General features: G+C 61.0%; 47 protein-coding genes and 1 other RNA gene (1 of these 48 running past the window's edge). 26 read left to right on the top strand and 22 right to left on the bottom strand.

The window, feature by feature from the left end; translation table 11 throughout:
- On the top strand, nucleotides 1-352 hold the final stretch of the coding sequence (locus ACM64M_RS11660) for a hypothetical protein (protein WP_416228868.1). 1406 nt of this gene lie to the left of the window's left edge; 352 of the gene's 1758 nt are visible here — the last part of the coding sequence; the start codon falls outside the window, past its left edge; it ends in the stop codon at nucleotides 350-352.
- 343 nt (nucleotides 353-695) lie between these two features.
- On the opposite strand, the gene ACM64M_RS11655 is transcribed toward ACM64M_RS11660, so the two are convergent.
- The 4 genes from ACM64M_RS11655 to ACM64M_RS11640 all read right to left on the bottom strand — a co-directional run bounded on the left by ACM64M_RS11655 (nucleotide 696) and on the right by ACM64M_RS11640 (nucleotide 16484).
- Nucleotides 696-3737 carry a CHAT domain-containing protein gene (locus ACM64M_RS11655; RefSeq protein WP_416228867.1) on the bottom strand — a complete coding sequence of 1014 codons (3042 nt, stop codon included), beginning with the start codon at nucleotides 3735-3737 and terminating at the stop codon, nucleotides 696-698.
- Nucleotides 3734-13558 (bottom strand): beta strand repeat-containing protein, encoded by a 9825-nt coding sequence (locus ACM64M_RS11650; protein WP_416228866.1) that lies wholly within the window; start codon nucleotides 13556-13558, stop codon nucleotides 3734-3736. Before ACM64M_RS11650 ends, ACM64M_RS11655 begins: the two co-directional genes overlap by 4 nt.
- A 15-nt stretch (nucleotides 13559-13573) precedes the next feature.
- Nucleotides 13574-15304: a ShlB/FhaC/HecB family hemolysin secretion/activation protein gene (locus ACM64M_RS11645; protein ID WP_416228865.1), complete on the bottom strand. Its 1731-nt coding sequence runs from the start codon at nucleotides 15302-15304 to the stop codon at nucleotides 13574-13576.
- 139 nt (nucleotides 15305-15443) lie between these two features.
- Complete coding sequence (locus ACM64M_RS11640) at nucleotides 15444-16484, bottom strand: bifunctional transcriptional activator/DNA repair enzyme AdaA (protein ID WP_416228864.1); 1041 nt, start codon at nucleotides 16482-16484, stop codon at nucleotides 15444-15446.
- A gap of 78 nt (nucleotides 16485-16562) precedes the next feature.
- On the opposite strand from ACM64M_RS11640, the gene ACM64M_RS11635 reads away from it, so the two are divergent.
- The gene (locus ACM64M_RS11635; RefSeq protein ID WP_416228863.1) at nucleotides 16563-18146 is read left to right on the top strand and encodes a trypsin-like peptidase domain-containing protein; all 1584 of its coding nucleotides are present in this window, start codon (nucleotides 16563-16565) and stop codon (nucleotides 18144-18146) included.
- A 48-nt stretch (nucleotides 18147-18194) separates the two neighbouring features.
- On the opposite strand, the gene ACM64M_RS11630 is transcribed toward ACM64M_RS11635, so the two are convergent.
- A complete protein-coding gene (locus tag ACM64M_RS11630; protein ID WP_416228862.1) occupies nucleotides 18195-19022 on the bottom strand; it encodes a TauD/TfdA dioxygenase family protein in 828 nt (275 codons plus the stop codon).
- Between the two features lie 259 nt (nucleotides 19023-19281).
- Between ACM64M_RS11630 and ACM64M_RS11625 the strand changes: the two genes are divergently transcribed.
- The 6 genes from ACM64M_RS11625 to ACM64M_RS11600 are packed head-to-tail and all read left to right on the top strand — an operon-like array spanning nucleotide 19282 to nucleotide 24296.
- Nucleotides 19282-19836 carry a F0F1 ATP synthase subunit delta gene (locus ACM64M_RS11625; protein WP_416228861.1) on the top strand — a complete coding sequence of 185 codons (555 nt, stop codon included), beginning with the start codon at nucleotides 19282-19284 and terminating at the stop codon, nucleotides 19834-19836.
- A 12-nt stretch (nucleotides 19837-19848) separates the two neighbouring features.
- Complete coding sequence (atpA, locus tag ACM64M_RS11620) at nucleotides 19849-21378, top strand: F0F1 ATP synthase subunit alpha (protein ID WP_416228860.1); 1530 nt, start codon at nucleotides 19849-19851, stop codon at nucleotides 21376-21378.
- Nucleotides 21379-21386: 8 nt separating this feature from the next.
- Nucleotides 21387-21680, top strand: coding sequence for a putative quinol monooxygenase (locus ACM64M_RS11615; protein WP_416228859.1), 294 nt, complete (start codon nucleotides 21387-21389; stop codon nucleotides 21678-21680).
- 4 nt (nucleotides 21681-21684) lie between these two features.
- On the top strand, nucleotides 21685-22554 hold the full coding sequence (locus ACM64M_RS11610; RefSeq protein WP_416228858.1) for a F0F1 ATP synthase subunit gamma: 870 nt from the start codon (nucleotides 21685-21687) through the stop codon (nucleotides 22552-22554).
- Between the two features lie 21 nt (nucleotides 22555-22575).
- Nucleotides 22576-24033: a F0F1 ATP synthase subunit beta gene (atpD, locus tag ACM64M_RS11605; RefSeq protein WP_416228857.1), complete on the top strand. Its 1458-nt coding sequence runs from the start codon at nucleotides 22576-22578 to the stop codon at nucleotides 24031-24033.
- A gap of 5 nt (nucleotides 24034-24038) precedes the next feature.
- A complete protein-coding gene (locus tag ACM64M_RS11600) occupies nucleotides 24039-24296 on the top strand; it encodes an ATP synthase F1 subunit epsilon (RefSeq protein ID WP_416228856.1) in 258 nt (85 codons plus the stop codon).
- A 56-nt stretch (nucleotides 24297-24352) separates the two neighbouring features.
- Here ACM64M_RS11600 and ACM64M_RS11595 read toward each other — a convergent pair whose 3' ends face one another.
- Complete coding sequence (locus tag ACM64M_RS11595) at nucleotides 24353-24841, bottom strand: RrF2 family transcriptional regulator (protein ID WP_416228855.1); 489 nt, start codon at nucleotides 24839-24841, stop codon at nucleotides 24353-24355.
- 61 nt (nucleotides 24842-24902) lie between these two features.
- Here ACM64M_RS11595 and ACM64M_RS11590 point away from each other — a divergent pair, with 61 nt between their 5' ends.
- The 3 genes from ACM64M_RS11590 to ACM64M_RS11580 all read left to right on the top strand — a co-directional run bounded on the left by ACM64M_RS11590 (nucleotide 24903) and on the right by ACM64M_RS11580 (nucleotide 28227).
- Entirely contained in the window at nucleotides 24903-25523 is a 621-nt protein-coding gene (locus ACM64M_RS11590) for a hypothetical protein (RefSeq protein ID WP_416228854.1), read from the top strand.
- 85 nt (nucleotides 25524-25608) lie between these two features.
- Complete coding sequence (locus ACM64M_RS11585) at nucleotides 25609-27753, top strand: prolyl oligopeptidase family serine peptidase (protein ID WP_416228853.1); 2145 nt, start codon at nucleotides 25609-25611, stop codon at nucleotides 27751-27753.
- A 231-nt stretch (nucleotides 27754-27984) separates the two neighbouring features.
- Nucleotides 27985-28227: a DUF1153 domain-containing protein gene (locus tag ACM64M_RS11580; RefSeq protein ID WP_416228852.1), complete on the top strand. Its 243-nt coding sequence runs from the start codon at nucleotides 27985-27987 to the stop codon at nucleotides 28225-28227.
- 15 nt (nucleotides 28228-28242) lie between these two features.
- On the opposite strand, the gene ACM64M_RS11575 is transcribed toward ACM64M_RS11580, so the two are convergent.
- Both ACM64M_RS11575 and glmU read right to left on the bottom strand, forming a co-directional pair.
- The gene (locus ACM64M_RS11575) at nucleotides 28243-28608 is read right to left on the bottom strand and encodes a VOC family protein (protein ID WP_416228851.1); all 366 of its coding nucleotides are present in this window, start codon (nucleotides 28606-28608) and stop codon (nucleotides 28243-28245) included.
- A gap of 2 nt (nucleotides 28609-28610) precedes the next feature.
- Nucleotides 28611-29966, bottom strand: a complete 1356-nt coding sequence (gene glmU, locus ACM64M_RS11570; RefSeq protein ID WP_416228850.1) for a bifunctional UDP-N-acetylglucosamine diphosphorylase/glucosamine-1-phosphate N-acetyltransferase GlmU — start codon at nucleotides 29964-29966, stop codon at nucleotides 28611-28613.
- Nucleotides 29967-30042: 76 nt separating this feature from the next.
- On the opposite strand from glmU, the gene ACM64M_RS11565 reads away from it, so the two are divergent.
- From ACM64M_RS11565 to ACM64M_RS11555, 3 genes are all read left to right on the top strand, one after another.
- Complete coding sequence (locus ACM64M_RS11565) at nucleotides 30043-30741, top strand: HAD hydrolase-like protein (RefSeq protein WP_416228849.1); 699 nt, start codon at nucleotides 30043-30045, stop codon at nucleotides 30739-30741.
- A gap of 148 nt (nucleotides 30742-30889) precedes the next feature.
- Nucleotides 30890-31819: an SDR family NAD(P)-dependent oxidoreductase gene (locus ACM64M_RS11560; RefSeq protein WP_416228848.1), complete on the top strand. Its 930-nt coding sequence runs from the start codon at nucleotides 30890-30892 to the stop codon at nucleotides 31817-31819.
- Nucleotides 31820-31892: 73 nt separating this feature from the next.
- Nucleotides 31893-33086 (top strand): hypothetical protein, encoded by a 1194-nt coding sequence (locus ACM64M_RS11555; protein WP_416228847.1) that lies wholly within the window; start codon nucleotides 31893-31895, stop codon nucleotides 33084-33086.
- Here ACM64M_RS11555 and ACM64M_RS11550 read toward each other — a convergent pair.
- Genes ACM64M_RS11550 through ACM64M_RS11535 form a run of 4 tightly spaced genes read right to left on the bottom strand, consistent with a single transcriptional unit; the run spans nucleotide 33083 to nucleotide 36160 of the window.
- A complete protein-coding gene (locus ACM64M_RS11550) occupies nucleotides 33083-33457 on the bottom strand; it encodes a DUF2794 domain-containing protein (RefSeq protein WP_416228846.1) in 375 nt (124 codons plus the stop codon). The genes ACM64M_RS11555 and ACM64M_RS11550 overlap by 4 nt on opposite strands.
- Complete coding sequence (epsC, locus tag ACM64M_RS11545) at nucleotides 33457-34182, bottom strand: serine O-acetyltransferase EpsC (protein ID WP_416228845.1); 726 nt, start codon at nucleotides 34180-34182, stop codon at nucleotides 33457-33459. The genes ACM64M_RS11550 and epsC overlap by 1 nt, the downstream gene beginning before the upstream one ends.
- 43 nt (nucleotides 34183-34225) lie before the next feature.
- Entirely contained in the window at nucleotides 34226-34873 is a 648-nt protein-coding gene (locus ACM64M_RS11540; protein WP_416228844.1) for an HdaA/DnaA family protein, read from the bottom strand.
- Between the two features lie 15 nt (nucleotides 34874-34888).
- Nucleotides 34889-36160, bottom strand: a complete 1272-nt coding sequence (locus ACM64M_RS11535) for a heavy-metal-associated domain-containing protein (protein WP_416228843.1) — start codon at nucleotides 36158-36160, stop codon at nucleotides 34889-34891.
- Between the two features lie 103 nt (nucleotides 36161-36263).
- Between ACM64M_RS11535 and purM the strand changes: the two genes are divergently transcribed.
- From purM to ACM64M_RS11520, 3 genes are read left to right on the top strand one after another with little or no spacing between them, the layout of a single operon-like run.
- Nucleotides 36264-37361 (top strand): phosphoribosylformylglycinamidine cyclo-ligase, encoded by a 1098-nt coding sequence (gene purM, locus ACM64M_RS11530; protein WP_416228933.1) that lies wholly within the window; start codon nucleotides 36264-36266, stop codon nucleotides 37359-37361.
- A complete protein-coding gene (purN, locus tag ACM64M_RS11525) occupies nucleotides 37354-38331 on the top strand; it encodes a phosphoribosylglycinamide formyltransferase (protein ID WP_416228842.1) in 978 nt (325 codons plus the stop codon). Before purM ends, purN begins: the two co-directional genes overlap by 8 nt.
- Nucleotides 38331-39530 carry a sulfotransferase family protein gene (locus ACM64M_RS11520; RefSeq protein WP_416228841.1) on the top strand — a complete coding sequence of 400 codons (1200 nt, stop codon included), beginning with the start codon at nucleotides 38331-38333 and terminating at the stop codon, nucleotides 39528-39530. Before purN ends, ACM64M_RS11520 begins: the two co-directional genes overlap by 1 nt.
- A 57-nt stretch (nucleotides 39531-39587) precedes the next feature.
- Here the strand turns inward: ACM64M_RS11520 and ndk are convergent, their stop codons facing one another.
- From ndk to ACM64M_RS11495, 5 genes are all read right to left on the bottom strand, one after another.
- Entirely contained in the window at nucleotides 39588-40010 is a 423-nt protein-coding gene (gene ndk / locus ACM64M_RS11515; protein ID WP_416228840.1) for a nucleoside-diphosphate kinase, read from the bottom strand.
- Nucleotides 40011-40114: 104 nt separating this feature from the next.
- Nucleotides 40115-40615, bottom strand: a complete 501-nt coding sequence (locus ACM64M_RS11510; protein WP_416228839.1) for a hypothetical protein — start codon at nucleotides 40613-40615, stop codon at nucleotides 40115-40117.
- A gap of 77 nt (nucleotides 40616-40692) precedes the next feature.
- Nucleotides 40693-41127 (bottom strand): DNA polymerase III subunit chi, encoded by a 435-nt coding sequence (locus tag ACM64M_RS11505; protein WP_416228838.1) that lies wholly within the window; start codon nucleotides 41125-41127, stop codon nucleotides 40693-40695.
- Nucleotides 41124-41276, bottom strand: coding sequence for a DUF2256 domain-containing protein (locus tag ACM64M_RS11500; protein ID WP_416228837.1), 153 nt, complete (start codon nucleotides 41274-41276; stop codon nucleotides 41124-41126). Before ACM64M_RS11500 ends, ACM64M_RS11505 begins: the two co-directional genes overlap by 4 nt.
- A gap of 5 nt (nucleotides 41277-41281) precedes the next feature.
- A complete protein-coding gene (locus ACM64M_RS11495) occupies nucleotides 41282-42745 on the bottom strand; it encodes a leucyl aminopeptidase (protein WP_416228836.1) in 1464 nt (487 codons plus the stop codon).
- Between the two features lie 200 nt (nucleotides 42746-42945).
- Between ACM64M_RS11495 and ACM64M_RS11490 the strand changes: the two genes are divergently transcribed.
- The 4 genes from ACM64M_RS11490 to rsmA all read left to right on the top strand — a co-directional run bounded on the left by ACM64M_RS11490 (nucleotide 42946) and on the right by rsmA (nucleotide 48632).
- A complete protein-coding gene (locus tag ACM64M_RS11490) occupies nucleotides 42946-45171 on the top strand; it encodes an LPS-assembly protein LptD (protein ID WP_416228835.1) in 2226 nt (741 codons plus the stop codon).
- A gap of 271 nt (nucleotides 45172-45442) precedes the next feature.
- Nucleotides 45443-46744, top strand: coding sequence for a peptidylprolyl isomerase (locus ACM64M_RS11485; RefSeq protein WP_416228834.1), 1302 nt, complete (start codon nucleotides 45443-45445; stop codon nucleotides 46742-46744).
- 9 nt (nucleotides 46745-46753) lie between these two features.
- Nucleotides 46754-47773: a 4-hydroxythreonine-4-phosphate dehydrogenase PdxA gene (gene pdxA / locus ACM64M_RS11480; RefSeq protein WP_416228833.1), complete on the top strand. Its 1020-nt coding sequence runs from the start codon at nucleotides 46754-46756 to the stop codon at nucleotides 47771-47773.
- The gene (gene rsmA / locus ACM64M_RS11475) at nucleotides 47766-48632 is read left to right on the top strand and encodes a 16S rRNA (adenine(1518)-N(6)/adenine(1519)-N(6))-dimethyltransferase RsmA (RefSeq protein WP_416228832.1); all 867 of its coding nucleotides are present in this window, start codon (nucleotides 47766-47768) and stop codon (nucleotides 48630-48632) included. The genes pdxA and rsmA overlap by 8 nt, the downstream gene beginning before the upstream one ends.
- Here the strand turns inward: rsmA and ACM64M_RS11470 are convergent.
- The 3 genes from ACM64M_RS11470 to ACM64M_RS11460 all read right to left on the bottom strand — a co-directional run bounded on the left by ACM64M_RS11470 (nucleotide 48599) and on the right by ACM64M_RS11460 (nucleotide 51664).
- Nucleotides 48599-48964 (bottom strand): hypothetical protein, encoded by a 366-nt coding sequence (locus ACM64M_RS11470; RefSeq protein WP_416228831.1) that lies wholly within the window; start codon nucleotides 48962-48964, stop codon nucleotides 48599-48601. The genes rsmA and ACM64M_RS11470 overlap by 34 nt on opposite strands.
- A 10-nt stretch (nucleotides 48965-48974) precedes the next feature.
- The gene (locus ACM64M_RS11465; RefSeq protein WP_416228830.1) at nucleotides 48975-49499 is read right to left on the bottom strand and encodes a hypothetical protein; all 525 of its coding nucleotides are present in this window, start codon (nucleotides 49497-49499) and stop codon (nucleotides 48975-48977) included.
- Nucleotides 49500-49567: 68 nt separating this feature from the next.
- Complete coding sequence (locus ACM64M_RS11460) at nucleotides 49568-51664, bottom strand: malate synthase G (protein WP_416228829.1); 2097 nt, start codon at nucleotides 51662-51664, stop codon at nucleotides 49568-49570.
- 122 nt (nucleotides 51665-51786) lie between these two features.
- Here ACM64M_RS11460 and ACM64M_RS11455 point away from each other — a divergent pair, with 122 nt between their 5' ends.
- The 4 genes from ACM64M_RS11455 (at nucleotide 51787) to ACM64M_RS11440 (ending at nucleotide 55675) form a co-directional block, all read left to right on the top strand.
- The gene (locus ACM64M_RS11455; protein ID WP_416228828.1) at nucleotides 51787-52980 is read left to right on the top strand and encodes a hydrolase; all 1194 of its coding nucleotides are present in this window, start codon (nucleotides 51787-51789) and stop codon (nucleotides 52978-52980) included.
- Nucleotides 52977-53993, top strand: coding sequence for an arginine N-succinyltransferase (locus ACM64M_RS11450; RefSeq protein WP_416228827.1), 1017 nt, complete (start codon nucleotides 52977-52979; stop codon nucleotides 53991-53993). Before ACM64M_RS11455 ends, ACM64M_RS11450 begins: the two co-directional genes overlap by 4 nt.
- Nucleotides 53990-55258, top strand: coding sequence for an N-succinylarginine dihydrolase (locus ACM64M_RS11445; protein ID WP_416228826.1), 1269 nt, complete (start codon nucleotides 53990-53992; stop codon nucleotides 55256-55258). The genes ACM64M_RS11450 and ACM64M_RS11445 overlap by 4 nt, the downstream gene beginning before the upstream one ends.
- Before the next feature lie 153 nt (nucleotides 55259-55411).
- Complete coding sequence (locus ACM64M_RS11440) at nucleotides 55412-55675, top strand: hypothetical protein (RefSeq protein ID WP_416228825.1); 264 nt, start codon at nucleotides 55412-55414, stop codon at nucleotides 55673-55675.
- A 221-nt stretch (nucleotides 55676-55896) separates the two neighbouring features.
- On the opposite strand, the gene ssrA is transcribed toward ACM64M_RS11440, so the two are convergent.
- Both ssrA and mscL read right to left on the bottom strand, forming a co-directional pair.
- Nucleotides 55897-56271: a transfer-messenger RNA gene (ssrA, locus tag ACM64M_RS11435) on the bottom strand.
- A gap of 38 nt (nucleotides 56272-56309) precedes the next feature.
- Nucleotides 56310-56747: a large conductance mechanosensitive channel protein MscL gene (mscL, locus tag ACM64M_RS11430; protein WP_416228824.1), complete on the bottom strand. Its 438-nt coding sequence runs from the start codon at nucleotides 56745-56747 to the stop codon at nucleotides 56310-56312.
- Between the two features lie 177 nt (nucleotides 56748-56924).
- Here mscL and ACM64M_RS11425 point away from each other — a divergent pair, with 177 nt between their 5' ends.
- A complete protein-coding gene (locus ACM64M_RS11425; protein WP_416228823.1) occupies nucleotides 56925-57527 on the top strand; it encodes a LemA family protein in 603 nt (200 codons plus the stop codon).
- The last annotated feature ends 144 nt before the right edge of the window (nucleotides 57528-57671 follow it).

Raw genomic sequence — 57671 nt, 5'->3', positions numbered from 1 at the left:
GGATGTGAACCAGAACGGCGACAACGGCATATCGGAAGTCATCCAGACCGGCTTCTTCCATGAGGCGCGGCTCGACCAGTTCGGCACATTCAACGAAAGCAGCATCACGCAGGACGGCACCCAGCAAAGAGCGAATGTAACCCAACGCGGCACGTTGAACGAAAGCACCGTCATGCAAACCGGCCCCGCACGCAACACCGCCACGGTCACGCAGAACGGCGAAGAGGGCGACAGCTTGTTGATGCAGGATGGCGAATCGAACATCGCCACGGTGACGCAAGGCGGCATGATGGACGTGTCGACCATCACCCAGACCGGCGTGGGCAACACAGTGACGGTGAGCCAGAACTGATCCTGCTCCGCGCGGATAGATGTCTTTCCTACAAGCGGCTGCGCTGCGATGATCGCAGACGCTCTTTCCCATCGTCCGGCATCCCCGTAAGCGGGGCATTTCGCGTGACACTTTGGCCGGTGTCAAAGCGACGCTTTGCTGCGCAAGGGTAACATCTGAGCCCCGCCGGGTGACCGATTACGGCTATAGTGCCAAAACGGTGGTTTATGGTTTTGGACTGTGTTCCATGTGTTCCATCCTGTTGGAATTCAAATGGTCTTTGTGCTCTCTCGCCTCAGAAATTCTGGCTTGATTTCAGGTACATGGACGTATCCACCTACCTCGCCGCTTCATGCAGCAAACCTCAGTTCGCCTGAACCGGCTTCTTACCATCGCCCAATACGATAAACGCCGCCCAATAGAATGGGTGCGATGTTTGCGCATCGGCCATCAATTCGCGCTGCGCGGTGCCCAGCGAACCTGACAGGCCGTCCTCCGGCGCGCCCGAGAGCAGCCCCTGGATCAGCCTTTGCGTTGCATCGTAATCATCGGGAACTGGCCAATGGCTGGCAACGACCGCGCGCGCTCCGGCACCGACAAAGGCTCTAACCAGACCATCGAGCGCATAATTGCCGCCTCCCACAACGCCCGCATCGCGCGACGCTGCGCTGGTTGCCATACCGGCGGTGTCGCATGCCGAAAGGATCACGACATCGGCATCGAGCCGCAGGTCGAAGATTTCCTTGAAGCTGAGCAATCCGTCGGATTCGCCCGTGCCAAACGATGTCACCAACGCGGGCCGCGCGGGGCAATTGGGCTTGGGCGCGGTCACCAGACCGTGGGTCGCAAAATGAACGACGCGGTAATTGGAAAGTTCATCGCTTGACAGCAGCGCGGTATCGGAAAACTCCTCTCCCACCGCAACCTTGCTGTTTTCCTTACCGAACTTGTCCGCAGCGAAGAACAATTCCCCCGGATCGATCGGATCGCGCCAGGTGCTGAGTGTCCAGTCACACGGATCGGACGATTCAGACCGTCCCGTGGGCAAGGCGTTGGAACCGAGCCCGACATAGGCCTTTTGCGCGCGCGAAGGGGCGATCCTGCGCACATCGAGAAACCCGCGCGGACTGACCGCAATCGTGACATCGCGGGTTTTGGCCAGCCAGTCGATTTCCCGGTAATCATAGGGGTCAGCGCGGACATCTTGAGTGCGTTCGAGATAGGCATCCACCCCCTCCTGCGACGCGATGAGTGCTTGCGGCGGAAGCTGCAGCATCGGTCCATCTGGCTCGAAAATGACGTGCTTTACCTTCGCCACTTCGGCTTCGATCGGTCCAAACAGGCTAAGATACAGAGCGCGGGCGCGCTCCACATCATAGGGATAGGTCACGGTCTGCCCGGATTCGTAAACGACAATGGAATCGCGAATAAAGGCAACCGCATTGTCCACCTCACGCAGCCCAGCCTCGACCTTAAACGATCGCGCAGCATCGCGCGTGACCCACAAAGCGTAGATGTCTTGGCCGACCACCATCATTTTGTAATAGGCTTCGTCGGCGCGCAGCTCGTCCTGCAATTCGGCAAGTTCAAGCCGCGTCGGCGAGAGCGCCCGAAACCGCGGATAGTCGGACAGTTTCGAGACCAGCTTGGTCTGCTCCGCCCGCAGGTAATTGAGCGTATCATTGGCCGCAGCCAACCCTTCGACCTGCAATTGAGTAGGCTCGGTCAGCGCGGCAAGCCGGTCTGCACGCGCCTGTGTGCGGGCAATCTCGCGGCTGCGGTTGAGTGACAGGCGAAACAGCGCCGACGCTTCATCATTGCCTTCAGACATCTGCCGCGCGAGGATCGCTTGCGTCTGGGCGACCCCAGGACGCTGAAGCAATTGCGAGGCACCAAAAAACTCGGCGGTCGCGGCTGCTGAACCATCCTTCGCAAGCAGGGCAAAATAGGGCTCCAGAAGATTTTGCAGGCCGGCACCGGCATCCGAAGTGGTGCTGCTGCGATCGACAACCTGGCCAAACAGCGCGCGCGCTTCCGCAGTGCGTCCAATCCGTTCCAAGAACCCTGCCTTGCGCGCAATAGCAGCAAGCAAAACCGGCGATTGCGGATAGTCGCGAGCAATTGCGGTGGCAGCAACGTCATATGCCCTAACTGCCAGTTCGTATTGGCCCAACCCTTCGGCCACCAATGCGCGTTCAATCGCAATTTCCGATCTTAGCCAGCGCGCCGATGCCACCCGGCCATCGCGCACCGCTGCAATCCGGCTATCCGCCTTGCGAAGCAGTTCTGCGGCCTTGATCAAATCGTTCTGCTGCCTGGCAATCGACCCGGCGATGGCATCCGCCTGCGCATCAAGCAATTCCGCGCGCTCTAGCGACGCAAGGCCAAGTTCAACTCCGCCCAGCCGTTGCAGTGCGATATTTTCACGGTTGATCTGCGTGGCAAGTGGGTTGTCGATAAAACCATCGCGGATCGAGATTTCCTGTGTTTCCTGCTCAATTGTGCGCATTTCCTGCCCCAATATATCCAGCGCAGCGTCTGGAAAACGTTGGTTAATCAGGCTGATAGCGCGATAGTTGCGGATCAGACGCTGCGCCACCCCGTCGCTGCGGGTCAGCGCATTGTCAGCTTCGTTGAACAGCCGTTCAGCCGCAGCAAAATTGCCGAGATTGGATTGTTGCAGCCCCTGGTTGGCGAGCACTTCGGCAAGCACCGCCGAATTTTGTTGATCGCGCCCCGCAAGGTTTTCAAAGAACTGGCCGGATTCGGCAAAGCGCCCACTGTTGTTGCGGACATAGGCCTCGCTCAAAGCATCAAACTGACTGAGCGATCCGGCCTGAACCCGCGCAAAAGCTGCGGCATCGGCCACTTCGGTCTGCGCGACCTCGATTGTGCCGGGCAAAGTCCGATCATTATAGACCGACGCCAAAGCGATCCGCAGAACGGGATCATAGCCCGCCAGCCCTTCGGCCAGATAGGTCCGCCCGTCTTCTGTGAAGGAATAAGAGCGATAGGAGATGCCGACCGCCTGATCGGTGCAAGTGACCTTGGTGACCTCGCCAATCAGTTCGATCTGATCGGCTTGCACGGCCTCGCAGATTGCCCCTTCGCCCGCGCCACTGGGTTTTGAACCGAGAGCTTGCCCATCGCGCAGCACCAGCAACGATCCCACCGCGCCCGCCGCATCGCGGCAAGTCAGTTTGTAGGCACGGTCAAACATACCGTTGAGTCGCGCCTCGTTCGGATCGGTCTGCGCTGTGCAGCGCACCCCGGCATTGCCAATTCTGAAACTGGTCTGGATCGACAGCGGGGCATCCTGCGAAGCAGCGGGAGTGACCCATGCCGCGCCGACCCCCATCAAACCGGCAGGCGCGGCAAGGACCATCAAGATCTTGGCGATTTTCATTGCTGTGCTCCTTCGCCGCCGCTCGGCGGTGCGTCGATATCCGGATCAAGCAGTGCCGGATTGCCCGCGCCGCTGAATGGATCGGTGATGTCCCCGCGCACTTCGAGCGAGTTGGTATCGATCAGGGTTGGAGGAGGGCTGATCGGGCCAGATGCCGGACCCTGACTTTCCTCTTCCTCTTCCTCGGCGGCCTCTTCTTCGGCTTCCTCTTCCTCGGCCGCCTCTTCCTCGGATGCCTCGCCTTCGCTTTCGCCTTCCGACCCACCTTCTGCCTCGCCCGAAGAATCGTCCTCTTCGATCACGAAGTCATCGTCGCCGCCGCCATCATCGGCATTGTCGGCACCTTCACCGCTATCGGATCCCGACCCGGTGCCGGCTCCAGAATTGCCGCTCGATGAGGAACCACCCGCATCGCCCTCATCCCCGCCGCCATCTTCGCCGCCGCCATCATTGCCGCCGTCGCTGCCTGAACCTGAACCTGAGGTGCCACTGCCGGAAGTTCCACCCGTTGACGTACCTGTTCCGGCGCTCGACCCAGATCCTGATGTGATCGCACCGTTTACAGCCGCTGAGACGGTAGAGGTTGTGTCACCACTCGGCGCGACGCATCCGGTCAATTCACATCCGTTGATCTGGCTGCCTGTGCTGAACGGCGTGATCGAAGCAAAGGTGCTGATGATCGCGTCAGCTGCATCATTGCCAGTCACAGGTCCGCTCGTGCCGCCAGAAATCTGTCCGTTGATAATCATCAACAACTGGGTTTGAGATGCTGATTCAACGATCAGGCCACCAGCCTGCGAGACCGCAAATCCGGCCTGAACATCCGCGCTGCCGGTGTTCTGGATCAACAAGGCATCACCCACATTGAAGGTGACGGTCGATCCTGCAAGCACGCCTTGGGCCTGCGTCGTTGTGGTCGGCGCGTTGAACAGGGCAATCAATTGATCGGTCGTTTCATTGCCGGTAAGCGCATCAAGCAACGCAGTCTCTGCCGCGGTGATCCGGTCTGCGCTGATCGTGATCGAACCGCCATTGGCGGCAACATCCACCCCGCCTGTATCAGTCACAAGGGTAAAACTCGCCCCTGCAAACGACACGTTGAGCGGGTTGGTTGCATCTGGGTCAGTCAACTGCCCGGTCACGCGGATATCGCCGCTCGTGCTGAAAGTCAGGTCGGTGACGATTGGTGCAATGGCTTGGTCCAGGGTGCCAACCTGGATTTCAATCCCGTTAGGATTGGCCACAGAGTTGATCGAAATCTTACCTGCAAGCAAGCGCTGGAGTGTCGCTGTATCAAGCGCGTAGCCCGCAAACTCCGGGTCTGCACCACCGCCGAAGAACAATCCGGCTGTATTGGTGGAATTGAGCGCGATAGTGCCCGATGCTCCTGCCTCAATCATGCCATCCGGCGTGATCTGAAGCGTCGGCGAAGTGATACTTGCGGCGCTGGTCTGCCAGATCCCTTGAACGATGGTTGCCCCGCTTGAGCGGGTCGTCATCGTTCCGGCTGTCAGATTGCCGAACTGAATAGAGCCGCTTGCATCCAGATTGAGCGCGCCGGTCACGTTGGTCAGCCCGCCAGATGCAATATCGCCGCTGCGCGCAACCGCACTGAATGCGTTCGCGCTCACATCCGAAAGCTGGATCAGGCCCAGCGCATTGAGATCGACCGCGCCGCTCACATCGGTCAGGCCGCCAAGCGTAATATCGCCGCCGCGTGCAACCGCGCTCAGCGTATTTGCGCTCACATCGAGCAGTTGCACAGAGCCGCCCGCATCCAGCATGCCCGCCCCGCTCAGCGCAATTGCGCCCAGCGCGGATATGTCACCCGTCCCAGTCGCAGCCGTAAGCGATCCAGCGCTAACTTCGCCAAGCGCAATCGCGCCCGAGGCATCAAGGTCGACAGCGCCGCTCACATCGGTCAGACCGCTCAGGTCAATATCGCCGCCGCGCGCCAGTGCCGTCAGCGATGCCGCGCTGACATCGCCCAGCGCAATCATCCCCGCCGCATCCAGCGCCAGCGCGCCGCTCACCGCCAGCGGCGTCAGCGCCGTGATATCGCCCGCGCCTGAACGCGCCGTCAGCGCGCCTGCCGTAATGTTGTCCAGCGCAATCGAGCCTGCCGTGTCCAGATCGACCAGACCGGCCACTGCCACCGCATCACTGAACGACAAGCTGCCCGTCTCCGACACCAGCGTCAGCGTGCCCGCTGTAACACCGGCCAACCCAATCGCTCCCGCAGCGGTCAGGTCAATACCGTTCGTTGCAACCAGCGCGCCCGAAGCGGTAATCTCTTCTTCCTGCGACACTGCAAGCAGCGATCCCGCGCTCACATCCGAAAGCTGGATCAGGCCCAGAGCATTCAGATTGAGCGCGCCGTTCACATCGGTCAGACCGCCAAGCGTAAGGTCGCCGCCGCGTGCAACCGCGCTCAGCGTATTTGCGCTCACATCGAGCAGTTGCACAGAGCCGCCCGCGTCGAACGTCCCCGCTCCGCTCAGCGCAATCGCACCAAGCGCGGATATGTCATCCGTCCCAGTCGCAGCCGTAAGCGATCCAGCGCTAACTTCGCCAAGCGCAATCGCGCCCGCTGCGTCAAGGTCGACAGCGCCGTTCACATCGGTCAGACCGCTGAGGCCGATATCGCCGCCACGCGCCAGTGCTGTCAGTGACGCCGCACTGACATCGCCCAGCGCAATCATCCCCGCCGCATCCAGCACCAGCGCGCCGGTGAGAATTATCGTTCCATCTGACGTGATGTCCCCAGCCAGCGACGTTGCCGTCAGCGAAATAGCGTCGACGCTACCCAGCAGGATCGAATCCGGGGTTGTTATCGCGATCGTTCCAGAACCTGCGGAAAGCGTGCCGGTTTCGACCGAGCCGGTGGCTGCGCTCAAATCAATGGCTGGCGCGGACACATTGCCCAGCACAATTGCGCCGGCTGCATCGACACTCACCGAACCCGCTGAATTGAGTGTCGTTTGAGTCACTACATCGCCGGCTGTTGCAATTAGCGATGTCGCCTCACTCGTGCTGAGAACACCGGGTTCTTCCGGGGGCGCAAGCGGGTCCGCTTCAGGCAAGACAAACGACCCCGCCATCAGGTTGAACAACCGAGCCGTGAGGGTCGATGCCGCGTCGAGTGCCAGGCTTACTTCTCCCGGAGTAACGACGTTGATCGTGTCGGACACAAGTGTCGCATTGCTCAGAGTGAATTCAAACGGTGACGCCGGCAAAGTGATCGGGTTCCCCAGACCGTCAAAGCCCATTGCAGAAGGCGCCGCGCTTCCGAAAAGGTCAATGTCGACCGCCCCGATACTGACATCGGACTGTTCGATTGTGAGATTTCCACCGGTTGCAAAGAAGCTTGTGCCGGGATTGGCTCCGGTTCCTCCCTGCCCTCGCGATTGCATCAGCAATGTGCCGAGATTGAGACTTCCGCGACCCGGATTTTCGAAGGCCTGCGTCACGAGGGTGGAGAGGAAGCCGCCCTCGCCATCGCCGCCATTGCCTGCGATGGGACCGTCGCCCCCGTTGCCCCCGGTACCGTTGGCGGTGATGCTGACACTATCCGCAGTCACATCCGCGCCGCGTACCAGCAGGCTGTAGAACCCACCCATGGCAAATCCACCGTCGCCGCCGGTGCCCGTCGAAGCGTTTCCACCATTGCCGCCGAAATTCTCGGCAATGACTATGACACTCGCGAAGCTGGCTGACCCTTCCGGCGGATTGGGCACCGAACCACCACTGGCGGTGCCGAATTGCAGCGAGCCACCGTCGGCAATGCCGCCCACGCCGCCGTTGATGCCGTTGCCGCCATCGCCGCCGCGCGCTGAAATCGCAACGAGCGTGGAACCTGTGACTTCCAGCACGCCGTTTATTGCCCGGCCAAACACAAATCCGTCCATGCCGGTCGCTGCCCCGCCTGCACCGCCATCGCCTGACCCAGTCGAATTGCCCCCTTCGCCGCCAAGGCTCAAGGTGTCGATCATGAGGCTGCCTATCGAGACAAGCGTGCTTACACCGCCCGGATTGTTGCGCGCACCCACATCGAAAGTGCCGCCCATAGCGCTGCCGCCAGTTCCACCCTCGAGCCCAATCACGCCGTCGCCGCCGATCACTCGGCCGGTCAGCGATAGAGTGCCGTTAACTGACAGAATGCTGCCCCCAGCTGAAAACCGCAGGACTCCCCCAAGAGCATCGCCACCAAACAGGCCCGCGCCGCCTTCCGCAATCGTTTCAAGCTCGACATTGCCGTCGACCAGAATGTCTCCTGCCGCAGGGGCACCGAGAATTTCTGCATTCCCACCATTGCCGGTCCCGCCAACTCCCGTAGGCGCAAAACCGCCGGTGGCCCGGCTGGCCATGGAGACATCGCCTGTTATGGCGAAGGCACCCGGAGTTACTGATATGATCCTTGCAAGGTTGCTTGTCGCAGTCCCGCCGTCACCGCCCTGATCACCGCCATCGCCACCCGATGCCGCAGTAACTGCGGAGAAATTGCCAGTGAACGCACCGGAGCCAGCGGTGTTACCGACATTAAGCAAAAACTCTGTACGGTTTGAGGTGGCGTCGCCGCCGCGCCCGGCGCCGGCACCAAGAATGGACCCGCCAGTTGCCGTAGAAGACAACTGGAAATTCGGTGCATTAACAACCGTGTTGCCGAACAGATTGGCAAAGGATAATCCCGACGCCGCTGCGCCTGCATTGCCGGATGCAGCATCGCCGCCAACGGCCAAGTTGCTCACCGAAATGGCACCGTTTGCATCGACGTTGGAATTGTTAAAGAAAATTCCGGCTTGCTGGGCGCTGGCTGCGCCGCCTATCCCGCCGACCGCAGTGCCCGATGCGCCGCCGAATGCCGATGCTGCAATGCTTATTCCACCTGCAACGGTCACATTGGAATCGGTAAAATTCGGTGAAAGATTCATGGACTGTGCGGAACCGCCAGTCTCTCCGCTGCCGCCATGCGCCTCTGCGATGATGTCGAGCTGCGATCCTAGTGAAATTGTCGATGTGCCGAAGTTCAGAGAGAAACTTCCGCTCAGCACATCACCGCCGGTGCTGCCCGCTCCTGCTGAGCCATTCCCGCCGACCAATTCAAAACGCAAATCGTCAATCGCAAGATCGGCTACCGAATCGTTGATATTGAAACTGCTGAAATTGCCATTGGCATTGCCCCCCCGACCGAGCAGCGTGCCCGGGGCTGCGGAGCCGCCAATTGCTCGCGACACGAACGACAAGCGGCCAAGATCCACAGTTGAATTGTTCACATCTACGTTGATGAAACCGGCGACGGCGTCGCCGCCGACGCCCTCGTCAGCCTCAGCGTTACCGGCAACAGTGTTGAGGCGAAGGATCAAAGGGTTGCCAATTTCGTCGGGCAGATTGATCGCCGATCCATTGTGTACGAACAGATTGATCCTGCCCCCATTGGCATTGCCGCCAAATCCGCTGCCAATCCCGCCGATTGCGTCAACAGACATGAAATCCAGCTCGCCCAGCTCGGCCCTGCCTTGTGTGTTTGATGAAAGGACAGTGAAAGCCCCGCCATTACCCACCTCAAGAGAAACAGAGCCGCCAACCGCGTTGCCAGCACCCGAACCAGCATCGTTCCCGCCTCGCGCATCGGCGGATATGCTCAGTTCGCCAGTCATCCCGGCTGCTCCGGCTTCAAGAACAAAGACATTGCTGTTGCCGCCGGTGGCAGACCCACCGACGCCGGCGACTGCATCACTCATAAGCCGAGTGACGCCGCTAACCGCGAAAGTGCTCGAACTCACAAAGATTGTCGAATTTCCGCCTTGCACCGACAGTCCCGAAAGATCGCCCGACAGATCGACCCCGGAATCAATGGTCAGATTTCCGCCGATACTGATGGCGCTCATACCCGACTGGGGGTTCACTGAAGCGTTGCCGCCTACGACAATGCCATCATTGTTGGCGTCGCGCGTCGCGCGCGCCGCTATGCGTGCGTTGCCGCCAATCACAATTTGCGATCCGCCAAACGCATTGAGCGAAGCGCCGCCAGCGTCCTGACCAAAATCGGGACCAATCGAACTCAATTCGACATCGCCTGCTACATTGAGCGTGGAAGCCAGGGCTGTGTTGAAATCTTCATTTGCGCTCAGGAACGCGCCGCTACCGGACAGGCGCACATCGCCCAGCACGTTCATGTCCGCGTCCTGAAGATTCACATTGACGGTGCCGCCGCCCCCTGCCCCGCCCGCGCCATCAACCGATCTGCTGACAAACGAGAAGTCCGAATTGACATTGACCAGACTTCGCGTCGCAAAAAACAGCAATGTGCTTGTTTCAATTCCGCCGTCAGCGCCAAGCCCGTCGGCCGAACCGCTGCCAGCAATAAGATCGGTCAAGCTGTCTTCGAAGGCGACGTTCACATCGGCATCAAAGAACGCAATCTGGGTAAAGCCGTTGCTCGCAAGGCCGCCGCTGCTGCGTTGCGCAAGTGACAGGGCAGATCCGCCTCTGGCCAAATTCTGGATCGACAATCTGCCAAGGTTCGCACTGCTGCCGTTCACATCGATCGTAATCTGACCGAGCCGCGCATCGCCGCCCAATGCATCGCTGGCCTCGGTATCGCCGCCGATTGCGGTGTTGCGCAGGATCAGCGGCGCTCCGGCTTCATCGGGCAATGACAGGCTGCCGCCATTGCTGGCGCGGATAGCGATGCTGCCGAACACTGCGACGCCGCCATTGCCGTCAAAGCCGGTCGCACCAATTACTTCGTTGGAAACAAAGTCAAATTCACCAAAATCGTTGGCGCTCAGCACTGTGATGTCGGCGCCAAAGGACGCGTCGATTGACTGGTTCCCGCCAACCGCGTTTCCGCCGCCGTTGCCAATGTCCTGACCGCCTTGCGCGCCTGCGGACATATTAAGTTGGCCGATAGTCAGCGACGAACCAACTCCATTGGAAAAAACGAAGTTGGTTCCGCCGGTCGCGTCTCCGCCCGGACTTCCAACAGCGTCAGACAAGCTTCGAACAAGCCCGCCCGCGACAATGTTTCCGCCTGATGAAACGCTGACCTGAGTGGTCCCGCCTTCAGCTGAAAGACCCGGTAAGGCAGCGCTCAGATCAGCACTTGCATCCAGCGAAAGATCACCGCCGATGAGCAACAGGCTGCCAGCAGTCCCGACGTTTGCAGATGCGTTGCCGCCCCGGCCAACCATATCAAGGTTGCCGTCATTTGTAGCGCGAGCAAACAGCCCCGCATTTCCAGCGATGTTAAGTGTGGATCCTTCCGAAACCGAAAGCATGGCGCTCCCGGCGTCGTTGCTGAACGACTGGCCCAAGGCCGTGAGTTCAACGTCGCCAGCAATGGTGAGGTCGGAGGGCGTAAACTCGAAAAAATCAAAGATTGCGAACAGCAATGCGTTGCTGCCGGTCAGGTTCACATCGCCCAGCACGTTCACCTCGCCGCCCTGAACTTCGACGACCACATCGCCGCCTCCGCGCAGCCCGGTGCGATCAGTGGCGAGGCTGGTGAAGGAGAGGTCGGAATTTACATTAACCTGACTGCGATTGGCGACGAAGATTGTTGAATTTACGGCCATCGGGCCGTCGAGACCAAGCCCATCGGTCGACCCGAGACCTGCAATTGCCTCCGACAGATTGTCTTCAAATGCGACCGACCCGACCGAATCGGTGAACAGAACGTTGATAAGGCCGCCTGTGACGCTGCCCCCATCCGAGAATTGAGCCAATGGCAAGGCCGAACCACCCTGCACCAGACTTCGTATGGAAAGCCTGCCGAGATTGCCCGTGCCGCCAATGATTTCGATACGAAAGTCGCCAAGTGCAGCGCTCCCGCCTTGCGCAAAGCTCGCTGAGGTGTTGCCGCCGATGGCTGTGTTGCGAATGACCAGCGGAGAGCCAACCTCATCGGGCAAGGACAGGGTGCCGGAATTGAACAGCGAGACATTCGTGAAGCCCGACTGTGCGTTGCCGCCATTGCCGCTGATGCCGATCCCGCCAATCGCCGAATTCGAAAGAAAATCGAGCTCTCCCAACGCCGCATTGCCGGTGGAGTTGGCCCGCAGCACCGTAAGATCAGAACCGGTTCCATCAACAAAGATGCTGACGCTGCCGGCCTCGGCATTGCCTGCGCCTCCGCCGAACCCGCTGTCATCGCCGCCGATTGCGTTGGCGGTGACATTAAGTTCGCCAGTGGTGATCGACCCGCCACTGTTGACTGATACAGTGCTGATACCCGCCCGAGCATTTCCGCCTTGCGTGCCAATCGCATCGGCGCGAACCCGGGTCACACCGCCTACATTGATCAGCGCGCCGTCCTGCGCGGACACGTCGACAAAACCGCCTTGTGCCAGCAAGGGAAGCGAAGGCCAGAGCATCGAAATATCGACGCTGCTGTCCAGGATCAGATCCTGACCGACAAGCAATTGCGCGCCTATTCCGGCTACGGACACATTGGCCGACGCGCTCCGCACAACCCCGTCCCCGGACGCGTCGAATTGTGCACGTGAGACCAGGTTAAGCGAACCATCAATCACCGCCGAAGCGCCGACAGACACGCCGAAAAATACACCGTCAACATCGCTCTCGATCCCCGGCGAATCCGCAATCAATGACAAATCGCCGCCCACCATCAGGTTTGCGCCGAAGCCAACGTTGGCGCTCGCATTGGAAGCAGCGAAATTCGCATCGCCACGGAAAGTCGTGACATTGTTCAACTGGATATTGACGAATTCAGAAGCACGCGCCTGGACATTGGATTTAAACAGGACTTCGGGGGTTCCCAGTCCGAGATCATTATTAGAGATGAAGATCCCCGCGCTGCCGAAACCTGCAGGGAACCCTTCGATCTGTCCGGCAGTGATATTTTGTCCAGCCGAAAGCACAACGACGTCGCCGTCGAGGCTGGCCGATTGCGCAATATCGAACCCCAGCTCTGTGCCGCCCTGAATTAGCATGGTGACGCCATTGTTTTTCGGAATGGCAACCATATACACGCGGTGATTGTCGCCCGCGCCGCTGCTGCCGGGACCACCGGTGATGCCGTAATGCTCGATCGCCGAAGACGAATCAGTGCCAACGGTAACCTGAATGTCGAACAGGCCATCGGGGCTGAATGTGATGGTGCCAGCTTCGCCAGCGACCAGCGCCGCCTGACCGTTGACCGCAATATCACCAAACTGAAGAATACGCGGAGCAAAGGCTGCAACATAGCTGCCTTCGGACAGAGCATTGATAACCGCACCGGGATCGATCACGATCTCCACACCAGACTGCGATTGCTGAAACGCAACCTGATTGTTGACAATGAAATTGCCCATGCCATCGGTCATGGGTTCGGCAGTCGTCAGGCCTAGGTTGCCAACATCGAAAACCGCATTGCCGCCTATGACTATCCCGCCAGGCGTATAGAAGAACACCGTTCCGCCTGGTGTGCTGCCGATCCCGTCCTGGATGCGCGAAATGATGTTTCCATCAAGGATGATGCGGCGCGTGATTTCGCTCGGCAAGATGCGGTTGAGCACCGCGAAATCAGTCACTCCGACATCGTTGGTGAAGGTCGCCGTGGTTCCCGGTGCCTGAAACAGGATATCGGTGAACGGCAGCGGGTCATTGTCATCCGGGGTCCAATCGATCACCGCGCTGGATGATTGGAGCGTGATATCGGTCGTGCCTGTCCCTTCGACAATCGTCGCACTTCCCTCGACAACAACGCCGGTGCCCTGGAACGATTGCGCCTGAGCCGTGCCCGCCGCCAGCATCAGGCCGGTCGAAAGCGCCAATGCCGAACATTGCGAAAGCTTCAGTTGAGATTTGTAGGCCATGGCGAAATTTCCCGGCTATATACTGGCGGTAAGGGTAAAGAGTACGCGGACATCGCCGCGCTCGGTCTGCAGTCCAGCGCGTTTCAAGGGCACCGCAACGAGCGCGTCCAATCCGAACCGACCGCCGAAATAAACCCGCGCGCCCGCGCCGGCCGAATAGAGATCGTCATCCAGATCAGGAGCCTCGTTCCAGACCTTTGCCAGATCAAAGAATGCATAGGGCTGCACCGCAAAGTCACCGACCGCTTGCGTCGCAGTACGCAATTCGGTGGTCACGCCCGCGCCGCTGTCGCCGATGATCGTGCCCGGCGCATACCCTCGCCCGACGGTGAAATTGCCCGCAGCGAATTCTTCAAAGCCAAACAATCCGCCGCCAAGAGAAATTTGCGCACGCGGTCTGATCGACAAGGCAACCAGTTCGCTGAGCGAAAATTCGGCGGCGGCATTGGCGCGAATGACCGAACCTGTCGGTTCGCCGTCCACTCGCCCCGGATTGACCTGACCAGCAGGGCAGGCCGGGCCAAGGCACACTTTTGATGCCCCAAATATGTCCAGGCCCTGACGAAACTCGATCGACGCCGATGTCTGATAACGCGGCGCGCGGCGTTTAAGATCGATTTGGTCAAATTCGAATTTGAGCCACCCCACACGGAGCCGATCACGCGACAACGGCACAAAGAAATCGACATCCTGATTGACGTAATCAAAGCCCGCGCTGACCGACAGATTTTGCCCCTGCGTGCGCTTCAAGGGATAGCTCGCCGAAATGCCGGCAAACAAAGTCTCTGCTTTCAAATCAGCAACCGGCACACCCAATGCCGCAGCCGTGCCCAGATCAGGCGAAGTCCAAGCATAGGTGAATTGTCCCGCCACGGTCAGACCATCGCCGCCGGGCCGGAATTCATGCGCGGCCTGAATGACGTGTTGTTCGGAAAAATCGCTGCTGGCGAAATAGGACAGCGAGGTCGCATCGCCCATTCCGGTCAGTCCGAAAAATTGCGCCCGCACCTGCCCGCCAATTGGTCCGGTGGCCTCGGCTCCGTAATTCTGGATGGCGATGTCGAACGAGCTCTTTTGCCGCAGCACCGTGACTTCACCAATCAGATCGCCCGGCTCGCCATCGGCTGGACGCAAGGTCAGGTTGACCGTGTATCCGGGCAGGTCGCGCGCCAGCAGCAGATAACGCTCGGCCAGATTGCGATCAAAGATTTCCTCTTCGGCAAGCCGTCCAAGATATTGCTGAAGCTTGGCCTCTGCCCCGCGGGTTTCGCCCTGCGCACGCACGGCTGTGATCCGGCCATAAAGGACTTCGAATGTGACAATCCCATCCTCTATCCGTTGAGTAGGCACCTGTGTTGCGGCGAGATAACCCTTGTTGCGTAGGATCGTGGCGGCGGCGTCACGAATCTCGCACAGGATTGCAACCGGTTGCTCCTGACCAGCAAAGGGCCGCCACGCCGGCTCAAGTTCTTGCGCGGTCGCGCCCTTTAGCCCGTTGAACACAACTTCGCTGATGGTCAGCGTGACTTCCGAATATTGCGGATCGGCCAGCGCGCAAGGCGAACGTTCGATCCCACCTTTGATCGTCAGTTTGGGCGGAGGCAAAGCTTCGGGACGCGATATTCCCTGCAATTCTTCGCGGGTGGGTGCGACAATCTGCGCATCTGCCTGCGACGCAGCACCGATCGTTAAAGGGACAAGCGCAAAGGCCAGTCGCCCGGTAAAACAGGACTTGTTCGACGTCATTTTCCCCCCGACCCAGCAGCTCACCCTGTGATTGTAAGGTGGCCCCAACCACCGCAATCAGGCACCGCTGAGAGAAGTCCGGGTCGTCGAATTTGCGGGCGAAGTCAAATTCATTCGCTATCGAACTCAGGAATATCCGCTAAAAAATCAATCCCTCACGCCTGAGCAGTTCCGACTTGATGTCAGGCCCGAATGCATATCCGCCAAGGCTTCCGCTCGCCTGCACCACCCGGTGGCACGGGATCAGCACGGCGATATTGTTCGCGCCATTCGCCCCGCCGACCGCTCGGCTGGCCTTGGGGTTGCCGAGCGCAGCAGCCAGTTCGCCGTAACTGCGCGTCTCGCCCGCCGGGATGCGGCGCAATTCTGACCACACACGCTGTTGAAATGCAGTGCCCTTCACGTCGAGCGGGATGGCGGAGGCGTCACTGCCCGGCTCTTCGACCGCCGCGACCACCTGCGCGAACAGCGCGGAGAAATCGACGCCTGCCTTGCGCAATTCGGCGCTTGGAAAGCGCTTGCGCAGTTCAGCCTCGCCCTCATTAAAGGAGAGGCAGCACACGCCCTTGTCGGTTGCCGCGACCAGCATTGCGCCCAAAGACGTCGGTATGACGCTCCAATGCAAGGTGCGCCCCGCGCCACCATTGCTCCAATCGCTGGCGGTCATGCCCAGCTTTCCTTTCGTATCGTCATAAAACCGTGACGGCGCTGAATAGCCCGCCTCGTACAGCGCGTCCGTAACGCTCGCACCGCCTTTCAGCGCAGTCCGCACCCGTTCCTCACGCAGCGCCCTTGCAAAGGCAGCGGGGGAAAGGCCTACGGTGCGTTTGAACAGACGCTGGAAATGCGTCGGCGAATAACCAGTCAGGTCGGCCAATTGATCGAGTGTCATCGCGCCATTGGCGCGGATCGCGGCGATGGCAGCGAGTACGCAGGCTTCCTCAGCGCTTTGGGTGTTGGGCGAGCAGCGCTTGCACGCGCGCAGACCTGCTGCCTCGGCCTCTGCCGGACCAGCGTAGAACCGGACATTGCGGCGATGCGGCGCGCGCGCCGGACAGGACGGGCGGCAATAGATGCCCGTCGAATGGACGCCGGTAACAAAGGCGCCGTCATAGCGGCGGTCCTTGGCCAGCGCGATTCCCCAGCGCTCCGCATCGGTTAGGTTTGATGTGTCTGTCATGGTGCTCTTTTCGCAGCGCAGTAACTTAAGCGCATCCCGGAGCTTGCGGTCAATCTCATGCCCGGCATAAAGAGGGTGATGACACGCTTTCCCCGATTGCTGCTCGCGCTGTTGACGCTGGCGCTGACCACTCTGCCTGCGGCTGCAGACAACACCGATATTGATGCTGCCGCGCGCGGAGTTGTGCGGGTGGTCCTGATCGACAGCAGCGGGGGCGAAGTGGTTCCCGTTACGCATGGCACCGGCTTTGCCGTGACGCCGACGATGATCGTAACCAATGCTCACGTCATCCGCGAAGCCTTGCAGGATGACACGTTGCGGATCGGGATCGTGCCGAGTGAGGGCGATGCAGGGACCTTCGCCACTCCTATCGCGGTAAGCCCCCGCAACGATCTGGCGCTGTTGGAGATCACCGACGGCACCCTGCGCCTGCCTCCGCTGACGATTGCGGGCGGCGTTTCGGGCGATATGGGCGAGGTTTCGGCGGTCGGTTACCCGATGAATGTCGATCTTGCGCAGGGCCTTGAAATTCGAGACATTTTTCGCGCGCAGCCGCCGGTCAAAAGCCGCGGGTTTCTGTCAGGTGAACGTCCGAGCCGACAGTTCGACACAATCCTCCACACGGCCCCCATTGCGCGCGGCAATTCGGGTGGGCCGCTGCTCGACGGATGCGGGCGGGTGCTGGGGGTCAATTCCTTTGGCGCGGATTCGGACGGATCGGATGCGGAGTTCTATTTCGCCGTGTCCTTGCGCGAATTGATGCCGTTCTTGCGCGAAAGCGGTGTCGAGCCGTCGGTCAACGCACTGCCGTGCACCTCAATCGACGAATTGAACGCTGCTGAACGGGCGCGTTTCGATGCCCAGCGTGCCGAAGCGCAGCAGCGGCTGGCAACGGTTGAGGCAGACCGGCGCGAGGCGCGTTCCGAGGCGCGGTTGCAGGCGCAGATCGAAGTGCTGGAGGCGCGCGACAATGCGATGGCACTGGCGATGGTGCTGCTGCTGGTCGGGATCGGCGCGGGCTATGCAGCAGCGCAATATCGCAAGGGCCAGGTGGACAATCCTGACTATCGCAGCCGCGCGATGATCGCCGCCGGAGTAGCGGGCGCGGCGTTCGTGGGAACGGTGCTGGTATGGATCACGCGGCCCGGCTTTAACGAAATTGAGGAGCGCGTTGCCACGATCATGGGCGAAAATGGCGAACAGCCCGCCAGGGATGATCCTTCGACAGCGCTGGTTAGCGATGGCACGCTGATTTGCACCTTGGTGCCCGACCGCAGCCGCATCACCGGAGCGCGCACCGATGATGTTGAATTTGACTGGAATGCCGACGGATGTGTCAATAGCCGCACGCAATATGGCATGGTTAGCGGCGAATGGACGCGGGTGTTGGTGCCGGACGATGAAGCCGCAGTCTCGGTCAACACCTATGACCCGGACACGCGCACATTCCGCACCGATCGGTACCTGCTTGGGCGCACCCAGATTGAGGCGGCGCGCGCGGCGCGGGACGAATATGACCCCCCGGCCTGCGGCGTCGGCAATGCCCAGATTACTCTGGGCGAGCAGCAGAGCGCCCTGTTGGCGTTGTTGCCGGACCGCCCGAATGAACGGCTGGTCTACAGCTGCGAACCAAAGCGGGCCGGGATGATCGGCGGGGAGTGAGCGTCCGTCGCACTTGCCGCTATAGCCACAGCAGCTAGGGTCAGGGCCCTAGGCCGCCAGCGCTTCACCGCTTAATGTGATGCGGTGCATTTCGCGGCGATAGCCCTGATAGTCGTTCAGCGCATTGTGCCAGGTTGTGCGGTTATCCCAGATCGCCACCGTGCCCGGTCGCCATTCCAGTCGGCATTGGTTGTCACCTGTCAACGCTGCCATCAGCAGCTTTTGCAACAGTGGCAGGCTTTGTTCACGTGTTTGCCCAACAAAGTGGATGGTGAAGCCGCCGTTGACATAGAGCAGCTTGCGCCCTGTTTGCGGGTGACGGATCACAACCGGATGGATCGCTCCGGTTTTCATGTCCTGCCCGCGCAGTTCCTTACCCATATCGGTCTGAGCATAAAGGCCATCGGCCTTATATACATGGTCAGCGGTGTGGAATGCCTCCAGCCCCTCGATCTGCTGTTTGATGGCATCGGGCAGCGCATCATAGGCCGCGCCCATATGCGCCCACAATGTATCTCCGCCAGACGGTGGAAGATCGCGCGCCACCAACACTGAACCCATCGCCGGGATCTGGTCATAGGAATGATCGGTATGCCAAGCCCCGCCAATATTGGTCTGCTGATCGGCCTCTTTCTTTACCAGCGCAATTTCAGGGTAGGCGTCGTTGAGCGGGAAATAATTGTTGATGTCGATCCCTCCCCAGCGCTTGGCGAAAGCGATGTGGTCTTCGGGGGAAAATTCCTGATCGCGGAACACCGCGACGCCGTGCTCAAAAATGGCCTGCTTGATCGCCTGCATTTCGGCGTCGCTGCAATTGGCCAGCGAGACTCCAGAGGCCTCAACCCCGCAGTTCGGCGCCATTGGTGTAAACTGCATGAATTCCTCTCCCTCAAACTTCCACTTACCAATCGGTCAGGATATACACCAGAATTGCTATTCTGTGCAAGTGCCTTGCAGTTTGAGCATCCACGCGGCTTGCTGGTGCGGGACAATAGCATTCTTGGGGACGGCACCGCTTGCATCCTGACAACCCCTTTGCTAGGCGCGCGCCAGCCTTGGCCAAGATGCATTTCTGTATCCAGTCGCCGGATAGGCTGCATCGAACTTTTCATTCCTCTCAGGGGACAAACAGCGCGTGGATATTTCCGCCGGTATTAGGGCTAGCCTGGCAGGGCGATACGCCTCGGCTCTATTTGAACTCGCCAGCGAGGCCGGTACGGTCACATCTGTCGAATCGGACCTGGATACGCTTGGCAAGGCGCTGAGTGAATCGGCCGATTTGCGCGGCGCTGCCACCAACCCGCAATCGTCACGCAGCGAGCAGGCTCAGGCCATCGCGGCGGTCGCAAAGTTGCTCGAACTCTCGCCGTTGACCAGCAATTTCCTTGGCGTGTTGGCGGGCAACCGCCGCCTGTCGAAACTCAACGAAATGATCGCTGCGTTCAAAGCGATTGCCGCCGGTCAGCGCGGTGAGGTCACCGCCACCGTCACCAGTGCGCACCCGCTCGGCGACGAACAGATCGCTGCGCTGAAGAACAAGCTTACCGCCCGTCAGGGCCGCACCGTCATGCTAACAGCAGACGTCGATCCCGAACTTTTGGGCGGGCTCGTCGTCACCATTGGATCGCAGCGCATTGATGCCTCGATCCGCACCCGTCTCAACTCGCTTTCCCAGGCCATGAAGGCTTAAAGGACTACAATCATGGAAATCCGCGCAGCAGAAATCTCCAAGGTCATCAAGGACCAGATCGCCAATTTCGGCACCGAGGCTCAGGTGAGCGAGGTCGGCTCGGTGCTGTCCGTTGGTGACGGGATCGCCCGCATCCACGGGCTCGACAAGGTGCAGGCCGGTGAAATGGTCGAATTCGCCAACGGGGTTCAGGGCATGGCGCTGAACCTGGAAAGCGACAATGTCGGCGTTGTGATTTTCGGCTCTGACGCCGAAATCAAAGAAGGCGACATGGTCAAGCGGACCGAGACGATCGTTGACGTTCCGGTAGGCAAGGCTTTGCTGGGCCGCGTCGTGGACGCGCTGGGCAATCCGATCGACGGCAAGGGTCCGATCGAAACTACGCAGCGCAGCCGCGTCGAAGTCAAAGCGCCCGGCATCATTCCGCGCGAATCGGTCAGCGAACCGGTGCAGTCGGGCCTCAAGGCGATCGACGCGCTTGTTCCTGTCGGCCGCGGCCAGCGCGAACTGATCATCGGTGACCGTCAGACCGGCAAAACCGCCGTCGCCATCGACACCTTCATCAATCAACGCGACGCGCATCAGGGCGATGACGAATCGCAGAAACTCTACTGCATCTATGTCGCCGTCGGACAGAAGCGTTCGACCGTGGCGCAGATCGTGAAGCAGCTAGAAGAAAACGGCGCGATGGAATATTCCATCGTGGTTGCCGCGACCGCTTCGGAGCCCGCTCCGCTGCAGTATCTCGCCCCCTACACCGGCTGCGCGATGGGTGAATTCTTCCGCGACAACGGCATGCATGCCGTGATCGTGTATGACGATCTGTCCAAGCAGGCTGTTGCCTATCGTCAGATGTCGCTGCTGCTGCGCCGCCCGCCGGGCCGCGAAGCCTATCCGGGTGACGTCTTCTATCTGCACAGCCGCCTGCTTGAGCGCGCGGCGAAGATGAACAAGTCGGAAGGCGGCGGCTCCCTGACCGCGCTGCCGATCATCGAAACGCAGGCAGGCGACGTGTCGGCCTATATCCCGACCAACGTGATCTCAATCACCGACGGCCAGATCTTCCTTGAAACCGACCTGTTCTATCAGGGCATCCGCCCGGCCATCAACGTTGGTCTTTCGGTTAGCCGCGTCGGCGGTGCTGCCCAGACCAAGGCGATGAAGAAGGTTTCGGGCTCGATGAAGCTCGACCTTGCGCAATACCGCGAAATGGCGGCGTTTGCGCAGTTCGGATCGGACCTCGACGCCGCGACTCAGAAACTGCTGAACCGCGGTGCGCGCTTGACCGAGCTGCTCAAGCAGGCGCAGTTTTCGCCCATGCCATTTGAAGAGCAGACCGTGTCGATCTTTGCCGGAACCAACGGTTATATCGACAGCGTGCCGGTCAACCGCGTGGGTCAATATGAAGAGCAGATGCTCGCCTATTTCCGCAGCGAACATCCCGAGGTACTCGCCGAAATCCGCAACAGCGGCAAATTCGAGGACGACACCAAAGCGAAAGTCGTCGCCGGGCTGCAAACTTTCGCCAAACAGTTCGCGTAAGGCACCCAGTGACTCTGACCTTTCTTGCAACCATCACGGTAAAGCCGGAGTATATGGAGGAAGCCTGCCAAGCGGTCACTGCCATCTGTCCGGCTACGCGTGCGGAAAGTGGGTGCATCGCATTTGAACCGCGTCGGCACGCCGATGGATCAAGCACGATAACGATTTTCGAAGAATGGACCGGTCGCGAAGCATTCGATTATCATCATGCTCAAGACTACACAAAAGACGTATTCGCCAAATATCAGAACTGGCTCGCATCCGATCCGGTTTTGGTCGAAGTGAAACCGCTGGAAGGCTGAAGAGATGCCAAGTCTCAAGGAACTCAAAGGTCGGATCAAATCGGTCAAATCGACCCAGAAGATCACCAAGGCCAAACAGATGGTCGCGGCGGCCAAGCTGCGCCGTGCACAGGCTGCGGCTGAGGCCGCGCGTCCGTATCAGGAACGCCTTGCTGCGGTGATGGCGAGCCTGGCGGGCAAGGTTTCGGGCGATGCCGCGCCGAAACTGCTCGCCGGAACCGGATCAGACAAGCGCAACTTGCTGGTTGTCGTCAACACCGACAAGGGCCTGTGCGGCGGTTTGAACTCCAACATCGTCAAGGCCGCCAAGGTCAAGGCGCAGGAATTGCTGGCTGACGGCAAAGACGTTGAATTCTATCTCATCGGCAAGAAGGGCCGCGCCCCGCTCAAACGTGAATATCCCAACCTGATCGGCACCGGTTTCGACACCAGCACCGTCAAGACTCCGGGTTTCGAAGAAGCCGACGCAATCGCGGCTGAGATCATCGGCATGTTCGAAGCGGGCCAGTTTGACGTCGCGCATCTGATCTATCCGACCTTTCAGTCGGCGCTGGTGCAGAACCCGACCGTCAATCAGCTGATCCCGGTCCCTTCTCCCGAGAACAGCGATGCGGGCGACGCCGTGGTCGAATATGAGCCGGGCGAAGAGGAAATTCTCGAAGAATTGCTGCCGCGCTATGTCAAGACGCAGCTGTTCGGCGCGCTACTGGAGCGTGAGGCATCGGAGCAAGGCGCGTCGATGACCGCGATGGACAACGCCACGCGCAATGCGGGCGACCTGATCAAAGACCTCAACATCAAATACAACCGCAGCCGCCAGGCCGCGATTACCACCGAACTCATCGAAATCATTGCTGGCGCAGAAGCGCTTTAATCGAAGGCTAAGGAAACCATAATGGCCACCGCACCCGCTCTCAACCAGACCACCAACGGCACCATCAGCCAGGTCATCGGCGCTGTCGTCGACGTGCAGTTCCCCGGTGAACTGCCTGCGATTCTCTCCGCGCTGGAGACCAAGAACAACGGCAAGACGCTCGTTCTCGAAGTTGCCCAGCACCTCGGCGAAAACACCGTGCGCACCATCGCGATGGACGCCACCGAAGGGCTCACGCGCGGCAGCGAAGTGATCGCCACCGGCGCGCAGATTTCGGTACCGGTTGGCCCCAAGACGCTTGGCCGGATCATGAATGTCGTCGGCGAGGCAATTGACGAGCGCGGCCCGATTGGCGCAGAGAAAACCTCCCCGATCCATGCCGAAGCCCCTGCCTTTGTCGACCAGTCGACCGAAGCCGCGATCCTTGTGACCGGGATCAAGGTGATCGACCTCCTCGCTCCTTATGCAAAGGGCGGTAAGATCGGCCTGTTTGGCGGCGCGGGCGTGGGCAAAACCGTGCTGATTCAGGAACTCATCAACAACATCGCCAAGGGCCACGGCGGCGTGTCAGTCTTCGCCGGAGTTGGTGAACGCACCCGCGAAGGCAACGATCTCTACCACGAATTCCTCGACGCAGGCGTTATCGCCAAGGACGCCGATGGCAACGCCACCAGCGAAGGCTCCAAAGTGGCTCTGGTGTTCGGCCAGATGAACGAGCCTCCCGGCGCGCGCGCGCGTGTGGCGCTTTCGGGTCTGACTATGGCGGAATATTTCCGCGACGAAGAAGGTCAGGACGTGCTGTTCTTCGTCGACAACATCTTCCGCTTTACCCAGGCGGGTTCGGAAGTGTCCGCGCTGCTCGGCCGTATTCCTTCGGCAGTGGGCTATCAGCCGACCCTGTCGACCGACATGGGCAATCTTCAGGAACGCATCACCTCGACCAACAAGGGATCGATCACCTCGGTTCAGGCGATTTACGTGCCTGCCGATGACCTTACCGACCCCGCACCGGCGACCTCGTTTGCTCACCTTGACGCAACCACCACGCTCAACCGCGCGATTTCGGAACTGGGCATCTACCCGGCGGTTGACCCGCTCGATTCGACCAGCCGCGTGCTCGAACCGCGCGTCGTGGGTCAGGAGCATTACGAAACCGCCCGCCGCGTTCAGGAAACGCTGCAGAAATACAAGAGCCTGCAAGACATCATCGCGATCCTCGGCATGGATGAGCTGTCGGAAGAGGATAAGCTGACCGTGGCGCGCGCGCGGAAAATTCAGAAATTCCTGTCTCAGCCGTTCCACGTAGCCGAAGTGTTTACCGGTATCAGCGGCGTGTTCGTGCAGATCGAAGACACTGTCAAAAGCTTCAAGGCGGTGGTCGACGGCGAATATGACCATCTGCCCGAGCAGGCATTTTACATGGTCGGCGGCATCGAAGACGTGGTCAAAAAAGCCGCTGCGATGGCAGAGGACGCGTAAGTCCGATGGCTCTTCACTTTGAACTCGTCACTCCGGCCAAGCTGGTCCGTTCCGAGGACGTCCACATGGTGGTCGTCCCCGGCACCGAAGGTGAATTCGGCGTGCTCGAAGGCCACGCGCCCTTCATGAGCACGATCCGCGACGGTGCGGTGCAGGTCTACAAGACCGAAGGCGGCGCGCCCGAAATGATCGAAGTGCGCGGCGGCTTTGCCGAGGTCGGCGAAAACGGCCTCACGGTGCTCGCGGAGCATGTCGAAGGCTGATTTTTCCTGACATTGGAAAAGTGCAAAGGGCGGCCGCACAGGTCGCCCTTTTGTTTTCAGGCGAGCTGGCGCTGCACCCAGTTGGCGATATCGACCAAATGTGCAGGGCTGGCATTGGATGCGGCATCCTGCATGATCGACGCAATTGTCCGCGCGCTGAGCGCGGCACGATAGGCATCTTCTGCTTCGGCAAAGGCCGAAGCCACCTCACACGGACGCTTGCAATCCTCGCGTTGCAGCCCGCACGGCCCGTTCTGGCGGATCTCAGTGCAGCGAAAGGCAGGCATCGGCCCTTCTATCGCCCGCACGATATCGAGCAAGGTGATTGCATCGACATTGCGCGCCAGCCGGTATCCTCCGGACTTGCCACGCAGCGATTCGACGATCCCGGCGCGGCGCAGCAACTGCATCTGCTTTGATAGGTAAGCGCCGGGCAGTTCGAAGAAGTCCGCCAGCGCATCGACGCTCACCCCCTTCCCCGGCGGCACCAGCGCTAGCACGGTTAAGATATGGGCGGACCATTCGATCCCCTTGGACAGTTGCACGCTTGACTCCTTAATTGGATATATTTTATCCGGATATTTATTGTCCAGTTAAGGAACTGCCATGCTCCGCTCCGCCGTTCAAGCCCATCGCACGCTGGCCGCTTTCCTGTTGATCTTCATTGTTCTGCATTTTGCCTCGCACTTTGCTGCGATAGGCAGCATCGCTGGGCAATCGGCCACACGGCGGGCAACAGGACTTATCTATCAATTCCCGCTGATCGAAGCCGGACTGATCGCAGGACTTGCCGCGCAGATTGCGCTTGGCATCACGCTGTTGCGCCGAATCGCGCGGCGCAAGCGCAAGGGCGCGTGGCACTGGCTCCAGTTTGCAAGCGGCGCCTACTTGGCGATCTTCATCGTCAATCACACCGCTTCAGCTGTCATCACACGGCTGATTATCGGCCTCGACACCAACTTTTACTGGCCAGCGGGCACGCTTTTGCTCGCTCCGCTCAAATATGGCTTTGCCCCCTATTACGTGCTGGCAGTGACTAGCCTGTGTAGCCACCTTTTGACCGCACTGCATTTCCGCCGTCCAGCGCGCTGGCACGCCTTTGCCCTGATGCTTGGCCCAATCGCAGGATGCGCAATCGTGGCCGCCTATGCCGGCATGCTTTATCCGATCGAACTACCGCGCGAATATCTCGAATATTTCGACTTTTATCCCGGCGTATCGATCTGATCGACAAACCGCCCGGTCTGCTCTTCACATTCTCCCGCTTCCCCGGCACACAGGCACGCAGCACTTGCCCCCAAGGAGAGGACTTTTGAAACTTGTTTCTACACTCGCATTGGCAGCCGTCATGACGATTGGCGCTGCAACCACTGCCGCCGCCGATGGTCACATGGAAACTCCCGTGGTTGACGGTGTACCCGGACCCGAACAGGATCCCTATATCTGGCTTGAAGAGGCGCGTAGCGAAGCGGCGCTCGCCTGGGTCAATAACGAAAACGAGCGAACGCTGGCAGTTCTCGAAACCGATCCGCGTTTCGCCGCGCTCAAGGCCGAAGCGCTCGCCATCTTTGACAGTGAAGACCGCATCCCCTTCGTCAGTTTCCGTCCCGATGGTCTCTACAATTTCTGGCAGGACAAGAACAATCCCAAGGGGCTGCTGCGGCGCACCACGCTGGAAAGCTATCAGACCGATGCGCCTGAATGGGAAGTGGTGCTGGATATTGACGCCCTGGCAGCGGCTGATGGCAAGGAGTGGGTTTACCAAGGCTCTTCCTGCCTGCCGCCCGCGCTCAACAAATGCATGATCGCGCTGTCCGATGGCGGCGAGGATGCGACCATCCTGCGCGAATTTGACACGGCAACGAAGCAGTTCGTCGAAGGCGGGTTTGTGCTTGACCAGAAAAGCCAAGGCGGGGTCAGCTGGATCGATGAGAACACGCTGCTGGTGGGACGCGATTTTGGCGAGGGGACGCTGACCGACAGCGAATATCCCTTCACCACGCGCGTTTGGACCCGCGGCACGGATATTGCCGATGCGCCCGAAATCTATCGCGGCGCAGCGAGCGATGTGTCGTCTGGAGCCTATCTGCTGCGCGACAATGACGCGGTCATTCACGCGCGCATGGCGCGGCGCGGCGTCAGTTTCCACGAAAGCGAGTATTTCATCGAGAAAGACGGCGAATGGTTGCAGCTCGACATACCGAAAAAGGCCAATCCCTATGGGATCGTCGATGGACATATGCTTTATTCGACCGATGTCGATTGGACCGTGGATGGGCAGACTTTCCCCGCCGATAGCCTGATCGCGATGGATCTGGAGGAATGGAAGGCCAATCCCAATGGCGCGGCCAAGACACTGGTCTGGGCTCCTGCTGAACGCCAAACCAAACGGGGCGGCGCGATCACCGGCAATGCGCTGTTTGTTACCTTGCTCGATAATGTCGTTGGCAAAGTTCTGCAGTTCAACTTCACCAATGGCGAATGGGTGAGCGAACCGGTCGCACTGCCCGACAATGCGACTTTGGGCATTGCGGCCAGTTCCGATGAAACCGACCAGATCATGTACACGGTCACCGGCTTCCTCGAACCGACCACGCTGTATTATTCCGACGGCAGCAGCGCGCCGCAAGTGCTCAAGACATCACCCGCCTATTTCGATCCGGCGGGCATGGAGGTTGAGCAGCACGAGGCCACCAGCGCCGACGGGACCAAAATCCCCTATTTCATTGTCAAGCCAGCGGGCATGGCAATGAACGGCGAGACCGCTGTTCTGATGACTGGCTATGGCGGGTTTCAGGTGCCGCGCCTGCCGGGCTATCTTGGTTCCACGGGCAAGCTGTGGCTGGAACGCGGCGGCGCCTATGTGCTCGCCAATTTGCGCGGCGGGGGCGAATTTGGACCCGGCTGGCACCAGACTGCGATCCGGGAAAACAAACAGCGCACCTGGGACGATTTCATCGCCGTGGGTCAGGATCTGGTGGACCGCGGCTTCACCAGCCCGCAGCATCTCGGCATTCAGGGTGGTAGCCAAGGGGGACTGCTGGTCGGCACCGCCTTTACTCAACGGCCCGATTTGTTCGGCGCGGCGATCGTGCAGATCCCGCTGTTTGACATGCTGCGTTATCATCTGATCGGACGCGGCGCATCGTGGATCGGGGAATATGGCGACCCCCGCATCCCTGAACAACGCGCCTGGATCGAAGGGTATTCGCCCTATCAGATGCTGCGCGAAGGGGTGGATTACCCTTCCCCGTTCCTGTGGGCCTCCACCGCCGATGACCGCACCCACCCCGCCCATGCGCGCAAGGGTGCCGCGCGGCTCGCGGAACTGGGTCAGCCCTATTATTACTATGAAGACACGACCGGCGGGCATTCCGGCGGGGTCGACAATGAACAGCGCGCCAAATTGCAGGCGCTGCAATATATCTATCTGATGCAGCGTTTGATGGACGAATGACCGGCGCCTGAAGGCCCGACTCAGAGCCAGAACAGGGGCGGCCCCGGAAACGAGGCCGCCCCTTTTTGCTGGAAAAATCTGGCGGCTGTAAAACGCTCCGACAGTTTGCGCTCGTCTCGTCGCAGGCCGGGCACATAGAGTGTCATCAACACCGAATTAACCGTGTTTGGAAAGCCCTTGTTAAGTCTCCGGGCCAATCCTCGCTGCAACAAACGCGCAATGGAGACTATCATGGCCTACCCCAGCAACATTTCGATTGCCGATGCGATCAAGCGATACGGCTTGCCAAAGAGCCACAAGGTCCATTGGTCATCGGCGCGCAAAGCCGATGTGGTGCGCGCGGTGCACGACCGTGCGATCAGCTTTCACGAAGCGCGCGAGCGCTATCTGCTCAGCCGCAGCGAGTTCGAGGAATGGGAGCGCGAATATTCCACCGGCGCAGGTTCGTGCACCAGTGACTTGCAAGATGCGTGAAACAGCGGCGACCGGCTATCCATCCCACTGCGTGAGGGAAAGAGTGTTGCCGTCCGGATCTTTGAACCAGCATACTCTTGCACCGCCGGGCGCGGTCCAGATGCCGCGCTCATTCTGCTCCATGAATTCAAACCGAAGGAAAACGGCACCCCGGTCGGCGAGCCGATCCCGCGCGGCGGCGATGTCCTCCACCCGCCAACCGACAGCGGTGAAAGGGTGCGGAACAAAGCTCTCGACCTTTTGCACCCTTAGCATGGTGCCAGCGGCATCGAATTCGAACGAAAACGGATTATCGTCGACAAGCGCAAACCCCATCACATCGCGGTAAAATCTGAGCGCCTCGCCATGCTTTACGCTGGCCGTGAGCAGGATGGGGGTCATGATCATTTATCCTTCTTCGCTGCCGCCTTCTTCTTTTTCATCGTGTCGTGAAATCGGTCGGCCCAGCCGTCTTTGACCATTTGTTCGGCGCGCACCATGCGCAGCTCGCCCGCCGCCACATCTCGGCTGACGGTGGAGCCAGCCGCAACAATCGCATCCGCACCAATTGTGACGGGTGCCACCAGGGCGCTGTTCGATCCGATAAAGGCGCGCTCCCCGATCACAGTCTGATATTTGAAATAGCCGTCATAATTGCAGGTGATCGTGCCCGCCCCGATATTTGCCCCTGCGCCAATCGTCGCGTCACCCAGATAGCTGAGGTGACTTGCTTTCGCTCCCGGCCCCAGAACTGCGTTTTTGACCTCGACGAAATTGCCGACAAAACTGCCTTCCTCCAGCACCGCGCCGGGACGCAGGCGGGCGAAGGGGCCGACCTGAGCGCCAGTGGCAAGGCGCGCGCCTTCGAGATGCGAGTAAGCCTTGATATGCACCCCGTCCGCCACGGTAACGCCGGGGCCGAACACCACATGCGGTTCGATCGTGACATCGCGGCCCAAGACCGTATCATGGGAGAAGAACACGGTTTCAGGCGCCCTTAAAGTCGCGCCATCCTCCATCGCCGCCAATCGCCGCGCGGCCTGCCAGCGGGCCTCTGCCGCAGCGAGTTCGGAGCGCGAGTTGATACCGGCAACTTCATCGGCATCGCATTCGACCACCACCACCCGGTCGCCGCGCGCAATCGCGCCGGTGGCGACATCGGGGAGGTAATATTCGCCCTGCGCATTGTCATTGCCCACGGCATCGAGCAGCGGCCACATATCGCCAGAATGCGCCACGATCAGCCCGGAATTGCAAAGGTCGACCGCGCGTTCCTCCGCGCTCGCGTCCTTGTACTCGACCATTTTGTGCACGGTCCCGTCGGCGTCCGCGATGATGCGGCCATAGGCGAGCGCATCGGGCGGACGGAACCCCAGCACCGCCACCTGCGCGCCCCCATCCAGCGCCCCGAGCAAGCGGCGCACCGTGTCCGCCTGCACCATCGGCACGTCGCCAAAGGTGACGAGGATATTGCCGGTAAAGCCCGTCAGCGCCGCGCGCGCCTGCAAGGCGGCGTGGGCGGTTCCGTTTTGCGGGTCTTGCAATGCGGTTGTAACCCCCTGCCCTGCCAGTGCCGCATCGACCTGTTCGCGGCGGTCGCCCACAACCACGACGGTGCGCTGCGGCTGCAGTTCGGCAAGGTTGCCGAGCAGATGCATCAGCATCGGCTTACCCGCGATCGGGTGCAGCACTTTATGCAGATCGCTTTTCATGCGGGTGCCTTTACCCGCGGCAAGGATGATGGCGGCAAAATCAGTCATGCATTGTCCCTTAATCCCGCTCGCGCTTGGCAGCAAATGCTTGCGGTTTTAAGTCGCTTGGCGCAGCGCAGCGCGCATGGCCGATTTTCCTTTTGCTGCTGTCGGGTTCGACCTCGACGGCACCTTGCTCGACACGTTCCGCGATCTGGGCGCGGCGGTGAACCATGCGCTCGATCTGGGCGGGTTCGATCCCGTCCCGGTGGGCAGCAGCAAGGATCTGATCGGCGGCGGGGCCAAGATCATGCTGGCGCGCGCTGTAGATGCACAGGGCGGTATGCCGGAAGAGGACTTCCGCGCGCTCTACAAGGCGATGCTGAAATATTATGCCGAGCACAATGCGGTTCATTCCGTCCCCTACCCGCACGCGCGCGAAGTCGTAGCGGAATTGACCGCGCGCGGGGTAAAGCTGGCGGTTGTTACCAACAAGTTCGAAGAATTCGCGCGCTCGATCCTGACTCAGTTGGATTTTATCGCGCCCTTTGAAACAGTGATCGGCGGCGACAGCATGGGCAAGGGGCCCGACGGGACATTCCTGTCCAAGCCTCATCCCGAACCCGTGATCGAAGCGCAGCGTCGCTGCGCCCAGGACCCCGCATATCCCGGTAGCTTTGCCTTTGTCGGGGACAGCACGTATGATGTGAGAGCCGCGCGCGGTGCGAGAGTACCGGTGATCGCAGCCGCTTATGGATATTGCGACAAACCGCCGCATGAATTGGGCGCTGATGCGGTAATTGATTCGCTGGTCGGCCTGATTTCTGCCTTGGAAGCGCTATAGGCTTGCGGCTGACCCTACGGCATCGTGCCCCAATGCAAAGCGCTGTTGCAACGCAGCAGAGAAAATGCCACGCAGCGCGCCAGATACAGTTTACGCGCGCGTAAAGCGGGCCCCACTCAAAAAATAACGCACGGAAGGATCACTAACCATGAGCATCAGTTTCAAGGACAAGGTCGCAATCGTCACCGGCGCTGGCGGCGGTCTGGGCCGCGCCTACGCGATTGAACTGGCAAAACGCGGGGCCAAAGTGGTCGTCAACGACCTTGGCGGGTCGCGTGACGGCACCGGCCATTCCGACATGGCGTTGCAGGTCGTCGAAGAAATCGAGAAAGCCGGCGGCGAAGCGGTGTCGAACGGCGGCAGCGTGACCGAATACGATCAGATGGAAAAGATGGTCGCCGACGCCAAGCAAAAATGGGGCGGCGTCCACGTTCTCATCAACAATGCCGGCGTGCTGCGCGACAAGACGTTCCACAAGATGAGCCCGGAAGATTTCGAATTCGTGCTGAAGGTGCACCTCACCGGCTCTGCTTTCGTGACCAAGGCGTGCTGGGATCTGTTCCGCGAACAGGCCTATGGCCGCGTGCTGATGACCGCTTCGTCGACCGGCCTGTTCGGCAATTTCGGTCAGGCAAACTACGGCGCCGCCAAGCTCGGCCTCGCCGGACTGACCAAGACGCTGCAACTCGAAGGCGCGAAATACAACATCAAGGTCAACACGCTGTCGCCAGTGGCCGGCACGCGGATGACCGAAGACCTCTTCCCCGAAGAAGCCTTCAAGCTGTTCGCACCTGAAAACGTGGTTCCGGCGGCGCTGTTCCTCGTCAGCGAAGACGCACCCTCCAACGCTATCATTGGTGCCGGGGCTGGCGGCTATCATTCGTCGTGGACCGTGATGAACGACGCCGTATGGCTGAAGGAAGAAGACCGCACGGTCGAAGGATTTGCCGCAAGGTGGGAAGAAATCAATTCCTTCACCAACCTGGTCGCCCCGCAATCGGGCAGCGAACAGTCGGGCAATATCCTTCGCGCAATGCAGAAAGTCACCGGCACCGGCCCGAGCAGCACGCGCGGATAACCTCCTTGCTGTATTGACAGGATAACACACCGGGCCTAGCCATTGCCAACCAATGTTGGAGGCTAGGCCCGCTATGTACAGCGAAGACGATATCAATTCCGCAGTCGAGGCCGGTGCCATGAGCGCCGATGCCGCAGCTGGTTTGCGCATGCATATCGCAAAGCTGCGCGAATTGCCGCGCGGTTCGGAAGAAAGCTTCAAGCTGATCAACAGCTTCAACGATATTTTCGTGGCAATCGGGATCGTGATACTGCTGGTCGCTGTCGGAGCGATTGGCCAGGCGATTGCTGGCCAATTTGTGACGGTGCCACCCTATCCGTTCGAAAACTGGGACTGGGCGAATGGGTCTCCCCCCGATGACGATGCTGCGATGGCAGCGTGGAATGCGGCGCGGCAACTAAATGATGCGCTGCAGACGTGTCTGGCGGGATTGCTGGTTGCCGTCATCGCATGGCCTCTGTCCGAGTTCTTTACGCTCAAGCGGCGCATGGCGCTGCCTTCAATTCTGCTGCTGCTGGCATTTGTAGGCGGAGTGTTCTTCACCGTGTTCGGAGCGGGGATGGCGCTTGCATTGGATGGCAGCGATACGGCCGGTGCGCTGATGATTTCGGCGGCGGCGCTGGTCGCAGCGGGGGCTGCGCTGCTCCATTGGCGGCGTTTCATGGTGCCGATCACCGTTGCCGCCGGTGCAGCGGCGATCGCCAGCACGGTTATTGCCCTGATTCTCGCCGCTATCGGGCCGGATACCATCAATGAAAACGTGGTTTTTGCTCTGGTGTTTGTTGCCGGTCTCGGGGTGTGGGCCTTCGCCATGCGCTGGGACATGTCGGACCGGGAGCGGATCACCCGGCGGAGCGATGTCGCGTTCTGGCTCCACTTGCTTGCCGCCCCGATGATTGCGCATCCGATATTCGCGCTGCTGGGCGTGACCGAGGGAGACAATCTTGGCATCGCCGCAGCGGTGGGTGTGCTGGCGGTCTATGTCGCTTTTGGGCTGGTGGCGCTGGCAATCGACCGCCGCGCGCTGCTGGTATCGGCGCTCGCCTATGTGCTGTTCGCGCTGACTTTCCTGTTCCGCGAATTTGGCGCGGTGGAGCTGGGCTTTGCACTGACGGCGCTGGTCATTGGGTCCGCCCTGCTCAGCCTCTCGGCATTTTGGCAACCGATCCGCCGCGCGGTGGTGAGCGGCTTACCAGACAATCTTCAGTCGAAACTGCCCGCGACCGAAGATCAGCCGCTTGCAGCGCCCGTTCAAAGCGCCGCCTAATCGACGACCTTCACCAGCTTGCGCTCCATCGGCGCGAGGACGTTGGAGAGGTCTGATCCGCGTTTGAGCACCTGACCGTGTTCGCCAAACAGGGTGTACATTCCTTGTTTGCCGCGCAGGCTGGGCCGTTTTTCCACCCTTGCGTTGGGGCGTTCGGCGGCGCGGCGATAGGCGGCAAAACTGGCGGCGTGACGGTCAAAATCCATCGCATAATCGCGCCACTGCCCGGCGGCGACCATGCGGCCATAAAGATCGAGGATGCGTTGCAATTCGGCCCGGTCGAAGCCGACCTGACCGGCTGAATGGCCCGCCGAATTGTTGGGAAACGCGACGATCTGGCCCGCCAAACCGGAGCCCGCCTCGCCCTTCATCAATTGTCAGTTCCGCTCTTCTTGGGCTGCTCAATCGAAGCATGTGCAGGGTCCACCGCCGCACCGATACTCGCCGCCTTGATGGCTGCGATTTCCGCGCGCAACGCGTTCAGTTCGCCTTCGAGCTTTTCGATGCAATCGACTTTGTTGCCCTCGGAATCCTCGCAAGGGGTGCCATAGGGAATGAATTCCTTGATCCATTCCTCCGCCGGAACCAACGTGGAACGCGCTTTCAAACCGACCATCGTCGCCCCTGCGGGCACATCATCGGTAACCACCGCATTTGCGCCGACGCGCGCGCGTTCCCCGACCGTAATCGGCCCGATGATCTGCGCGCCGGACCCGACGATCACATTGTCTGCCAATGTCGGGTGACGCTTGCCGCCGACGCCATTGGTTGGATTGGTCCCGCCCAGTGTCACGCATTGATAGATGGTGACATTATCGCCTATCTCAGCGGTTTCGCCAATAACGGTAAAGCCGTGGTCGATGAAGAAATTCCGGCCAATAATTGCACCGGGGTGAATGTCGATCGCGGTCAGCAAACGGCTGAAATGGTTCACGAACCGCGCCAGGAAATACAGCTTTGCGTTGAACAGCCAATGCGCAACGCGGTGAAAACCCAGCGCCCATACGCCGGGATACAGCAGTATCTCCCAAAGCGAACGCGGCGCGGGGTCGCGCGCTCTGATCGATTCCAGATACACTGTGAGCCTGCTGAACATGCTCCATAACCTTTCACCAAAGCGCGCGAAATGCAAATGCGCGCTACAACAGTTTTTGTTGCCGCGGCCCTTCAATGGCTTCCAGCGCGGCCCGCCAAACCGACATGGTGGCAGGGGCCGCGCGTTCAAGGCTGATGCGGTCAATCGTGCTTACCAGCGCTTCGATGCTGGCAAAGCTGCGGCGGGTGCGTGGCACAAGATAATCGGCCGCACCCTCGGCCAGCGTCAGTCCGCGGGCTTCTGCGTGGGCATGGATCATCTGCGCGGCCATCACATCATCAGGGTCGCCAATCGCCAGTTGCAACGACCCGCCAAGCCGCGACCGCAGGTCGGGCAAGGCAATATCCCAAGGCGTGCTATCCGCAATCAACAGCAAGGGCTGACCAGCAAGCGGCCCGCCATCCTGCACCGCGTTCCAGCGATGGAATATCTCTGCCTCGCCCTTCGCGTCAGCGCCGTCGATCACTTCGATTCCCTGCCCCGCCGCCCAGCGGCCCAGCAGCGATTTGCCTGATCGGCCTGGCCCGGTCAGCACGGCGGTGCGAAACGGCCAAGTGCCCGAGGCCTGCAACGCCTCGATGACATGGGCGTTGGCGTCGCCAATGACGATCCGCGCCGGGTCCTTTGCCTTGGCCGAGGACAGGGGCAGAGCGATCTGCCTTGTGGAATTATCGGAAGGGCGGCGCGCCATTGCCAGACACCGCGATCAGCGTGAAATGGCGAGCGCGCTGGCACCCTCGCGCACGTTATAGCCGCGTTCGCGCAAGGCGGCGGCCAGTTGTCCAATCTCCCCGCCATAGCTGACGCTCATCACCGATGTGCCCCCCATTGCGGTGCTGGTCACTGCCAGGGCGCGCACGCCGGGAACTTGCCGCACAGAGGACAGCGCGGCGTCGAAAGTGATTGCATCGGGGGTAGCGAACTGAACCACGATGCTGCGCACAATCGCAGGTGCCTGCGTGGCCTGAGCAGCCGGAACATCAACGGCAGGCCCGGTCGCCGCTGCCGAAGCCTGCGCAGCCGCGGCAGAATCGCGCGCGCGGATCGCCCGCCCGATCTCGATCAGCCGCGCAATCGCCGGATCAACCTCTCCCGATCCGCCCAATCGCAAAGTCGGATCAGGCTGCAATTTGCCGCTTGCTAAAGCCTGTTCGTAAATGCCGTCGATCCGTTCGACCGCCTTGCTCAGCATCTCCTGCAATTCGCCGGGACCGCCCGCGTCCATGGTGAAGCTTTCCAGCACTTTGCTGTCGGGGCCATAGCGCGCGGTAAAGGTTCCGCGAATCGGTCCGCCGGGAAATTGATGCTCCAGCCGGGCAATCGGCACGAGCGCGTCAGCGGCGGCATATTGGTCGAGCGTGATCCGCCACCAAGCCCGGCTGCGCCGCCCCGATTGCCCATAGTTGAGCAGCAGCGAATCACCGCCCGCGCCCGATGGCCGGACATAGGCAATCCGGCTGGTGCCCGGATTGAATTCGGCCCATTCGCGCTGCCAGGGATTGCGCGTCTCAAAAGTGGTGTAGGCACCCCCGCTAACGGTTACCGGGATCAGCAGCATCGGCGCAGAGGCGCGCGCCTGTGCTGCGCCGCCCAGAAAACGACCCGCCCGCTGCCGGTCAAAGGTCACACCCAGCGTCGCAACATAGCGTTTCGGGCCGAGCCGTTCGCGCTCAATGACGATGGCAGAAACCATGCTGGATAGCTGTCCGTCGGCGATTGCAGGCCCGCCCACCCTGCTCCACGCCTCGCGCTGCGCCTGTTGCCAGCCAAGATTGCGAGCCTCTTCGGCAGTTTCTCCGCGCGTATCGACCTTGATCCCGCGCACTTCGATATCGGCGCTGGAGGCGGTGGGGGCGATGCCGCGCTCCCCCGAAACCTGCGCCAACACGAAAGCGTAGCCTCCGCCCAGCAGAATCAGCGCCAGCAACGCCGCCACAATCCAGCGCGCACCGCCAGCGGCGGAACGCAGAGGGCTCAAAGCAGAGCGGGAAAGGGGCAAAGTCGCTGTCATCGGGGAAATCTTGACGTCCTTTGCCCAAAGGCGAGTGGAATTCCAAGCATGAATGGCTAAACCCCCCTTCATGACCGATCCAAACTCCCCCTACACCTATGCCGATGCAGGCGTGTCCATCGACGCGGGCAATGCCTTGATCCGGGCAATCGCCCCGCTCGCAAAGGCCACTGCGCGCGCCGGCGCGACCAGTGAACTGGGGGGCTTCGGCGGGTTCTTCGATCCGAAAGCCGCCGGATATTCCGACCCCTTGCTGGTTGCGGCGAATGACGGTGTGGGGACAAAGCTGAAACTGGCGATTGAGCATGACCGGCACGACACCGTCGGCATTGATCTGGTCGCCATGTGCGTCAACGATTTGATCGTGCAGGGTGCAGAGCCGCTTTTCTTTCTTGATTATTTCGCCACCGGCAGGCTCGAAAACGGCGTTGCCACGCGCGTGATCGCGGGGATCGCAGAGGGCTGTAAGCAGGCAGGCTGTGCGCTGATCGGGGGTGAGACGGCAGAGATGCCGGGGATGTATGCGCCGGGCGACTATGACCTTGCCGGATTCTGCGTCGGCGCGGTGGAGCGCGGGGAGCAATTGACCGGCGCACGGGTCGCGCCGGGCGATGTGTTGATCGGGCTGGCGTCGTCAGGCGTGCATTCCAATGGTTACTCGCTGGTGCGCAGACTGGCGGCGGACAAGGGCTGGAAACTGAACCGCCCCGCCCTGTTCGATCAGGAACGCCTGCTGATCGATGCCTTGATTGAGCCGACGCGAATCTATGTTTCCAGCCTGCTACCCTTGATCCGAGGAGGGCTCATCAATGGCCTTGCTCATATCACCGGCGGCGGCTTGCTGGAGAACATCCCGCGCATCCTGCCGCAGGGCGCGCATGCTGTGGTCGATGCCGATTTGTGGCCACAGCCGCGTCTTATGGCGTTCCTACAGGCGCAAGGGCATATCGAGCCTGAGGAAATGGCGCGCACCTTCAATTGCGGGGTGGGCATGGTGCTGAGCGTGGCGGCGGAGAAGGTCGCCGATGTGACCGCAAGGCTCGAAGCCTGCGGAGAAACCGTGTTCCCGGTTGGCCGTATCGAAGCGAGCGCAAAAGGCTGCACGGTGCGCGGCAGTATCGAGACATGGGCGGCCAAGAGCGATTGGAGCGCGACGCATCTTGCCTGACCCGCTGCCTGACAAGACCCACATCGCCATCCTGATCTCTGGCGCGGGCAGCAACATGGCCGCGCTGCTCTATGCCAGCCGGATTGGGGACTGCCCATACGAGGTGGTTCTGGTCGCCTCCAACGACCCCGCAGCCGCAGGGCTGGCGCTGGCCGAGGCCGAGGGAATTGCAACCTTTGCCCTCGCCCATAAGGGCATGACCCGCGAGAACCACGATGCCGCGATGGAAGCCGCAGCGCTGGAAGCGGGCGCGGACACCATTGTGCTGGCGGGCTACATGCGCATCCTGTCGGACGGGTTTGTGGAGCGTTGGGCGGGCCGGATGCTCAACATCCACCCCTCTCTGCTACCCAAATACAAGGGGTTGAACACCTTCGTCCGCGCAATTGCAGCGGGCGACAGCCATGCGGGTGTGAGCGTCCATCTGGTCACGCCGGAGCTCGATGCGGGCGAGGTGCTGGCGCAGGCCCGCGTTGCCATTGCTATGGGTGACACGCCCGCTACGCTCAGCGCTCGCGTAAAGCTGGCAGAACATCAGCTCTATCCGCGCGCCGTCGCAGAATATGTCGCGCGCGGGACCGATCCCCAATATCTCTTTGCCAAGCTGCGCGAGATCGCGCTCGCTCTGCCCGAAGTGCATGAACGCGAAAGCCATGGTTCCCCCGGCTTCCGGGTCGGCTCCGAAAAATCGGGCAAGTTCTTCGCCCATTTCGCCGACCAGCATCATGGCTCGCGCCATATTGCGGTGCTCGTCAAAACCGGCGGCATGGACGAATTGCTGAACCTCGTCGAAACCCAGCCCGAGGTCTATTTCAAGCCCGCCTATTACGGCGCAAGCGGATGGGTTGGGGTGATCCTCAACCGGGCGAGCGTCGATTGGGACCATGTTGCCGATTGGCTGGAGCGCAGCTGGCGCAGCGTGGCCCCGACGCGGCTCAGCCGGTTGCACGATGCCGCGGATATGTTTTGATGCCAGCGCCGGTCCGCCCTCATCCACTTGCGCGCGGCAGACTGGCTGAACGGACCAATGCGTTTCTGGCGCGGGCATGGGAACGCGGCTGGCTTCCGGCGCCTGAACTCCGCGCCGATGCGCTGTGGACGCTGGCGGCAAAAACGCTTGGCGCGGCGGCTGAAAGCGGCGGGCGCAGTCCCGAAGACGTCGCCGATTTCCGCGAGCGGCTGACGCGGCTGATTGCTGCTGTGAACCAAGAAGCTGACCTGAACGCACTGGGCCGGGCGATGGCCTATGGGCAATTGCTAAGGGTGGTGAAGAACCGCCTTGCATTCGGCGCTCTTTGGACCCGTCGGCCCGAATTGCTCGACACCCCGATTGCCCCGCCGATTATTGTGATTGGCCATATGCGCAGCGGGACCACGCGGATTCATCAATTGCTTGCAGCCGATCCGGCGCATTCGCACACCCGCTATTGCGATGCCTATCACCCCGTCCCCGCCCCGCTCGCCATGAACCGGGTGAAGGCGGCGCTGGAGCTGGCGATGCTCGGCGCGCTCAATCCGTGGATGCAGTCGATTCACCCAATGACGGCAGGCGGGGTCGAAGAGGAACTGGCGTGGATTTCGGCGGCGCTGCACCATTCGATCTACGAATCGCAGTGGCACATACCGAGCTACAGCGCGTGGAGCGAGGCGCGGGGGGCCGCCCCGATCTACCGCGAATTTGCCCGCATCCTGCGCACTGACGCCGCGACGCGCGGCGTAGCGGGACTGCCGCGCGTGCTGAAAGTGCCCGCCTTTGCCGAGGATCTGCCTGTTCTGCTCGCGCAGTTCCCTGATGCCCGGTTGGTGCTTGCCCACCGCGAGCACGGCGCGGTGCTGCGCAGCGCCGTGTCGCTCGCCGCGAACCAGATGGCGGTGCAATCCGACAGCTGCGATCTCGCCGCGATCGAGGCGCGCTGGCAGCACAAGATTGCTCTGCGTGAGGCGCGTATTGCCATTGCGCTTGCCGATTGGAACGGCCCGCTCGCACGGCTGGCTTTCGATGATCTCAACGCCGACTGGGAGGCAGCCATGCGCCGCTGCTACGCCGAATTGGGCCTCAACCTTTCGCCCACAGCGCTTGCCGCGATGCGGAAGATGATGGCGGCAAGCGAAACCGGAAACCACCACGCGCATTCGGCACAATTGGCGCGCTTTGCCGAGGCGGGATAAGTGAAAAGGGCCACCTCCTCGCGGAGACGGCCCTTCGAATGCCTCAGGTCAGTTCGATCAGCCGACGATTTCGTTGTCGCTGAAGAAGAATGCGATTTCGATTGCTGCGTTTTCTTCGCTGTCAGAACCATGGACGGTGTTTTCACCGATCGACAGCGCCAGTTCCTTGCGGATTGTGCCGGGTTCGGCGTTTTCGGGGTTGGTCGCGCCCATGATGTCACGGTTGCGGGTAACGGCGTCTTCACCTTCGAGAACCTGAACCACCACCGGCTCGCTCATCATGAAATCGACCAGTTCGCCAAAGAACGGACGCTCACGGTGGACGCCGTAGAAGCCCTCTGCCTGCTCGCGGGTCATGTGAATACGCTTGGAAGCGACGACGCGCAGGCCAGCTTCCTCAAGCATCTTGGTGACCGCGCCGGTAAGATTGCGGCGAGTGGCATCGGGTTTGATGATCGAAAAGGTGCGGGTGACCGCCATGACTGTATTCCTTGAATGAGATGTGCAGTGTCGCACCGGGGTGATTTCCGGCGGGCAACTAGCCTTCGCAGCGCAGCAATTCAAGCATTAGCGAAAGTTCGCGTTTAACCCACACCTTCACCGATCAGCAATTGGCCGGTTGTGCCATCATCCGACGGGTATGCGGTCACCGAAAAGGTTGTGCCCGATGGCCCCTCTCCGCCCAGCATCTTGCCGCCGTTGATGCTGGTTTCGATCTGGATGTCGATGCCCGCGGCCTCGGCCTCCTTGCGATAATATTCGGCGATTGCTTCGGGCGCTTTTTCCGATGTGAAGCTGATGATTGTGCCCTTGCCGTCGGCCTGATCGACGACCGTGTTGGAGATCACTTTCGCGCCCGATATCAACGAAAAGCCTGCTGGCAGGTCAAGCGGCACATCCGCACCGCTGCGCATCGACACCTCTCCATCGGGCGTGTCAATCGTCATGCTGGCCGCGCCGCTTTCCTGATCGATCGTGTATTCGCCGGTTTCACCGTCCTCGGTGGTGAATTCGCCCGAAGTTTCCGACCCGCAGGCACTTAGTGCCAGAGCGGCGGCAGGAATGGCGATGGTCAAAAACCGCATGATGTTGATCCTCCCCTATGATCGCACAATTCTTGCCGATCATGCCCTATTGCGCAAGCTCGGTCGCAGGAGGGGGTTTAGGCGACCTTGATCCATTTGCCGCCATCCTGCCGGAAAAAGGCGCGTTCAAGGCCCTCTGCATCGTCGAGTGATTTCCAGATTGCCCGCGCGGCCTGAACGGTGGCTTCGTCAAACAACAGGAACGCGCGGGCAAATCCGGTGCTTTCGCGGTATTCGCCATCGGCAAAGATCACATGGCTGGCGCCGTTGACAGGGTCGGGGACTGCCGAAAGCAGGATCGGTTGCCGTTCTGCGCCGGGGGCGGAGGCGTCGCCATTGGCGAGAAAACTCTCCGGCCCCGCTTTCCACAACTCGCGCGAGATAGCGTCGCGCTGTGCGGCATCGCTGCTGACCACCAACAACCGCTCACCCGCATCCATTACCCGCTGCGCAATCAGAGCGACGACTTTGGGAGCCGGGTCGCGCGAAATCTGCCAGAAATCGACCTTCATAGCGATGCAGCCTTGCCCTTTTTGCAGCGTTCAGAGCAATAGAGCACGTTGTCCCAATCGCGCTCCCATTTCTTTCGCCATGCAAAGGGAAGCCCGCAAGTCGCGCAAATCTTTGACGGAAGATCGGATTTCTTCCGCATTTTCGGCATCGAAACTACTCCGCAAGATCCGCGATAAAGCGGTCGATCAGGCGCACGCCATATCCGGTCGCGCCCTTGTCCCAGCTGTGTCCCGGCTTTTCCGACCATACCGTGCCCGCAATGTCGCAATGCGCCCAGGGGGTGCCCTTCTTGATAAAGCGGTGGAGGAATTGCGCTGCGGTGATAGATCCGCCCTGACGCGGGCCAACGTTCTTGATATCGGCAATCGCACTGTCGATCAGCTTGTCATAGGCGGGGCCGATAGGCAGGCGCCACAATTTGTCGCCAGTGGCCTCGCCCGCGCTCAGCAATTGCCCGGCAAGATCATCATCATTGGCGAAAACGCCCGCATGTTCATTGCCCAGCGCAATAATCATCGCCCCGGTCAGCGTGGCGAAATCGACGATCCGGGCAGGTTTGTGTTGCTCCTGCGTCCAATGCAGCGCGTCGCACAGCACCAGCCGCCCTTCGGCATCGGTGTTGATAACCTCGACCGTCTGCCCGCTCATGGTGGTGACGACATCGCCGGGCCGCTGGGCGTTGCCATCGGGCATGTTTTCAACCAGCCCTATGACCCCGACGACATTCGCCTTGGCTTTGCGCAGAACCAGCGCCAGCATACCGCCCGCAACCGCGCCCGCGCCGCCCATGTCCCATTTCATGTCTTCCATTCCGGCAGCAGGCTTGATCGAAATGCCGCCAGTGTCGAAGGTCACGCCCTTGCCCACCAGCGCGGTTGGCTTGTCTCCCGAAGCGCCGCCGTTCCAGCGGATTGCCAGCAGGCGCGAGGGCCGCCGCGACCCCTGCCCTACGCCCAGCAATGCGCCCATGCCCAATTCGGCCATGGCATCGTCATCGAGCACGGTGATTTCGGCGCCGGTCCCGACAAACGCCTCTTCGCACAGCGCCACAAAGCTTTCAGGATACAGGATGTTGGGCGGCAAAGTGACCAGCCGCTTGGTAAATTCCACCCCAGTCGCCAGCGCAGCCTTGGTCTCCCACGCCTCTGCCGTGCCTGCAGGCGCGCCGATCACATGCACCGTTTCCAGCGTGACTTTCTTGTCCGATGACAACGTGGTGCGGTAATTGTCATAGGCCCAGCCGCGCAGCCGAACGCCCAGCAGCACCGATGCCGCCTCCTCACCCGAAAGTCCGGCATGGCCAAGGTCGAGCACCATCGCCGCCTCGCCCGAACGCAGATATTTCGCGGTCAACGCCGACCCAGCGCGTTCGAGGTGATGCACGCGCTTGTCTGCTTCCGCATCGCGCTCCCCCGCACCGGCGATTGCCATGCGTTTTAAAGCACCATCATGCATGGTGAAACCCTCGAACACCTGCCCTGCACTGCCCTTGAATCGCGCAGCGGGCGCACCGTCGGCCATCGCTGGATCAAGATCCGCCAGTGCATCGCCCTGATTCACAATTCGAGCAATCAGCCGGATATTGGCGGGAGAAGTGTCGGTAAAATGGATGTGCATGCATGCTCCGGTTGTTCATCGGCTTTGCGCGAAAGCCGCCGTGGGGACCGCCCGGACCATCATTGTGCACGATTGATCCTGGATCAAATTGCGCCCCGGGAATGGCGATTGCGATTAGGCGCGAGCGGTGCAATAGGCAAGCCATGTCGGGACACTACAGGGTTGGCGAAAACGCGGCCCGCTGCACATTCTTGCCCTGTATGACCAGCCCGCTGGCGTTTGGAGCGATGGCGCTTGCCGCCTTGACCTGCGCAGTTCCGGCGACGGCGCAGGACAATGCACCAGCCGATATTATTGGCGCATCGGACCCGCCAATCGCACCATCGCAGCGCATTGGTTTTGAGGCGGGCGAGATCGCCTATGACGATAATGCGGACACCGTGACCGCGCGCGGCGCGGTTGTCCTGCGCAGCGACAGGGGATCGGTGCGCGCCGATGAAGTCGTATGGAACCGCACCACCGGCGAAATTCAGGCGCGCGGCAATGTCCGCTTTGTCGATGACAGCGGCAATCAGATCTTCACCGAAAGCATGGCGCTGAATGATAAATTCGAAGCCGGTGCGATGGACGATTTGTTGCTGGCACTGCGCACCGGAGGCAGGCTAGCCGCGCGTTCGGCAGCGCGCAGCGAGGACGGCACCGTAGAACTGACCGATGCCGCCTATTCCGCTTGCTCCGTGGCGGGAGAGGACGGCTGCGATACCGACCCAAGCTGGCGGATCACGGCAGACCGGGTCACCTATGATCCCGAAGCGGCGCGCGTGACCTTTACCGGCGCGGTGCTGGAATTGTTCGGCGCGCGGCTGGTGCCACTGCCGGGCCTGGCCATTCGCACCGATGGCGGCGCGGAAAGCGGGTTTCTGGTGCCCGATATCCGCTTTGATCAGGTCAATGGGCTGGAACTGCGCGGCGAATATTACTGGCGGCTCGCCGATAACAAGGACCTTACACTGGGCGCGTCAGTTTACTCCGATGCTGCGCCGATGGCCACTGCACAGTGGCGACATCTGACCGAAAAGGGTGCCTATCAGATCACCGGCTACGCCACTTCGAGCAACCGGGTTTCAAACTTTGGCGCGGCACCAACCACCTCCAGCGATTTGCGCGGTTATGTGTTTGCCAATGGCAAATTCCTGTTCTCACCCGAATGGAGCCTGACCGGGTCGATCCGGCTGGCGAGCGACCGCACATTCCTGCGCCGGTATGACATCAGCCGAGATGACCGGCTGCGCTCGACCGTCAATCTGGAACGGATTGACGACAATTCCTATCTCAGCATCGCTGGCTGGGCGACCCAGACGCTCAGGATCAACGCCGATCAGGGACAAATCCCGCTGGCGGTTCCCGCGCTCGATTATCGCCGGGTCCTGAACGATCCGGTGCTGGGCGGTGATCTGCAATTGCAATTCAACACGCTTAGCCTGATCCGTGATGAAGGTCAGGATACGCAGCGGGCCTTTGCCGGGGCACGGTGGGATTTGCGGCGACTGACCGCGCTGGGCCAAGTGGTCACGCTGACCGGGCTGGTGCGCGGCGATCTCTACAATACGGAAAACACTCTGGCGACGTTGACGCAGGTCTATCGCGGCACCGAAGGCTGGAGCGCGCGCGGCGTGGCCACCGCTGCAATCGACATCGAATGGCCGTTTGTGGGTGAGGCTTTTGGCGGCACGCAGGTGATCAAACCGCGCGTGCAGATCGTCGCCAGTCCGCCGATCCGCAACCTCGAAGTACCCAATGAAGACGCGCGCGCGATCGATCTGGAAGATTCCAACCTGTTCTCGCTCAACCGTTTTCCCGGATATGACCGGGTCGAGGACGGAACCCGCGTTACTTTGGGCATTGACTGGGAATTGAACAAACCCGGCTGGCGGGTGAAATCGACCATCGGGCAATCCTTCGGTTTTTCCAATCAGCGCAACATATTCCCCGATGGCACCGGCCTGTCCGAACGTGTGTCAGACTTTGTCGGACGCACCGAAGTGCGGCTGCGCAACAATTTGTCCTTCACTCACCGGTTTCGCATCGACAAGGATAATCTCGCGCTGCGCCGCAACGAAATCGACGCTGCTATCGGCTCGCAGCGCAACTACATCGAAATCGGTTATCTGCGGCTCAACCGCGATATTCAAACAGTTGAGGATTTGCAGGACCGCGAGGAATTGCGCGCCGCCGGACGGTTTACCATCGGGCGCAATTGGTCAGTGTTCGGATCGGGCGTGTTCAACCTGACCAGCGCCGCCGAAGATCCGGTGTTCGCGCCCGACGGCTTCGAACCGATCCGCACCCGGCTGGGCGTGGCCTACCGCGATGATTGCATTGAATTCGGTGCAACTTGGCGGCGCGATTTCATCAGCGCGGGCGATGCCGAACGCGGCAATTCGTTTCAGGTGTTCTTCGCCCTGCGCAATCTTGGCTTTCGCTAGGCCAGAGTAATCCGCGACAGCGTGATTATTGCGGGGCCAAACCGGACGCGCGCGTTGGCAGCGCGAGGAAAAGCGGTTAAGGGACCGCCCGGAGCGCTCAGCTAGTGTTAAGCCAGAGGGCGGCATCCGCTGGATCTGGGTCAAGCTTGGCGCAAACGGGGCGGCGTGCGGCAAGACATTTACTAAATCGGGAAACCAAAGCGTGACGTTGCAGGCATTTTCAAAAAATTGTGGATCATTTGTGTCGGCGGGGCTGATCGGCTGCGCGATCATGGCCGCCGGTTTTGCGGCCCCTATTGCCGCGCAAACAACGGCGGTGCCCACCTCCAACAACCCGCTGGGCATTCCAGAAAATTTCACCGTTTATGGCAGCGACAATCCCAATGAACGCACCGCCACAGCGGTGGTTAACGGCTATGTCATCACCGGCACCGACATCGATCAGCGCGTATCGCTCGTCACCAATGCATCAGAGGCGGAAGTTTCGGATGAGGAACTGCAACGTCTGCGCTTGCAGGTGCTGCGCAATCTGATTGACGAAACGCTGAAGATTCAGGCTGCCGCCGCGCTTGAACTGCCAGTCGAACCGGCGCAGGTCGAACAGACCTATGAACAGCTTGCCGCACAGAATTTCGGCCAGAACCCTCAGCGCATGGACGAATATCTCGTTTCCATCGGGTCATCCCCCGCCGCGTTGAAGCGCCAGATCGAAGGGGAACTGGCTTGGGAGAACCTGCTGCGCCGGAACATTACGCCCTTCATCAATGTGTCCGCGGACGAAGTGAACGATGTGCTCGCTCGGCTTGAAGCATCGCGCGGGACCGAGGAATACCGGCTTGGCGAGATTTACATGAACGCCACCGCGGAAACGCGCGACGCGGTGCTACAAAACATGCAGCGGATCATGGAACAATTGCAGCAGGGCGGCAGCTTCGTCGCCTATGCACGCCAGTTTTCCGAAGCAACCACAGCGGTGGTTGGCGGTGATACCGGCTTTCTGCGGCTCGGAACCCTACCGCCGGCAATGGCCGATGCCGCGCGCCAGATGCAGCCCGGTCAGTTGGTCGGCCCGCTGGAGATTCCCGGCGGCTTCACGATTATCTATCTGATCGACAAACAGCAGGTGCTGACCGCCGATCCGCGCGATGCCATGCTCAGTCTGATCCAGATCTCGATCGCCTTTCCCGAAGGCACACGCGAAGCCGACGCCAACGCCCGGATTGATGAATTTGCTAGCTTTGTTCAGACCTTGCGCAGTTGCTCGGACGCCAACAGCGCCCGGCAGGTGCTCGGCGCGAGCGTGGTCGCCAACGAACAAATCCAGGCGCGGCAACTGCCCGAACAGCTTCAGAATATTCTCCTCAACCTGCAAGTGGGCCAGGCTACTCCGCCGTTCGGCAGCCCGCAGGACGGGGTGCGCGTTTTGATGCTCTGCGGACGCGACGATCCAGAGGATGCGGGCGCTCCGACTTTCCAATCGGTGATGAATTCGATCGAAGAAGAGCGCATCAACAAGCGCGCGCAACGTTACCTGCGCGATCTGCGCAACGACGCCTATATCGAATACAATTGAGCCTGCGCCTTGGCTGACGCATCGGCCCCTCTCCCGCTCGCTCTGTCGCTGGGCGATCCGGCGGGGATCGGGCCGGAGATCATCCTGCGCAGCTATTTGCAGCTAAAGCACGGCGCACAGCCGTTCTTTGTGACCGGCGGCGCGCATGTGCTGGCTGCGGCGGAGGAACACTGCGGCATTGGCTGTCCGGTTGTTGTCATCAGCGACCCGGCTGAGGCATTGGCGGCCTTTACCGATGGCCTGCCCGTGATGAAGGGCCCCGCCGGCGACCCGCGCTACACTCCCGGCGCTCCCAACGACGAAGGCGCCGCACTTGCGCTTCATTCGCTGGCCGAGGCGGTCCGCTGCGCCATCGCCAGCACCGCCGCCGCCATTGTCACCGCCCCGGTCAGCAAAGCGGGGCTTGGCCGGGTCGGATTTGAATATCCGGGCCAGACCGAATTCCTCGCCGAGGTTTGCGGGCTTGATCCCGAAGACGCGGTGATGATGCTTGCCGGGCCGAGCCTGCGCACTGTGCCGCTGACAGTGCACGTCGCGCTGGCCGCTGTCCCTGCTCTGCTCTCGCCCGAGCTTATCGTTCACAAGGCGCGGATCGTGGCCGCCGCGCTCAAACGCGATTTCGGCCTTGCCGCGCCGCGCCTCGCAATCGCCGGGCTGAATCCGCATTCGGGCGAGGATGGCCAGTTTGGCGACGAAGAGGCGCGCTTCATCGCGCCCGCGATTGCCGCCTTGCAAACCGAGGGTTTCGACGTGATCGGCCCGATCCCCGGCGACGCTTTGTTCACCCCTCGGATGCGCGCGACCTATGACGCGGCGCTTTGCATGTATCACGATCAGGCGCTGATCCCGATCAAGGCGCTGGAGTTTGACGAGGGCGTCAATGTCACGCTCGGCCTGCCCATCATCCGCACGTCGCCCGATCATGGCACCGCTTTCGACATCGCGGGCAAAGGACTGGCTGATCCCGGCGCGATGATTGCCGCGATCCGGTTGGCGGGGACAATGGCGGCGGCGCGAGCTGATGCCTGACCTCCCTCCGATCCGCGAGGTCATCCAGCGCCACGGCCTGTCCGCGTCCAAGGCGCTGGGGCAAAACTTCCTGCTCGACGAGCAATTGCTGGGCCGGATCGCCGCGCTTCCCGGCGATATATCGGGAACGAATGTGCTTGAGGTCGGCCCCGGCCCGGGCGGGCTGACACGGGCCTTGCTGCGCGCCGGAGCGAAGGTCACAGCAATTGAGATGGACCGCCGGTGTTTGCCCGCGCTTGCGGAACTGGGCGAAGCCTTCCCCGGCCAGCTGACCGTGATCGAAGGCGATGCGATGAAGCTTGATCATGGCGAGGTAATGGGCGGCGCGCCGTTTCATATCGCCTCCAACTTGCCCTACAATGTCGGCACCGCGCTGTTCGTAAAGTGGCTTTCAGGGGAGGAATGGCCGCCGCAATGGCAATCGCTGACCCTGATGTTCCAGCGCGAGGTCGCCGAACGGATTGTCGCCGCCGCAGGAGACGATGCCTATGGGCGGCTGGCAGTGCTGGCGCAGTGGCGCGCGAGTGCAAAACTGGCGATGAAGGTCCACCGCAGCGCCTTCACCCCGCCGCCCAAGGTGATGAGCGCGGTGGTGCATGTTGTGGCCGCTACAATGCCCGAGGGCGTGTCGGCGCGGATGCTAGAGCGCCTGACCGAAGCCGCCTTTGGCCAACGCCGCAAGATGCTACGCCAGAGCCTCAAGGGCGTGCCCGGCGCGCTGGAGGCGCTGGCGGCGCTGGGGATCGACGAGACGCGGCGGGCTGAAACTGTGAATGTGGTGGAATTCGTGGGGGTGGCGCGGGTGCTTGGCTCAGACAGTGCGGCTCAGATGCCCGGCAAGGCATTGAAAAAGAAATAGATCACTGCCGGGATTACCAACAGCGTAAAGCCAGCTGCCGCAACCCGACGCGCCCCGTCATCATCGCCTTTGTCGGCTCTGTCAGCGGCGCGGTAAAACCACAGCCCCGCCGCCAGCGCCATGATCGTGCTGAAACCAATGAAAATCACCAGCAACAGGCTATCAATGGTCTGCCCTTTGACCTCAACCCCGATGGCAGCCAGCATGAACATCAAGGGGATAAACAGCGATATTGTCACGACAAACCCGCCAAGCACCGCGAATGGGCTGAGCGAAAACGCCACCAGCGCAGCCAACCCGGCAAGGTAGGCGCGGAAAATTCGGCGGGTCATCGCTTCGGCCTCATGCGCGCTGCAGCCCGCGCACCAGTTCGGCGCGTTGGAGCATCAGTTTGAGGATCTCCGATTTCTCCGCTGCCCATTCCATGACATTGGAAAATATAGTGATTTCTAAGCTGCAAACGCCTTCCATCTGGATGCCATAGGCTCTGTCGATCAGGTCCCATGCGGCTGGCTCGATTGTCATCTTGTCGAACGGCAGGAACAGGTCGCGGCAGCCATGTCTGAACGGCGGGACGATCGTCAAGCTTAGTCCGTCGGGGTGAACGCCGAGCACAACCGGCGGATAGCGCTCCGACTTCCACTCGCCCGACAGGTGCCCCCAGCGAAAGCCCGGCGGCGCAATGCGCAGCATTCCAGCCAGCCGCTTTGCGGTCGGCTCGCGCGGCGCAATCGCTGCATACGACAGCTCATACTCGCGCCACCGTGAGTGGCTGGCATGCATGATGTAGAAAGCGAGGCCGCCGAACACACCAAGGCTGACCATGCTGACCGCCGCCAGATAAAGCTGTTCAAAAATGTCGCCCATGCGGATTATCTCCAGCGCTCGGAATTCGCTATCCCGAGAACCTTAGATGAATCCGGTAGACAATTGGTTTACCCTGCCTTCTTGCGCAATCGCCATGCGTGCAGCAGCGGTTCGGTATACCCGCTCGGTTGCTCCACCCCCTTGAAGATCAGGTCCTTCGCCGCGCTGAAGGCTGCGCCGTCCTCGTTGCCGATCAGCGGCACATAGAGCGGATCGCCCGCGTTCTGCGCGTCGACCTTGGCGGCCATGCGCGTCAGGCTCTCCATCACCTGTGCCTCGCTCACGACGCCGTGCAGCAGCCAGTTGGCGATGTGCTGCGAGGAGATGCGCAAAGTCGCGCGGTCTTCCATCAGGCCCACGTCGTTTATGTCTGGCACCTTGGAACAGCCCACGCCCGCATCGACCCAGCGCACGACATAGCCGAGCAATCCCTGACAATTATTGTCGAGTTCATCGCGGATTTCGGCCTCGGACCAGTTGACGCCTTCCGCCAGCGGGATCGTCAGCAGCGCGTCGAGGCCCGGCGGTTCGGGCAAGGTCTGCTGGATCGCAAACACATTCTCTGTATGATAATGCAGCGCGTGGAGCGTCGCGGCGGTCGGCGATGGCACCCATGCGGTGTTCGCGCCTGCACGCAGATGCGCGATCTTTTCGACCATCATTTGCCCCATCAGATCGGGCGCGGCCCACATGCCCTTGCCGATCTGCGCCCTGCCAGAGAGGCCGTGGCGCAGGCCGATGGCAACGTTACGCGCCTCGTAAGCCTTGAGCCAATCGGAGCCCTTCATCTCGCCCTTGCGCATCATCGGTCCGGCCCGCATCGAGGTGTGAATTTCATCCCCCGTACGGTCGAGGAAGCCGGTGTTGATGAAGACGATGCGGTCGCGCACGGCGTGGATACAGGCGGCGAGGTTGGCGCTCGTGCGGCGTTCCTCATCCATCACGCCGACCTTGATCGTGTGGCGCGGCAGGCCAAGCAGGTCTTCCACTGCGTCGAAGAGGTCGTTGGTGAAGGCGCATTCCTGCGGCCCGTGCATCTTGGGCTTCACGATGTAGATGCTGCCGTGTTTGGAATTGCCGTATTTGGCGTGTCCCTCGACGTCCAAGGTGCTGATCGCGCTAGTGAACACCGCGTCCATGATGCCTTCGGGAATCTCGGAGCCATCAGGCAGGTGGATCGCGGGATTGGTCATCAAGTGGCCGACATTGCGCACGAACATCAGGCTGCGGCCCGGCAGGCTGTGCTCGGTGCCGTCGGGCGCGGTGTAACTCTTGTCGCCCGCCAGCGTGCGGGTGAGCGTCTTTCCGCCCTTCGCAAAGCTCTCCGACAGATCGCCGCGGATGATGCCGAGCCAGTTGGTGTAGGCCAGCAACTTATCCTCGGCATCGACCGCCGCGACTGAATCTTCGCAATCGGCAATCGTGGTCAGCGCGGCTTCGACGATGACATCCGCAATGCCCGCCTTGTCTCCTGCACCCACTGGAGTCGAACGGTCAAACACGACCTCGATATGCAGGCCGTTGTTGACAAACAGCAGGCCCTTCTCGGTGTGCCCGACCCATTGACTTTCGTCCTGCAACTTTCCGTCGTGCTCATCGTTGAGATCGGCCCAGCTCTGGTCGACCAGCGGCAGCGCGGAATCGAGAAACTCACGCCCGCGAGCGATCACCGCAGCGCCGCGATCCGCGTCATAGCCGCCGGGCCGCGCGGGCGGCGCATCCAGCGCATCAGTGCCGTAAAACGCATCATACAGGCTGCCCCAGCGCGCATTCGCCGCGTTCAGCAGGAACCGCGCATTGAGGATCGGCACCACCAGCTGCGGCCCAGCCATGGTCGCAATCTCGGGATCGACGTTTTCGGTTCCAATGATGAACTCACTCGGTTCGGGCACCAGATAGCCGATTGTTTCGAGGAAGGCGCGATACTCGTCCGCGTCATGCGGCTTACCCGCGCGCGCCATATGCCAAGCGTCGATCTGCGCCTGCAAGTCCTCGCGCTTCGTCAGCAGCGCCGCGTTGCGCGGGGCAAACTCTGCAAGGAGCGCGGCGAACCCGTCCCAGAACGTCGCCGCATCGCGGCCAAGCGGCGCAAGCACCTGCGTTTCAAGGAAATCCACCAACCGTCTATCAATCGAAAGCCCGGCGCGGTCAGTCATGCTTGTCATTATTGTCCTCATGAATCGAACTGTTCGGTTCCCGGGGAGGAGGACGGGCAGCCTATGGCCAAGAGCCGCGCCAATTGCAACGGCTTGGAACAAGTGAATTGCCCCGCTAGAGGTGGTCCCCGATGAAATCCGAAATTCTCCCGAACTTCGATTCCAGCGCGATGCTGGATCAGGTGCAGCAATGGTGCGCGATCAACACCGGCACCAGCAATCTCGGCGGGCTGGCGCGGCAGGCGGAGCAGCTTGGCGCGGCGTTTTCCGCCCTGCCCGGAGAGGTGCATCTGGTTGATCCCGCCCCGGTCACAGCGATTGCGGCGGACGGCAGCGAATATGCCAAGCCGCATGGCCAGCACCTGGTTTTAAAGGTGCGCCCCGCCGCCAATCGGCGCATCCTGCTGACTGGGCATATGGACACCGTATTTCCTTCCGATCACCCGTTCCAGAACCTGCGCTGGATGGAAGACGGCGTGCTGAACGGCCCGGGCGTTGCCGACATGAAAGGCGGCATCGCTGTCATGTTGCACGCGCTGCTGGCGTTTGAAAGCACCACCAGCGCAGGGTCGCTGGGATATGATGTTCTGATCAATTCGGATGAAGAAACCGGATCGCTGGCGAGCAGCGCGCTGATCGCGGAGTTGGCGCAAGGCAAGCTGGCAGCGCTGACCTATGAACCTGCCGCCCTGCCCGATGGCACGCTGGCGCATGCACGCGGCGGCACCGGGAATTATTCGATCACCTTCACCGGCAAAAGTGCCCATGCCGGGCGCAATCCGCAAGACGGGCGCAACGCCATCGTCGCGGCGGCCGATCTGATCCTCCGGCTAAAGGCGATGGAGCGCGAGGATATCACCATTAATCCCGCCAGACTTGAAGGCGGCGGCCCCAACAATGTCGTGCCCGACCACGCGGTTCTGCGGTTCAACATCCGCCCCAAGTCCACCGCCGCGATGGAGAGCTTTGACGCCGCATTGCAAGAGGTTCTGAGCGTGATTGAGCGCGAACACGGCGTCGGCACTCATCGCCACGGCGGGGTCACGCGCCCGCCCAAGCCGGTTGACGCGCGGGCACAGAAGCTCTTCGATCTGGTGCGCCAATGCGGCGCAGAGCTGGGGCAGGACATTCGCTGGCAACCTTCTGGCGGGGTTTGCGATGGCAACAATATCGCCGCCTGCGGTGTGCCCGTGGTCGACACGATGGGGGTGCGCGGCGGCGCTATCCATTCCGCCGACGAATTTCTTATCACCGCCAGCCTTGCCGAACGCGCCGCGCTGTCCGCGCGCGTTATCCAGCGCCTCTCAGAAGGAGCCATCCCTTGACCTTTCGCTTGCGCGCGGCGCGCCCTTCCGATTTGGAACATCTGTATGAAATGGCCAAGCTGACCGGCGGGGGCTTCACCAATCTGCCGCCCGATCGCAAGGCGCTGGCGACCAAGCTAGAGCGCACCGCGCAGGCATTTGCCAATAAAGAAGACGCGCTGGTCGATGAACAATTTGTGCTGGTGCTCGAAAATCTGCAGACGAAAGCGGTGCGCGGCACCTGCCAGTTGATGACCATGGTGGGACAGCAATGGCCGTTCTATTCATACCGGCTCAACACGCTGACCCAATATTCGCAGGCGCTCGACCGCACGGTGCGCGCCGAATTGCTGAGCCTGGTGACCGATCTCGAAGGGTCGAGCGAGGTCGGCGGGCTGTTCCTTCACCCCAATGAACGCGCCGGGGGACTGGGATTGCTGCTGGCGCGCAGCCGTTACCTGTTCGTCGCCATGCACCGCAAGCGTTTTGCCGACCGGATTCTGGCTGAGCTGCGCGGAATTATCGACGAGCGCGGCGGATCACCATTCTGGGACGGGGTCGCAGGACGGTTCTTCGGCATGAGTTTTCAGGACGCCGATTATTTCAACGCAATCAACGGCAATCAATTCATCGCCGATCTTATGCCCAAACATCCGGTCTATATCTCGATGTTGTCGGAAGACGCGCGCAGCGTCATCGGCGTGCCCCACCCCACCGGGCGCGCGGCGATGCGGATGCTCGAAAACGAAGGGTTCCGCTATGATGGCTATGTCGACATTTTCGACGGCGGCCCCAGCATGGTGGCGCATACCGATGATGTGACCAGCGTGAAGAACTCGGTCGAGGCAAAGCTGGTCTCGCACGATCTGGCCGAAGGTGAACGCGCCATACTGGCAACCGGGCGGCTCGACACATTCCGCGCCTGTTACGGGGCGCGCAAATTTGACGGTGAAGGCGGCATCGCTATCGACGCGGCCTCGGCAGATGCACTGGATGTCAGCGTGGGCGATAATATCTGGAGCGTGGGGCGATGACGCTGAAGGAAATCAATTTCGACGGAATCGTCGGACCCAGCCACAATTACGCCGGGCTCAGCCTTGGCAATATTGCCAGTGCCAGCCACCGGGGCGACCCGTCCTATCCCCGCGCCGCTGCGCTTCAGGGGGTGGCCAAGATGCGCGGCAATCTGACGCGGCTGGGAGCGCAGGGATACCTGCTGCCGCTGCCCCGCCCCAACGGCTTGCTCACCGAAGTTCTGGCCTATGATGGCAGCGAGGATGCCGCCTTGCGCGCAGCGCCTTGGTCGGCATCGAGCATGTGGACCGCCAATGCCGCCACCGTCAGCCCGGCGCCCGACACCGCAGACGGGCGCTGCCATCTGACGCCCGCCAACCTCGTCACCATGCTCCACCGCGCGCAGGAATGGCCGGACACTTTGCGTCAGCTTAGGCTGGCGTTTGGCGACCGCGAACATTTCGCTTTGCATGGCCCGGTTCCGCCGACCTTTGGCGATGAAGGCGCGGCCAATCACATGCGGCTGTGCGACAGCCATGACAGCGCCGGGGTCGAGGTGTTCGTCTATGGCAAACCGGGGGGGCGCTTCCCCGCACGCCAGCACGAACAGGCGAGCCGTCTGGTCGCGCGCCGCCACGGGCTTGATCCCGGCAAATGCGTGTTCATCGAACAAAACCCCGCCGCGATCGAAGCGGGCGCGTTCCACAACGATGTCGTTGCAGTCGCCAATGAACGCGTGCTGTTCACCCATGCAGAGGCCTTCGCCGATCAGCAGGGTGCCTATGCCGCGATCCGCGCCGCCTTTCCCGCGCTCGAAGTGGTTGAAGTGCCCTCCGACGAGGTCAGCCTTGCCGAGGCGATCCGCACCTATCTGTTCAACGCGCAATTGCTGACCTTGCCCGGATCGGGGTCCGGGGCCGGCGGCAGCATGGCTCTAATCGTGCCCGAGGAATGCCGCGAGAGCCCCAGCGTCTGGGCATGGGCCCAGCGGATGATGGCGTCCAACGGTCCGATCCGCGAGGCAATCCCGGTCGATGTCCGCCAAAGCATGGCCAATGGCGGCGGCCCTGCCTGTCTGCGGCTGCGCGTCGTATGTGACCCTGTGACCGTCGATCCGCGCTTTCTGCTGGATGCGGGCAAGGCCGACCGGATCGAACAGGTGATCGCCGCGCGCTGGCCCGAACAGATCGACCCCGCCGATATCGGCAACGCGGACTTGGCCGAACAGGTGATCGCCGCGCGCGCCGCACTGCTGGAAGCGTTGGAGCTGGGCGAATTGATCTGAACCGATGATTGAAGGTTAACGCATTTGCCTTTGCGTCGGCACCGCTTACACTGCGTCACACGTTAACCCTTTGGACCGGCGCATTTCCGCACTTGGCACGCGCTGTGCATCGTCAAAGGTTAAGGCCCGGGATGATGGGCCAAAGGAGAGTCCATGCTGCGCAAGATCGGAAGGCTGTTCGTAATCAAGAACAGGTTTGAAGCCTTCGTGATCATCTACGCGCTGGCGCTGGGCGCGACCGCGCGCGGCTCTGCCTACCTTACGCAATACCCCGGATTTGGCGGCAAACTGCTGTTTCTGGCGACCACCGGCGCGGTGTTTTTGGCGGGTGCGGCGATCCTCGATTCGCTCAAGGCAAAGAAGGAACTGGCAGAATTGCGGGCGGCAGCAGCAACCGACCGAAACGCATCGGCCTGAAATTCATAGAATACGAATTGGAAAAGTGGGGGATTGTGTTGCTCGGCTCCCGCGCCTTCGTTCGGGCCGGGGCAGGACCGTCGTTGCTAGATCGACACCCGCTGAAATCAAGAAAGCGCAAAAAGTGGGGGTTTCTGTTGCTAGCTACCCGCGCCTTCGTTCGAGCTGGGGGAGGACCGTCGTTCCCAGATCGACACCCGCTGAAATCAGGAAAGCAGAAAAGTGGGGGTTTCTGTTGCTAGCTACCCCCGGAGCCCCGGTATCCGTTCTGTTGCCCGGTCGGTCCAACCGCGCTTAGCTTTGTAAATTCAGGCCGTTAAGCCTTAAAATTACGCAGCGATTGCGAGTGCTTCGTTATCGTTTGCACTTATGAGAATGAGCCTATTACGGGTTACTCAGCCCGGGCAAAAACTACGCTTTTCAGCCCACGTCGATCCTGGTTCGGCCCCAGCATTTCCCCCGCGATACCGGGAGAGGTGGTGGAGCCGCCGGGTACTGCCCCCGGGTCCGTTGTGCCTATTGCACGCAGCAATTTATCGCCATAGTCGGTTGCCCGACAGCGCCTATATAGCGCGCAATTCCTGAATATGAAGTGTCTATCCCCTTCCCGCAAACAGGAAGGGGAGTTAAGCTGTCACTTCCTCAACGCATCCCTGATTTCTGTCAGCAACTCGATCTCGGTCGGGCCTGCGGGCTCCGCAGGCGCTTCCTCTTCCTTCTTCTCGATCTGCGCCATCGCCTTTGTCGTGTAACGCACCAGCAGGAAAATGATGAAAGCGAGGATCACGAAATTGATCACCGCAGTCAGGAATGCGCCGTAACCGATCATCGCTGCACCTGCTTCTTTCAGCGCGGCATAATCGGTTGTCGAACCCTCATACCCATCGGGCACGGACAGCAGTATGAAATAGGCCGAGAAATCCGCCCCGCCAAAGATCGCACCGACAATCGGCATGATGATTTCGCCGGTCAACGACGCCACGATGGTGGCAAACGCCCCGCCAATGATAACCGCGACGGCCAATTGCATGACGTTGCCCTTGGCGATGAATTCCTTGAATTCTGACAGCATGTTGATCCCCTCAGATGGTGCCGATTGACGCGTCTTTCGCAGCTTCACGCCAAACTGCCAAGTGCCAGCGGCGCTGCGCTTGTCCTTGAACCGGGGAACAGGTGTGCTATATCCGCAATACAGATTTCAGCGCGCCGCTATTGCTTGAACAATGGCGCGCTCTTTGGAGGGATAGATATGAATTTTCGCAATTTCGGACGCGCGATTTTTGTTGCCGCCGCGTCGCTGACCATGGCCGCTTGCGGAATAAACTCGGTTCCTGCGGCCGAAGAAGAAGCCAAGGCCAAATGGGCCGATGTCGAGGCGCAGTTTCAACGCCGCGCGAACCTTATCCCCAACCTCGCTGAAATCGTTCAGGGCGCGGCTGACAACGAACGGTCGATCCTGACCGAAGTGACCGAAGCGCGGGCGCGGGCGACCAGCGTAAACATCTCCGCAGACAATCTTGGCGATGCCGAAGCGATGCAGCAATATGCAGCGGCGCAGGGTCAAATCAGCCAGGGCATCGGACGCCTGCTGGCCACTGTCGAGGCCTATCCCAACATCCAGTCCAACCAGAACTATCTTGCATTCCAGAGCCAGTTCGAAGGCACTGAAAACCGTATCGCGGTCGCCATCCGCGATTATAACGAAGCCGTGCGCGCCTATAACACCACGATCCGCACCTTCCCCGACACGATCGGTGCGAATATCATCCACGGCGCAGAACCGCTCGCCCCCTATACCTCTGTGACCGAAGGCGCAGAAGTCGCACCCACGATAGACATGACATCGAACTGAGGCGGGTGTTGCGTTTTCTCACAATAGTGGCCCCCCCCCGGGTTGGGCGGGTGGGCCCCCGGACGGCGCCCCCCCCCCCCCCCCCGGGCGGTTCGGCGCGCCCACGGGGGGGGGGGGGCCATAGCGCGATAAATAACCCCGCCG

Origin of the sequence: Qipengyuania sp. ASV99 (assembly GCF_047872805.1) — a bacterium.
GTDB lineage: Bacteria > Pseudomonadota > Alphaproteobacteria > Sphingomonadales > Sphingomonadaceae > Erythrobacter.
Note: the sequence above shows the minus strand (reverse complement) of the source record. Positions and strands in the feature narration are given on the sequence as shown.

Coding starts and splice junctions, on each gene's coding strand:
- ACM64M_RS11455 (WP_416228828.1), top strand. CDS start 51,787: ATGAAATCCGAAATTCTCCCGAACTTCGATTCCAGCGCGATGCTGGAT.
- purM (WP_416228933.1), top strand. CDS start 36,264: ATGACCGATCCAAACTCCCCCTACACCTATGCCGATGCAGGCGTGTCC.
- atpA (WP_416228860.1), top strand. CDS start 19,849: ATGGAAATCCGCGCAGCAGAAATCTCCAAGGTCATCAAGGACCAGATC.
- ACM64M_RS11505 (WP_416228838.1), bottom strand. CDS start 41,127: ATGAAGGTCGATTTCTGGCAGATTTCGCGCGACCCGGCTCCCAAAGTC.
- ACM64M_RS11445 (WP_416228826.1), top strand. CDS start 53,990: ATGACGCTGAAGGAAATCAATTTCGACGGAATCGTCGGACCCAGCCAC.
- ACM64M_RS11540 (WP_416228844.1), bottom strand. CDS start 34,873: ATGGCGCGCCGCCCTTCCGATAATTCCACAAGGCAGATCGCTCTGCCC.
- ACM64M_RS11555 (WP_416228847.1), top strand. CDS start 31,893: ATGTACAGCGAAGACGATATCAATTCCGCAGTCGAGGCCGGTGCCATG.
- epsC (WP_416228845.1), bottom strand. CDS start 34,182: ATGTTCAGCAGGCTCACAGTGTATCTGGAATCGATCAGAGCGCGCGAC.
- ACM64M_RS11565 (WP_416228849.1), top strand. CDS start 30,043: ATGGCCGATTTTCCTTTTGCTGCTGTCGGGTTCGACCTCGACGGCACC.
- ACM64M_RS11635 (WP_416228863.1), top strand. CDS start 16,563: ATGACACGCTTTCCCCGATTGCTGCTCGCGCTGTTGACGCTGGCGCTG.
- ACM64M_RS11495 (WP_416228836.1), bottom strand. CDS start 42,745: ATGCACATCCATTTTACCGACACTTCTCCCGCCAATATCCGGCTGATT.
- mscL (WP_416228824.1), bottom strand. CDS start 56,747: ATGCTGTCAGAATTCAAGGAATTCATCGCCAAGGGCAACGTCATGCAA.
- ACM64M_RS11645 (WP_416228865.1), bottom strand. CDS start 15,304: ATGACGTCGAACAAGTCCTGTTTTACCGGGCGACTGGCCTTTGCGCTT.
- rsmA (WP_416228832.1), top strand. CDS start 47,766: ATGCCTGACCTCCCTCCGATCCGCGAGGTCATCCAGCGCCACGGCCTG.
- ACM64M_RS11580 (WP_416228852.1), top strand. CDS start 27,985: ATGGCCTACCCCAGCAACATTTCGATTGCCGATGCGATCAAGCGATAC.
- ACM64M_RS11500 (WP_416228837.1), bottom strand. CDS start 41,276: ATGCCGAAAATGCGGAAGAAATCCGATCTTCCGTCAAAGATTTGCGCG.
- atpD (WP_416228857.1), top strand. CDS start 22,576: ATGGCCACCGCACCCGCTCTCAACCAGACCACCAACGGCACCATCAGC.
- ACM64M_RS11610 (WP_416228858.1), top strand. CDS start 21,685: ATGCCAAGTCTCAAGGAACTCAAAGGTCGGATCAAATCGGTCAAATCG.
- ACM64M_RS11655 (WP_416228867.1), bottom strand. CDS start 3,737: ATGAAAATCGCCAAGATCTTGATGGTCCTTGCCGCGCCTGCCGGTTTG.
- ACM64M_RS11510 (WP_416228839.1), bottom strand. CDS start 40,615: ATGCGGTTTTTGACCATCGCCATTCCTGCCGCCGCTCTGGCACTAAGT.
- glmU (WP_416228850.1), bottom strand. CDS start 29,966: ATGACTGATTTTGCCGCCATCATCCTTGCCGCGGGTAAAGGCACCCGC.
- ACM64M_RS11600 (WP_416228856.1), top strand. CDS start 24,039: ATGGCTCTTCACTTTGAACTCGTCACTCCGGCCAAGCTGGTCCGTTCC.
- ACM64M_RS11470 (WP_416228831.1), bottom strand. CDS start 48,964: ATGACCCGCCGAATTTTCCGCGCCTACCTTGCCGGGTTGGCTGCGCTG.
- ACM64M_RS11590 (WP_416228854.1), top strand. CDS start 24,903: ATGCTCCGCTCCGCCGTTCAAGCCCATCGCACGCTGGCCGCTTTCCTG.
- ACM64M_RS11520 (WP_416228841.1), top strand. CDS start 38,331: ATGCCAGCGCCGGTCCGCCCTCATCCACTTGCGCGCGGCAGACTGGCT.
- ACM64M_RS11575 (WP_416228851.1), bottom strand. CDS start 28,608: ATGACCCCCATCCTGCTCACGGCCAGCGTAAAGCATGGCGAGGCGCTC.
- ACM64M_RS11485 (WP_416228834.1), top strand. CDS start 45,443: ATGGCCGCCGGTTTTGCGGCCCCTATTGCCGCGCAAACAACGGCGGTG.
- ACM64M_RS11640 (WP_416228864.1), bottom strand. CDS start 16,484: ATGACAGACACATCAAACCTAACCGATGCGGAGCGCTGGGGAATCGCG.
- ACM64M_RS11550 (WP_416228846.1), bottom strand. CDS start 33,457: ATGAAGGGCGAGGCGGGCTCCGGTTTGGCGGGCCAGATCGTCGCGTTT.
- ACM64M_RS11650 (WP_416228866.1), bottom strand. CDS start 13,558: ATGGCCTACAAATCTCAACTGAAGCTTTCGCAATGTTCGGCATTGGCG.
- ACM64M_RS11460 (WP_416228829.1), bottom strand. CDS start 51,664: ATGACAAGCATGACTGACCGCGCCGGGCTTTCGATTGATAGACGGTTG.
- ACM64M_RS11465 (WP_416228830.1), bottom strand. CDS start 49,499: ATGGGCGACATTTTTGAACAGCTTTATCTGGCGGCGGTCAGCATGGTC.
- ACM64M_RS11440 (WP_416228825.1), top strand. CDS start 55,412: ATGCTGCGCAAGATCGGAAGGCTGTTCGTAATCAAGAACAGGTTTGAA.
- ACM64M_RS11560 (WP_416228848.1), top strand. CDS start 30,890: ATGAGCATCAGTTTCAAGGACAAGGTCGCAATCGTCACCGGCGCTGGC.
- ndk (WP_416228840.1), bottom strand. CDS start 40,010: ATGGCGGTCACCCGCACCTTTTCGATCATCAAACCCGATGCCACTCGC.
- ACM64M_RS11490 (WP_416228835.1), top strand. CDS start 42,946: ATGACCAGCCCGCTGGCGTTTGGAGCGATGGCGCTTGCCGCCTTGACC.
- ACM64M_RS11425 (WP_416228823.1), top strand. CDS start 56,925: ATGAATTTTCGCAATTTCGGACGCGCGATTTTTGTTGCCGCCGCGTCG.
- ACM64M_RS11630 (WP_416228862.1), bottom strand. CDS start 19,022: ATGCAGTTTACACCAATGGCGCCGAACTGCGGGGTTGAGGCCTCTGGA.